The organism is Frigidibacter albus (genome assembly GCF_009908165.1).
GTDB classification, from domain to species: domain Bacteria; phylum Pseudomonadota; class Alphaproteobacteria; order Rhodobacterales; family Rhodobacteraceae; genus Frigidibacter; species Frigidibacter albus.
In genome coordinates this window covers 1-55,891 of sequence record NZ_JAAAUC010000005.1, presented here as the reverse complement: position 1 = coordinate 55,891, position 55,891 = coordinate 1, and the positions used below count along the sequence as shown (strand labels likewise).

The window sequence follows — 55,891 nt, the reverse complement described above, 5'->3', positions numbered from 1 at the left end:
ATTGAAATCGAACGGAAAAAGTGGAACACTTCGGGTGAGCATCAAAACTGCTCGCCCGTCGCCCTATGCCAACCCCGGCTCCACACTATCCTCTTGCAATACTCAATAGGTCGGCTATGTTCTTGCTGAAACCAAGAGGTGAACCATGATCGACCTGCCCACGAAAACCAATCTGCGCGCGACCACGAAACTGGCCTGCGAGATCGCAAACACGAACCCTGATCGCTTCAACGAGGCGATCCATGCCGGCTTCTACCCCTGCGCCCCGAAGACCACGCCAGGCAAGGCGCGCTCGTTCAGCGTCGATGACATCGTGGCGCTGCGCCAATATCAGGGCGAGATGGACCGTGGCATGAGCGCGGCCGCTGCCGGTGCGAAAGCCTGCAAAATTCTGGACTTCATGCAGGTCTATCCCGACGCCCCGCGCGTTTTCATCGTCGCTACCAGCTTCGGGTCGATGGACCGCCTGCTGCCCGAGTTCGACGTGACCCAGGGCTTCATCATGATCAACGACAAGCAGCAGATCGATGTGATCGGCTGCGAGGTGATCAACCTCGACTGGCACCGAGTGCGCATCGTTCACTACATCACCGAAGCCGACAGCAACCGCGTGGTGGGGGACTGACGCAAATGGCTCGCTTCACCCCGATCCTTGCCTGCGAAACTACTGCGGCCCAGCTTCTGGACATGAAGCCGGCCGAGTTTCGGGCGGCGGTCGAGGCGGGCCATTTGCCGCGCGGGCGTGAGCTGGTGCCGGGCCTCGTTCGTTGGCCGGTCGAGGATCTGAAGCGCATTGCCAGCGGAGACGCGATTGAGGGCGGGGGCATCCAGTGGTGAAGCGCAAGAAATACCTCTGGGATCACCCGAGCGGCCGGGTCTATTTTCGGCGCGGCAAGCTGCTTGTGCGGATGCTGGCACCGGAGGGCACCGCGGAGTTTGACGCTCAGTACTGGGAAATCATGACCGGCAAGCGGGCAGAGGCCAAGCGGTCCTGGTCTGCGCTGATCGAGGTCGTGCGCGGTTCTGACGAGTGGGCCAACCATTCGCCGCGCTACCGCAAAGACCTTGAACCGGTCTTCGCCTACCTGGTCGAGAAGATGGGCAAGCAGGACGTCGCAAGGCTAACCCAAGCCGACATTTACGACGCGATGGACGCGAACCGGCACCGGATCAGGTTCGCCAACTACATAGCGACTGCCATTTCCATGCTCTGCAAGGTCGCGGTCAGAAAGCGCTGGCGGCTGGACAACCCGGCTATCGGCATTACCCCGAAGGCCATGCCGAAGGCCAAGAAGAAGCCGCATGTGCCGTGGCCAGATTGGGCGGTGGAGAAGTTCCGGGCCGAGGCAAAGGAACTTGCGCTGCTGGTCTTCGAGATTGGCGTTGGCACCGTACAACGCCCCGGCGACTGGCCGGGGTTCACGTGGGGCGACTGTGAGTTGGAGGGCGATGGCCTCCTGCGGTTGCGCCAGAATAAGACCGATGTGCCGCTGGAGCTGCCTTGCACAGAGGCATTGAAGCAGGCGCTTGAGAGCGCCAAGGCGAAGTTGCCCTTCACACCGCTGCCAAGCCGCCCGATCCTCTGCACCCCGTCTGGGGGCAGGATGGGGTATCGCTACATCGCAGACATGATGCTGAAAGAGCGCAAGCGGCTGGGGCTGGAGGCTTTCGACCTTCACGCCCTTCGCTATCGCGGTGTGAAGGAACTGGCATGGGCCGGGTGCGACGACGACGAGATTGCGAGCTACAGCGGCCACACGACGAAAGCGATGATCGCCAAGTATGCGGGCGAGGCGCGGCAGCAGATGCGAGCGAGGCAAGCTCGACTCAAGCGCCAGTGAACGGAACAGGCCCGGAACAAGAACGTGATACCCGAGGTGATACCCAATGAGCAAGCACGCGGCTAACCCCTTGAAAACCTTGGAGGCGGGTACCGGAATCGAACCGGTCTTCACGGATTTGCAATCCGGTGCGTAACCTCTCCGCCAACCCGCCGCCGGAGGTGTGCCGCACTTATACCATGGCTGCGGGCCGTGCAAGCGCCTCGCGTGCCGTGCTGGTGGCTGCAAGTGCCTCGGGGGGTTGTGCCGGCTGCGCCACGCCTCTGCGCCTGTGCACAGATGGCGCTGCAAGCGCCGTTGCCGCGCCTGCCGTTCTGTGGCAAGACGAGCGCAGGAAATTCAGACCGAAGAGTTCACTCATGGCTGACTACGCACAGCGCCGCACGATGATGGTCGATACGCAGGTCCGGCCGAACGATGTGACCAAGTTCCCGATTATCGAGGCGATGCTGGCCATTCCGCGCGAAAGTTTCGTGCCGGCCGCCCTGCGCGAGGCCGCCTATATGGGCGAGAACATCACCATCGGCCCGCGCCGCGTGGTGCTCGAGGCGCGGACGCTGGCAAAACTGCTCGATGCGCTCGACATCCAGCCGACCGAGCTGGTGCTCGATATCGGCTGCGGGCTTGGCTATTCGGCGGCGGTAATCGCGCGTCTGGCCGAGGCTGTCGTGGCCGTCGAAGAGGATGAGAGCCTGGCCGCCGAGGCGCAGGCCGTGCTGTCCGAGGCGGGCGCCGACAATGCCGCGGTGATTGCCGGGCCGCTGGTGGCGGGCGCTGCCAAGCACGGACCCTATGACGTGATCACCATCGAGGGCGCCGCCGAAACCGTGCCCGAAGCGATTCTGGCGCAGCTGAAAGAGGGCGGCCGCATCGGCTGCATCTTCATGGAGGGCGCCCTGGGCGTCGCCCGCGTCGGCCATAAATCCGACGGTGCGGTGACCTGGCGCTTTGCCTTCAACGCATCGGCCCCGGTTCTTCCCGGGTTTGAAAAAGGCCGCGGCTTTATTCTGTAAGGCCGCTTTTCTGCATCTGGCGCGACGGAAACCCGCGCCCGGTGCGTGACAGACGCGGGGCGCAAGACGCGAAGCGCAAGCCTCGCCCAAGGGCGAACCGGGACTCGGGCAGAACAGGACGGCATCGATGGCTTATCAGACAAGACGGACGGGTTGGCGCGCAGCAGCCCTTGCGGTGGGGCTGGCCCTGGCGATAGCGGCCCCGGCCCGGGCGGAAACGCTCGCCGATGCGCTGGTCTCGGCCTATCGGCAGTCCAACCTTCTGGAACAGAACCGCGCCGTGTTGCGCGCCACCGATGAGGATGTGGCCGGCGCCATCGCCGCGCTGCGGCCGGTCTTCGCCTTCGTCGCCGACTCCGGCTATTCCCGCACCGCGGTGACCAGCGGATACTCGGCCTCGATCGGGCTCAGTGCCTCGCTCACGCTGTTCGACAGCGGCCGCTCACGGCTGGGCGTGCTGATCGCGCAGGAGAGCGTTCTGGCCGCCCGCGAATCTTTGGTCCAGGTCGAACAGGGCGTGCTGCTGGATGCCGTCAGCGCCTATTTCGACGTGCGCTCTGCGACCGAGAGTGTGGCGATCAACGAGAACTCCGTCCGCGTTATCGGCGAGGAGTTGCGGGCCGCCGAAGACCGCTTCGAGGTCGGCGAGGTGACCCGCACCGACGTGGCGCTGGCCGAGGCACAGCTTGCTGCCGCGCGGGCCGGTGCGGCCGCGGCCTCGGGCAATCTCAGTGTCGCGCGAGAGGCCTACAAGGCGGCCACCGGCCATTATCCGGCGGCGCTGGCGCCTGCCCCCCGCCCGCCTGCTCTGCCGGCGACGCTGGACGAGGCCAAGGCCATCGCCCTGCGCACCCATCCCTCGCTGCGCGAGGCACAGCGCCAGGTGGCCGTGTCCGAACTGCAGGTGAGCCTTGCCTCGGCACAGCGCGGACCCAGCGTCGATGCCACGGTCCGGGCTGGCCGCACCGACACCGGCGATGACACGATGTCCGCAGGCGTCAGCCTGTCGCAGCCGATCTATTCGGGCGGCGCGCTGTCGTCGCTGCACCGCCAAGCCATTGCCGGCCGCGACGCCTCGCGCGCCGCGCTGCTGCAGGCTGGCGTGAATATCGGACAATCGGTGGGCGAGGCCTGGTCGGCCATCGCCGTCGCCCGCGCCCAGATCAGCGCCACCGACGAGCAGATCCGCGCCGCGACCGCTGCCTATGAAGGTGTGCGCGAAGAAGCCAATCTCGGGGCCCGCACCACGCTCGACGTGCTCGATGCCGAGCAGGACCTGCTTGATGCCCGCGCAACGCGCATTGATGCCGAGGCCAATCTGCAAGTATCGATTTATTCGCTTTTGGCCTCTATGGGTCTGTTGACCGCAGAGCATCTGAACCTCGGGATCCCGACCTATGACCCCGCCGCGTATTACGAGGCTGTCAAGAATGCGCCGCTTACCAGCACGCAGGGCAGAAGCCTTGACCGCGTGCTGCGCGCCATCGGCCAGGAGTGACCTGCGCGCCGCGCGCCTGTGCGGCACGTTGCTGTCATGTCCGGTCCGCCGCGGTTGTCTTGTGGCCCGGTCGGGGCTAACCTTGGCCAATTCCAGAAGGGGGCATGATGTCTGACCCGATGACCAAGGTCGAAATCGAGGATGTGCTGTCCTCCATCCGCAGGCTGGTGTCCGAGGATCAGACGGTGCCGCAGGGCGCCGCCACTTTGCGGCCGGAGCCCTCGCGCCCCGCCGCCATGCATCCCCGCCCGGTCTTGAGCGCGGCCCCAGTGAAGGCGGCTGAAGGCGAGGCCGAGGAAACGACGGGTGAAGGTGATAGCTCGTACATTGCGCCCGACTCGCTGCAGGGTCTGCACGCGGAGGAGCCCCAAGAGCCTGCCCTCGACGAGCTCGAGCCTGAGCCTTCGCACGAAGCGCAGGCCCAGCCCGATCCCTTGGTGCTGACCCCGGCGCTGCGCGTGGTGGACCACGACTCCGCCAGCCTACGCGCCAGCCTGGAGGAGACCATCGCCGAGCTCGAGGCGGCAATTTCCGGGTCCGGTGGCGACTGGGAGCCGGATGGCAGCGAGCCGGACAGTCCGGTCGAGTTCGACGAATTCGCAACCAGCCTCGCGGCAGTCGTTTCCGCCGGTCCGGCAGCGGTGGACGATGCCGGAGAGACGGAGATCGGGGCTGCGCCGGAAGAGTTTGCCGCGATGGACGCAGGGCTGGACGGCGCAGCGCAGGATGACAGCTCTCAGGATGCCGAGCCCGCGGCCGAGGAGGCAAGTTCGCCCGTGGCCGACAGTCCGGTCCGGCTTGTCTCCGACAGCGGCGATGCACGGCCCGAGGGGCTGTGGAGCCAGTATCCCGAGACGATGGAATGGTCCGCTCCGGGCGATCTGACCGAGCATGGGGCGGAGGGCAAGGCGGAGGGGCTGGAGCTTGCGCCGGAAGAGCCCGAGACTGCCGCACTCGATGAGCCTGAGGCGCTTGCACCTGAGGAGCCTGAGGCGCTTGCGCCGGAACAGCCGGATGTTCTGCCGGGGGACACCGCGGCAGATGCCTATGCCGACCCGGAGCCCGACCTCGCAGACCGCTTCTGGGCGGCCGAGGCCGAGGATATGGACCCGGGCGAGCCGGACTTCCCCGAAGCGGCCCGGTCCGACGCCCCGGACTGGCAGGACGACCCCGTGCCGGACAACCAGCCCCGCCGACTGCATCTTGCAGGTGGTCTTGGTTGGGGCGCGACGCCGCCGATCTCGGCCGCAGGCCGCGGCTGGCTGCGCGGCGAGCCGGAGGACACCGACCTGCTGGAGGCCGAGGAAGACGACGAGGACGGCCTCTTCGACGATGTCGAGGAGACGGTTCTGGACGAGGTTGCGCTACGTGCGCTGGTGTCCGAGATCATCCGGCAGGAGCTGCAGGGCACACTCGGCGAGCGCATCACCCGCAGCGTGCGCAAGCTCGTTCGGCGCGAGATCCAGCGGGCCCTGGCGTCGCGCGACTTCGAGTAGCCACACGGCCAGCCACGGCGCGCTTCCTAATCCGAACATGCAAAAACAAGACGCGCCCCCGGTGGGGCGCGTCTTGCAAGCCTTGTCGGCAGCGAAGTGGCCGGGTCAGGCGGCTTCGGCTTCTTCCAGCGCGTGACGGCGCTCACTTTCCTCGCGCGACAGCGCGACAGAGGTGCGGACACCCTTCGACACGAATTCCATCAGGCCCTTGACCACCCGCTCGTTCGGGTCGATCCCGGCACAGGACAGCACTTCGCGCCCGTCACGGGACCGCGCCCAACGGGCGATCTGTTCCGGCCCGTTGCCGTATTTCTTGTCATCGGCAATCGCATCATCAAGGGCGGCGAGGACGACGGCGGCGAAGAGTTTGCGCGCGCGCTGGCCTTGCTCGTAGTTGAATGCGGTGCCGTCAACGAAATCGCGCATTTTGTGTGGTCCTTTTTTATTGCTCTTGCGTCTGTTGGCGTGCGGCCGAATATGTCTAATCCCGAGTGATTCGGGGGACCCTATTTCGTATGGCAGTCATGCACCTGTTGCATGGCTTAGGGCCTCGCGTCACCATCTTTCGGTTGCTTGCCACAGGGCAGCCACCCAGATATAGGTGCGGGCGATACGCCATCAACCAGTCCACGAGGCTTTAAGTTCCATGCCCAAGATCAACGGCAACGAAATCCGCCCCGGTATCACCGTGGAGCATGACGGCGGCCTGTGGGCTGCGGTCAAGGTCAGCCATGTGAAGCCGGGCAAGGGCGGGGCCTTTGCCCAGGTCGAGCTGAAGAACCTGCGCGACGGGCGCAAGCTGAACGAGCGCTTCCGGTCGGAAGACAAGGTCGAGCAGGTGCGGCTGGAGACGAAAGACCAGCAATTCCTGTATGAAACCGATGGAATGCTGGTGTTCATGGACAGCGAGACCTTTGAGCAGACCGAGCTTCCGGCCGACCTTCTGGGCGATCGCCGGCCGTTCCTGCAGGACGGGATGACCGCCTCGATCGAGTATTACGGCGAGGAAGCCCTGTCGGTGCAGCTGCCGCAGAAGGTGATCTGCAAGGTGGTGGACACCGAGCCTGTGCAGAAGGGCCAGACCGCGGCGAACAGCTACAAGCCGGCGATCCTCGACAATGGCGTGCGCGTCATGGTGCCGCCCTTCGTGGGGCCGGGCGAGGATATCGTCGTGCATACCGAGCTGATGGAATATTCCGAGCGCGCCTGAATTCAGGTGCCGAGCGAGACAAGGCCGCGCCGCAGGGTGCGGCCTTTTGCGATTCCGGGGGCGGGGGTTAACGCGGCGGGGCGGGTCGTGACGGGGGCGCACGTTGCAAAACCGCCTGACGGTTGTGCAAAGCGGTTAACGCAGCGGCGCGGCGTGTTGACGCAGCGTTCGGTGGGGTGGGGCTGGAGAGGCTCTGGGGCGGGATACAGAAGGCATACAGAAGCCATATGTATGTCGTATGTAAAGGGAATTGGTCGGGAATAGCGGGCCGGTCGGATCGGGCGGGAACAGGCGAGGCACTGCCTCGCCCCGCCCGTGCGGGACGTGTACCCCCGGAGCCACCGGCAGCATTAGACCGTGTGAGGACAGCGCCCGACCTGGCGGGCGAGAGGCGCCCGCCAAGGGCGGGGCGGGCGCTGTCCGGGCCCTTTGGGGGCCCGTCCGGTTGGGTTGAGATGGCGGTGCGTGGCGAAGGCGATGGCCTTCGCCAAGGAGAGCGGTGCGAGTGGCGGCAGTTCCTCGCCTTTTTCCGCCAGAACAGAGCGGCATGAGGTTTGGAAGAGAGTCGAAACCCTACTCCGCCAACCGCACCTTTGCATCCCCCGCCAGCATCTCGCCCTGTGCCCGGTCGAAGCGCAGGAAGGCGATGCCCTTGCCGCCAGACTGGGTGTAGAGCGTCCCCGCAGGTTTCCCGTCCGCCAGAAGCTCGGTCCCGACCGGGGCAGCGCCCTCCACCACAACCGTGCGGAAGCCCTTCCGCAGCTCGGTCTTGTGCTTCATCCGGGCGGTGACTTCCTGCCCGACATAGCAGCCCTTGCGGAAGTCGACGCCGTTCAGCCGCTCGAACCCGGCCTCGAGGATATAGGTGTCATCCGGGATCAGCTCCGCCCCGGTTTCGGGGATGCAGGCGGCGACGCGGATCGCGTCCCAGTCGATGGGATCTGCAGCCACGGGCCCTTCGGCGGCGGTGTAGAGCCGCCAGCCGAGGGTCGCGTCGCGCGGGTCGGGGACTGCCGCCACCGGGGCCGGGCCGAGGCCGCGCCAGACATGGATCTCGGTGGGGGTGATCTGCACATCGGCGCGCAGGCGATACATCGACAGGCGGCGTGTAAAGGCCTCGGCGATGGTGTCCTTGATGTCGAGGAGTATGGCCTCCCCGTCGGGGATCAGCAGGAAATCGGCCAGATACTTGCCCTGCGCCGTCAGGAACGCGGCATAGACCGGGCCTGCCGCCAGCTTGCGCAGGTCATTGGTGACGAGCCCTTGCAGGAAAGCCTCGCGGTCGGCGCCGGTGATGCGGAACACCTTGCGGTCCGGGGCGCGTTCCCCAGAGGCCATTGCCGTGGCTGCTTCGGTCATCTCGCCGCTCTCCCGTTCTGTCTGCGGATCATATAAGCACCAAGGCTGGGGGAAACCACCAGCGAGGGGGCGAGATGCGCGCACCGATTTCCATCGTGATCCCGACGTTGAATGCGGCGGCGGAGCTGGGGCCCTGCCTTGCGGCGCTGACCGAAGGCCTGCAGGCCGGGCTGATCCGCGAGCTGATCGTCAGCGATGGCGGGTCGGGCGATGGCACATTGGCGCTGGCCGAGGCGGCGGGGGCCTTGGTGGTCAGCGGTGCGCCGGGACGCGGCACGCAGGTGGCGCGCGGGGTGGCGGCGGCGGGCGGGGCCTGGCTGCTGATCCTGCATGCCGATACGCGGCTGGCGCCGGGGTGGAGCGGGGCGGTGGCAGCGCATATCGCCGGACCGGAGCGGGCAGGCTGGTTCCGGCTGCGGTTTCGCGGGGGCGGGGCGGCGGGGCGGATCGTGGCGGGCTGGGCGAACCTGCGCTCTCGGCTGGGGCTGCCTTATGGCGATCAGGGGCTGCTGGTGCCGGCGGCGCTGCTGGCGCGGGTGGGCGGCTATCCGGCGCTGCCGCTGATGGAGGATGTGGCGGTGGCGCGGCGGCTCAGGGGGCAGATGGCGCCGCTGGCCTCCGTCGCCGAGACCTCGGCGGCGCGCTATCTGGCCGAGGGCTGGTTGCGGCGGGGGGCGCGGAACCTTTGGTTGCTGGCGCGCTATCTGGCCGGGGCCGATCCGGCGCGGCTGGCGCGGGAGTATCGGCGGCGGCGTTAGGCTTCAGGCGAGGAAGGCGCGGATGGCAGCCTCGAACTCGCGCGGCTTTTCGGCGTGGAGCCAATGGCCGGCGCCGGGGATCTTGGCCTGCTTCGCCTGCGGGAACAGCGTCTTGATGATCTCGCGGTGCTCGGGCTGGATATAGTCGGAATTGGCGCCGGCGAGGAACAGGGTCGGGCCGTCGAACTGCCCTTCCGTGCCGGGCCAGCCGGTGATGCGGTCCATCTCATCGCGCAGCAGCGACAGGTTCAGCTTCCAGCGCGGGGGCGTCGCCTTCAGGTCCAGCGATTGCAGCAGGAAGGCGCGGGTGCCGTCATCGGGGATGGCGGCGGCAAGCTGGTCATCGGCCTCGCCGCGGGTGGTGAGGGTTGCGAGGGGCAGGGCCTGCAGCGCCTCGGCCAGATGCGACTGGCTGTGGCCATAGGCGACGGGGGCGATGTCGGCGACGATCAGGCGGCGCAGGAGGCCGGGTTCGGTCAGCGCCAGCTGCATCGCCGCCTTGCCGCCCATCGAATGGCCGAGGATGTCGGCGCGGCCACCATGGGTGCGGATGACGCCGGCGAGGTCATGGGCGAGGTCTTCGTAGCCATGCGCCTCGGTCCAGGGGCTGTCGCCGTGGTTGCGCATGTCGACGGCGATCACCTGCCGGTCATCGGACAGGCGGCGGGCGATCACGCCCCAGTTGCGGGCAGAGCCAAAAAGGCCATGCACGATCAGCAGCGGCGGCTGCGCGGTGGGGGCGCCGTGGAAGATGGTGGTCAACATGGCGCCTTGATAGCGCGGGCGGGCGGGGATTTCCAGCGGATGAAGGTTGCAGTAGTGTCGGAGCCGGCGGGCAGAGGGATGGCGAATGGGCAGCGCGAGCGTGCAGCAGATGGCGGACCGCGTGGCGGGGCTGATGGAAGAGCGGCTGCGGATCCGCGGCACCGGGCTGGCGGAGAAGCTGCGCCGCGGCGGGCGCGCCTTGCCGCGCCGGATCAGGGCCGAGGCGGAGGTGTTGGCGGCGGCGGCCGAGAAGGCGCATGTGCCGAAGCTGCTGATGCAGCTGGATCATGAGCGGGTGGCGGCGGCCTATGACGCCTGCGTGCGCTACCTGGCGCCGCTGGGGCGGACGGCGCGGGTCCGGGGCTATGTGCTGGACCTTGCCGCCGCCTCGGGCTTTGCGCTGGTGGTGACGGCGGCGCTGGTGGTGGGGGTGCTGGTCTGGCGGGGGTTTTTGTAGGGGGCCTGTTTTGAGCCAAGGGATTGCCGGCCCGAAATCTGTGCGAAGAAGTTCACGTAGATCGCTGAGGCCAGCAGCATCGTGACCCAGAACGGCGGGTAGGGGGCGAAGCGCATGTCGAAGATACGGATCACCCGCGCCTCTTCCCACGTCTCCAGCCGGAAGCGCAGGAAGGCGGCCTGTGTCGCCAGCGCGAAGACGAAGAGCGGCGTCATAGCGGTGGACGGGCCAGCCCGGCTGCCAGACCAGCTTGGAGGCAATGATGGCCGCCAGCAGCAGCCCGCCGAAGAGGCAGGCCCAACCTTGCTTGAGCACGAACATCACCAGTTCCGCGAGCGCGAAGGGCAGCCGGGCGCGCGCCCAGTCGCCCATGCGGCGTTCGAGGCTGCGGGTTGGGAGCGGTCGGGTGGGGGTCATGGCCGGGGCTTTACGGCGGGGGTGGGGGGATGCCAGAGCGGGGGGCGCTGGGGGCTGTGTGTGGCGATTGGTAGAGGAGGGGGGTGGGGAGGGCAAGGTGGGGGGTATAGATGGGTGGAGAGACTTTGAGCCCTGAGCCGCCCTGTCATGCCATGCGCCGCGAGGGTCTCTACATCCTCGCAATCGTCTGCGAAACGTATCGCACCTCGACAAACCCAAGCCTCACGTCCACTATTCAGTTGGGTGAAGTCAGCGGGAATCTGTCAAATGGCCGTTACGAAATTGAATGCTTCGGACGCTCTAGACCTTTCAATTGAGCTGCTGGCTGACCTAGAACTTGAGCGGATACCACTTTCAAGCTGTATAATGAAAGCTGCTAGACTTGCTCGCCTAAACGGCGATGAGGAGCATCTATCGATTTTCCAGTTTGAGCTCTCCGGATACCCACATTCCCCTAATGGGGTTTCCTCCGACGTATGGCGCCTATGCAAGGCGGCCGGTCGTGTCAGGAAAGTAAGGCCTAAGGGCAAAGACGGCGAGGACGACCTGAGGGCTGAACTGATAGAGACAGCAAATATAAGGTCCATTGTGGATATTGAAGAAAATGCGGAAACCCTCAAGTTGAGATTGAGCTTTTTCCAGCCACAGCCGGTCAATATAGCATCAGCGAACCCCAATCAGTTTGTGTCCGCGCCGATGCGGAATCTTCGAGCAGAAGCAAGCATCGCAACGAACTACCGTGATGAAAAGGCTACTTTGGCTGCAAGGCGCTCTTTTGTCTATAGCTACGTTTTGTCTAAGCACTTCGAACTGCGCATATCCTCGGCTGCGGAGGATGTCTTTGAAGCATATCGCAGGCGGATCGATGGCTTCCTTGGCGTTCTGATCCCAAGTGAACTACGTCGCCTCGATTCTATTAGGGACAACCTTGATTCAAGCAATCCGGAGGACTGGGCAAATGCGGTGCATAGCTGCCGAAGGCTTTTGCAGGCAGTTGCCGATGCGCTCTACCCCCCGGCAGAGGGAACTGTGAAGGCTGGATCCGGAAGGGCGGTCAAAGTTGGGAAGGATCAGTACATCAATAGGCTCGTTCTGTTTTGCGAGTCCACAGTTAAATCTGTGGTCTCGTCTAAGGTGCTGTGTTCAGACCTTCAGTATATTGGCGAAAGACTCGACGCCGTATTTTCAGCGGTGCAAAAAGGCTCCCATGCTGAGATTGAAGTTTCGGAGGCGCAGCGATTTGTGATTCATACTTACTTGCTGGTTGGAGATATTCTCGATCTAAATGCAGAGCAGTCTGCATCGCCTTCAGGCTTAGAGCCCCCTCCGCTTGGCGAAAGGGAGATAGACGAGGTTCTAGGAATGACAGCCCAGAAGATTTAAGTCCTGAAATTTGCGTGGAGACTTATGCGGTGCTCTCTTGCGTATTGACCGTCACTGCGTGGCGCAGTTCCGAAAAGGCCCGCATTCCTGCCCCCGCCCGCAACCCGCCAACCCGCAGACTGCAGCCGCCCAGTCCGGGCGGATAGAGGCGAGGCACTGCCTCGCCCCGCCCGCTGCGGGACGGATGCCCCCGAGCCGCTGGCCACACGAAACCGACTGAGGCCAGCGCCCGCCGGGGGCGGGGCGGGCGCTGGCCGGGCCCTTTGGGGGCCCGTCCGGTGTGGGTGGAGAGGGCAGTGCGTGGCGAAGGCGATGGCCTTCGCCAAGGGAGCCGGTCGGAGGTTCAGGTCACCCTCGGCCTGCGGCCCCACGCCTTCGGGCAACCGGCGCGGGTGACTTGATATTGGCAAGTGGCCCGCCCCGCGCCGGAAGAAGTCGCGGCGGTCGCCGGGAAGGGGGGGGCGGCAGGTGATGCCGCCTCGCCCCTCCGTAGCCCCGCCCTTACAGCGTCGGATACAGCGGAAACCGCGCGCAGAGCGCCTGCACTTCGGCGGCGACTTTCGCCTCCACCTCGGCATTGCCAGCCTCGCCATGCGCCGCCAGCCCGTCCACGACCTCGACGATCCAGTCGGCGATCTGGCGGAACTCGGCCTCGCCGAAGCCGCGGGTGGTCCCCGCAGGAGTGCCAAGGCGGATGCCGCTGGTCACGAACGGCTTTTCCGGATCGAACGGCACGCCGTTCTTGTTGCAGGTGATGTGGGCGCGGCCCAGGGCTGCCTCGGTCGCCTTGCCGGTCACGCCCTTGGGGCGCAGGTCGGCCAGCATCAGGTGGTTGTCGGTGCCGCCCGACACGATGTTGACCCCGCCCTTCATCAGCTGGTCGGCCATCGCCTGGGCGTTCTTCACCACCTGCGCGGCATAGGCCTTGAACTCGGGCCGCAGCGCCTCGCCGAAGGCTACGGCCTTGGCGGCGATCACATGCATCAGCGGGCCGCCCTGCAGGCCGGGGAACACCGCCGAGTTGATCTTCTTGGCGATGTCGGCATCGTTGGTCAGGATCATGCCGCCGCGCGGGCCGCGCAGCGATTTGTGGGTGGTCGTCGTCACCACATGGGCATGCGGCAGCGGCGAGGCATGGGCGCCGCCGGCCACAAGACCGGCGATATGGGCCATGTCCACCATCAGCCAGGCGCCGACCTCATCGGCGATGGCGCGGAAGGCGGCCCAGTCCCAGCTGCGGCTATAGGCGGTGCCGCCGGCGATGATCAGCTTGGGCTTGCTCGCCAGCGCGCTTTCGCGCACGGCCTCCATGTCCAGCATCTCGTCCTGCTTGCGCACGCCGTAGGAGACGACGTTGAACCACTTGCCCGACATGTTGACCGGCGAGCCGTGGGTGAGGTGGCCGCCCGAGTTCAGGTCCAGCCCCATGAAGGTGTCGCCCGGCTGCAGCAGCGCCAGGAACACGGCCTGGTTCATCTGGCTGCCGGAATTGGGCTGCACATTGGCGTAGTCGCAGCCGAAGAGCTGCTTGGCACGCTCGATCGCCAGCGTCTCGGCGATGTCCACATACTGGCAGCCGCCATAGTAGCGCTTGCCCGGGTAGCCCTCGGCATATTTGTTGGTCATCACCGAGCCCTGGGCCTGCATGACCGCAAGGCTGACGATGTTTTCCGAGGCGATCAGCTCGATCTCGTCGCGCTGGCGGCCAAGCTCCTGGGTGATGGAGCCGAAGATCTCGGGGTCGCGGGAGGCAAGGTCTTCGGTAAAGAAGCCGGCATCCCGTTGCGGGGCATTCATGGGGGCATTCACTGGGGCATTCATGGGGGGCGTCTCCTGATGCAATGCGCAATTGGGCTGTGTCTTAGCCCGAAACCTGCCACCCCGGAAGCCAAGAATGCGACGCAAAGGGCCGCAGGGGCGGCGGGATGGCTCTGGCCCCGGCCTTGCGTTTCCGATGCGCGCGGGTGAAGACTTTCGGAAACGCCGCGCCGGAGGCTGGGGCGGGGGGAAGGAACATCATGAACAGGCCGCAGCGCATCGCCTTTGCCGCGTCGGACAGCGCCGCCGCGCAGCAGGCGCTGGGGCGGATGGTCGCGCTTTATGGCCAGCGCCCGCTGGAGGAGGCCGAGGTGATCGTGGCGCTGGGCGGCGACGGGTTCATGCTGCAGACGTTGCACGCGACGCAGGACATGGCGGCGCCGGTCTACGGGATGAACTGCGGCACCATCGGTTTCCTGATGAACGAATATGACGACGCGGATCTGCCGGAGCGGTTGGCGGCCGCCGAGCAGGAGGTGATCAACCCGCTGTCGATGCGCGCGGGCGATGTCGCGGGCGAGGTGCATGAGGCGCTGGCGATCAACGAGGTGGCCTTGCTGCGCGCCGGGCCGCAGGCGGCCAAGCTGCGGGTCAGCGTGGACGGCAAGATGCGGATGGAAGAGCTGGTCTGCGATGGGGCGCTGCTGTCCACCCCGGCCGGGTCCACCGCCTACAATTATTCGGCGCATGGGCCCATCCTGCCCATCGGGTCCGACGTGCTGGCGCTGACGGCGATGGCGGCGTTCCGGCCACGGCGTTGGCGCGGGGCGATCCTGCCCAAATCGGCGGTGGTGCGCTTCGATGTGCTGGAGACGGCGAAGCGCCCGGTGATGGCCGATGCCGACAGCCGCCATTCGGTGCGCGACGTGCTGTGGGTGGAAATCCGGTCGGAACCCAAGGTGCGCCACAAGATCCTGTTCGACCCGGGGCACGGTCTGGAAGAGCGGCTGACGCGCGAGCAGTTCGTGTAGGGGCGCGGCAAAACGTCGGATGCGCCCTGCCATGGGTTGAACCTTGCGGCGGAACCCTTCAGCCTGTGCGCGCCCCCACCCCGACAAGGATTGCCGCCGATGCCGGACATGGCCCCCCTCAGCACGCTCCCCGCCGATCCCCATGCCGCCCCCGCCGAGGAGGTTCTGGCGCATCTGCAGGCCGACGCGGCGGGCCTGACCGAGGCCGAGGCCGCGGCGCGGCTGGCGCAGTTCGGGCCGAACCGGCTGCCCGAGGTGGCGCAGCGCGGCTGGCTGATGCGGTTTCTGGCGCAGTTCCACAACGTGCTGATCTATGTGCTGATCGGGGCTGCGGCGCTGACCATCGGGCTTGGCCATTATGTCGATGCCGGGGTGATCCTGGCCGTCGTGCTGGCCAATGCGGTGATCGGTGTCGTGCAGGAGGGCAAGGCCGAGCAGGCGATGGGCGCGATCCGGCAGATGCTGGCGCCCCATGCCGCCGTGCTGCGCGGCGGGCGGCGGTTGACCGTCGCCGGCGAGGCGCTGGTGCCGGGCGACGTGGTGCTGCTGGAGCCGGGCGACAAGGTGCCGGCCGATCTGCGGCTGATCGAGGCGAATGGCCTGGCGCTGCAAGAGGCGATGCTGACCGGGGAATCGGTGCCGGTGGACAAGGGCACCGATGCGGTGGCGGTGGACGCGCCCTTGGGCGACCGCCGGGGCATGGCCTATTCCGGCACTCTGGTGACCAAGGGCACCGGGCGCGGGATCGTCACCTCGACCGGCGCGGCCACGGAGATTGGCCGCATCGGCGGACTGCTGGCGGGGGTCGAAACCCTGACCACGCCGCTGGTCCGGCAGATGGACCATTTCGCCCGCTGGCTGAGCCTTCTGATCCTGCTGATCTCGGGCCTGCTGCTGGCCTTTGGCACCTTCGTGCAGCACCGCGACTTTGCCGAGCTGTTCATGATCGTGGTCGGCATGGCGGTCGCGGCGATCCCCGAGGGGCTGCCGGCGGTGATGACGATCACGCTGGCCATCGGCGTGCAGGGAATGGCGCGGCGCAATGCCATCGTGCGGCGGCTGCCGGCGATCGAGGCGATCGGCGCGGTGTCGGTGATCTGCACCGACAAGACCGGCACGCTGACCCGCAACGAGATGACGGTGGCGACGGTGGCGGTGCCCGGCGGGCGCTATGCGGTGGCGGGCGAGGGCTATGCCCCCGACGGCGCGATCACCCCGGCGGGCGGGCGGCTGGGCGATCTCGCCCGCGCCGCGGCGCTGTGCAACGACGCCGAACTGCATTGCAAGGCCGGGATCTGGGGTGTCGAGGGCGACCCGATGGAGGGCGCGCTGCTGGCCTTTGCCGGCAAGGTGCTGCCCGAGGCGGCCTCGGGCTGGGCGCGGCTGGACGAGATTCCGTTCGATTCCCGCCATCGTTTCATGGCGGTGCTGAACCGGGGCGAGGACGGTGTGCTGGTCCATGTGAAGGGCGCGCCGGAGCGGGTGCTGAACATGTGCCGCGACCAGTCGGGGGCCGAGGGGCCGGAGCCGATTGACCGCGCCCATTGGCACGCGCTGGCCGAAGAGATCGCGGGCCAAGGCCAGCGGATGCTGGCGCTGGCGGTCTGCACCCCGGCGGGCGACAGCATCGACGAGCATCACATCGAGGGCGGGCTGACGCTGCTGGGCCTTGTCGGCCTGATCGACCCGCCGCGGCCCGAGGCGATTGCGGCGGTGGCCGAATGCCGCGCCGCCGGGATCCGCGTCAAGATGATCACCGGCGACCATGCCGGCACCGCCGCGGCCATCGCCCGGATGATCGGGCTGGAAAACCCGGCCCGCGTGCTGACCGGCGCCGATCTCGAGGCGCTGGACGATGCCGCGCTGGGTGCCGCGGTGCGCGAGACCGACGTGTTCGCCCGCACCAGCCCCGAGCACAAGCTGCGGCTGGTGATGGCGCTGCAGGCGCAGGGGCAAAGCGTGGCGATGACCGGCGACGGGGTGAACGACGCGCCGGCGCTGAAACGCGCCGATGCCGGGATCGCCATGGGTCTCAAGGGGTCCGAAGCGGCGAAGGAGGCCGCCGATCTGGTGCTGGCCGATGACAACTTCGCCAGCATCGCCGCGGCGGTGCGCGAGGGGCGGACGGTCTATGACAACATCAAGAAGGTGATCAGCTGGACGCTGCCGACCAATGGCGGCGAGTCGATGACGGTGATCGTGGCGCTGCTGCTGGGCCTGTCGATGCCGGTGACGGCGGTGCAGATCCTGTGGATCAACCTGATCACCGGGATCACCCTTGGCCTCGCGCTGGCCTTCGAGCCGACGGAGCCCGGCACCATGCGCCGCCCGCCCCGGCAGCGCAGCGAGCCGATCCTGTCGGGCGCGCTGGTCTGGCATGTGGTGCTGGTGTCTGCCCTGTTCCTGGCGGCGGTGTTCGGGATGTTCGCCTATGCGATGGATCGCGGCTATCCGCTGGCGCTGGCGCAGACCATCGCGATGAACACGCTGGTGGTGCTGGAAATCTTCCACCTGTTCTTCGTGCGCAACCTGCACGGCACCTCGCTGACCTGGGCGGCGGCGCGGGGCACCAGGGTGATCTGGGCGACGGTGCTGGGGGTGACGGCGGGGCAGTTCGCCATCACCTACATCCCGCTGTTGCAGCGGGTCTTCGGCACGCAGGCGGTGCCGCTGGCGGACGGAATTCTGATCGTCGCGGTGGGCGCGGCCTTCTTCGCGCTGATCGAGATCGAAAAGCAGATCCGTCTGGGGCTGCGGGGCTGATCAGCCCTTCCGGGCCCAGGCGTCGATCTTGCGGTAGAGGGTGGAGGGCGACACGTCGAGCACCCGCGCCGCGCGCGGCACCGATCCGCCCTGCAGCGCCAGCGTCGCCTCGATCACCCGGCGTTCCACCTCGGCCAGCGGGCGGCCCATCAGCTCGTCCAGCGGCAGGCTGGCGGCAGGGGCTGCGGCGGCGGCAGGCACCGGCAGGTCGGGGCGCAGATCGGGGGGCAGCATCGCGGCGGTGACGATGGCGCCGTCATTCAGCACGACCACATTGCGCAAGACGTTCAGCATCTGCCGCACATTCCCGGGCCAGGGGTGGTGGCGGAAGCGGGCCTTCACCTCTTCGGACAGCGCCCGAAACTCGCGCCCCTCCTCGCGGGCATAGCGGGCAAGGACATGCTGGGCGATGTCGATCACATCCTCGCCGCGGTCACGCAGGGGCGGCAGGTGGATCGGCACCACATGCAGGCGGTAATACAGATCCTCGCGGAAGCGGCCGCTGCGCACCGCCTCCAGCGGGTCGCGGTTGGTGGCGCAGACGATGCGGACATTGACCTTGCGGGCGCGGGTGGCGCCGACCGGCTGGATGGTCGAGGTCTGCAGGAACCGCAGCAGCTTGGTCTGCAGGTTCAGGTCCATCTCGCAGACCTCATCGAGGAACAGGGTGCCGCCATCGGCAGCGGCGGCGGCACCCTGCTTGTCGGCGATGGCGCCGGTGAACGATCCGCGCAGATGGCCGAACACCTCGGATTCCAGCAGTTCCGACGGGATCGCGCCGCAGTTCAGCGGCACGAAGGGGCCGGTGGCGCGGTTCGACACGTCATGCACTGCCTCGGCGCACAGCTCCTTGCCGGTGCCGGACTCGCCGGTGATGAACACCGTCGCCATCGAGCGGGCGACGGAGCGGATCTTGGCATAGACGGCGCGCATGGGTTCAGAGCTGCCGATGAAGGCGCCCAGCGGGCCGGACTGGCCCTGCCCGGTGGCGGGGGCATTGGGCGGGGCGCCCGGCACCGCATGGGCCAGCGCGTTTTCCACGGCATTCAGCAGGCGCGCCTCGTCGAAGGGCTTGACCAGAAAGTCATGCGCCCCGGCCCGCATCGCCGCCACCGCCTTGTTGATCGAGCCATTGGCGGTGATCACGATCACCGGCACCTCGGGGCGTTCGCCCAGCATTTCGGCCATCAGGTCGAGCCCGTCCCGGTCGGGCAGCATCAGGTCCAGCAGCACCGCCGAGGGCGGCTCGGAGCGGAAGGCGCCGAGCCCGCCGCGCGCATCGCCTTCGGTGCGGACCTTGTGGCCGGCGGCGCCAAGGACCGCCTCGTAGACCATCTGCAGCGAGGGCGTATCCTCGATCAGCAGCAGGCGCCCGGCGGCGTTCATGCCGAGCTTCCGCGGCGGTCGATCTCGCGCCGCACGAACTCGATCAGCCGGTCGATCTGGGCCAGCGTCTCGGCGGCCAGCGTCTTCATGGGCGCATCCTCGCGCCGATGCGCCGCGGCGTTCACGGTTTCGGCCAGCGCCTGCAACCGTTCCGCCCCCACCGCGCCGGCCAGCGCGATCAGCACATGGGTTTCCGACCGGATCGCGGCTCGGTCGGTATCGGACAGCGCCGCGACCAGCCCGCGTTCGGTCTTGCGCAGGTCGGAATGCAGCCGGTCCAGCAACTCGCCGGCATTGTCGGGTCCGGCGATTTCCATCAGATGCTCGAACCGGGCCAGGTTCAGCTCCACCGTTTCCTCGGGCGGCACGGCGTCGATGACGCTATGCGCCTCGGCCCGGGCGAGCGCGGCGGCGATGGCCAGCCCGAAGGTCTCGATCCCCGGCAGCGGCTTTGCCAGGATGCCGTCGGCGCCCGCGGCATAGATCGCATCGCGGTTGGCGCGCAGCACATAGGCGGTGACCGCCAGCACCGGCATCCGCGATTGCGCACCGCCGGCCGCGCGCAGGGCGCGGATCACGTCGATGCCCGACAGTCGCGGCATCTCGATGTCGATCAGCGCCAGGTCGAACTCTTCCCGCTCCAGCCAGTGCAGCGCCTCGACGCCGTCGGCCGCGACCTCGAACTCGGCCCCCATCGCCGCCAGCATGTGGCAGATGATGGTCTGGTTGGTGATGTTGTCCTCGGCCAGCAGTACCTTGACGCGGCTGAGGTCGGGCAGGTCCTCGCGCACGCCGGGCGCGGCCAGCCGCCACGCGTGGGCGGGCAGTTCGAAGGCCACATCGGCGCCGCCGCCCGGGCGGTTGTGGACAGAGACACTCCCCCCCAGCCGGTTCGCCATGTCCTGCGAGATGTGGAGGCCAAGCCCATGGCCGGGCTTGTCGGTGCCCTCTGGCCGGCCGGCGAACTGGAACAGCCGCCCCATCGCTTCGGCCGAGAAACCCGGCCCCTCGTCATGCACCGAAAGGCGCAGGCCGCGATCCTCGGTCAGGCCGACATGCATCCGCACGGTGCCGGCATCGGTATATTTGATGGCGTTCGACAGGATATTGGCCAGCACCCGTTCCAGCGCGATCCGGTCCAGCGCCAGCACCGTCGGCACCCCGGGCTCCACCGCGATCTGGAAGCCGAGGCCCTTTTCGCGGGCGCGGCCCGACCAGCGCACCTCGATGTCATAGAGGAAGCGCGACATCTGCACATTGGCGATCTGCGGGCCGTCGATCTGCTCTTCGCCCAGCATCGCCGCCAGGCTTTCCTCCAGCAACCGGGCCAGCACCTCGCCGGCGGCGCGCACACGCTCCAGCTGCAGCACCGTGGCGGGGTCGATCTCGGAATGGTCGATCAGGCGCAGCCCGCCCAGAACGTCCGACACCGCGGCGCGCAGGTCATGGCCCAGCAGCGCGAGGCGGGCCGGGTCGGCCTTGCCGGTGTCGGGGGGGACAGAGGACCACGCGGGTTGGTTCATGGCGCGGCGGTGCCACGACGCAAGGCGGATTGGCGAAGGGGGAGCACAAGCCGGGGTTGCATGATACCGCTGTTCTACGCCACACCCGTTGTTTCGCCAAGCTGGCAATGGTCGCAGGCCTGTCTCTTGCCGTTGCGTCAACCGGGGCTCGGGCCCCCGCAGGGGCCCGATCTTGCGCCTGTCAGGCCTGGCCGGGATAGCCCAGCGCCTTCAGCGCCACCGCGATTTCGTCCAGCACTGCCGGATCGTCGATGGTGGCGGGCATCTTCCAGGCCTCGCCATCGGCGATCTTGACCATGGTCGCGCGCAGGATCTTGCCCGACCGGGTCTTGGGCAGACGGTCCACGACGCAGGCCAGCTTGAAGGCCGCGACCGGGCCGATCTGGTCGCGCACCCGTTTCACGCAATCCTTCACCACCTGTTCGGGCGACTTTTCGGTGCCCTTGTTCAGGCACAGGAACCCCATCGGCAGCTGGCCCTTCAGCGCGTCGCCGACCCCGATCACCGCGCATTCGGCGACGTCGGGATGCCCCGCCAGCACCTCTTCCATCGCGCCGGTGGACAGGCGGTGGCCGGCGACGTTGATGACGTCATCGGTGCGCGCCATGATGTAGAGGTAGCCGTCGGCATCCTTGTAGCCGGCATCCCCGGTCTCGTAATATCCCGGGAAATGCGACAGGTAGGATTTGCGGAACCGGTCTTCGGCATTCCACAGCGTCGGCAGGGTGCCGGGCGGCAGCGGCAGTTTCACCGCGATGGCGCCCAACTCGCCCGCGGGCAGCGGGTGGCCGCCCTCGTCCAGCACCTGCACGTCATAGCCGGGCATCGCGACCGAGGGCGAGCCGATCTTGACCGGCAGCGCCTCGATCCCCAGCGGGTTCGCGGCGATGGCCCAGCCGGTTTCCGTCTGCCACCAGTGGTCGATCACCGGCAGGCCGAGGATCTGTTGCGCCCAGAGGATGGTGTCGGGGTCGGCCCGCTCGCCCGCCAGATAGAGGGCCCCCAGCGAGCGCATGTTGTAGTCGCGCGCGAGGATGCCGGCCGGGTCCTCGCGCTTGATGGCGCGCAGGGCGGTGGGGGCGGTGAAGAACGACTTCACCTTGTGGTTCTGGATCACCCGCCAGAAGGTGCCGGCATCGGGGGTGCCGACCGGCTTGCCCTCGAACACGATGGTGGTCGCCCCGGCGATCAGCGGGCCGTAGCAGATGTAGCTGTGGCCGACGACCCAGCCGACATCGGAGGCGGCCCAGAACACGTCGCCCGCCTCGATATTGTAGATGTTCTTCATCGACCATTGCAGCGCCACCAGATGCCCGCCGGTGGGCCGCACCACGCCCTTGGGCTGGCCCGTGGTGCCCGAGGTGTAGAGGATATAGACCGGATGATCGCCGCTGACCGGCACACATTCCGCCGGGTCCACCCCGAACTGGAAGCTGTGCCAGGCGAAATCGCGGCCCTCGATCAGCTTGGCGACTTCCTGCTCGCGCTGGAAGATCACGCAGAAGCTGGGCTTGTGGCTGGACAGCTCGATGGCGGCGTCCACCAGCGGCTTGTAATGCACCACCCGCCCCGGCTCGATCCCGCAAGAGGCGGCGATGATCGCCTTGGGCTGGCAATCGTCGATCCGGACCGCCAGCTCATGCGCGGCAAAGCCGCCGAACACGACCGAATGGATCGCGCCAAGCCGGGCACAGGCCAGCATCGCCTCCAGCGCCTCGGGGATCATCGGCATGTAGATGATGACGCGGTCGCCCTTTTCCACGCCCTTGGCGCGCAGCGCGCCGGCAAGGCTGGCAACACGGGCCTGCAGCTCGCGGTAGGTGATGCCCTTGGTGGAATGGGTGACGGGGCTGTCATGGATGATGGCCAGCTGCTCGCCGCGGCCCGCCTCGACATGGCGGTCCACCGCGTTCCAGCAGGTGTTGACCTGCCCGTCGCGGAACCACTCATAAAGCGGCGCCTTGTCGGCGAAGAGGGCCTTAGAGGGCTTCTGGGTCCAGTCGATCGCTTCGGCCGCCTGCATCCAGAACCCCTCGGGATCCGATTGCCAGCCCTGATAGATGTCTTGGTATGCCATAGTGTGCCTCCTCCGCAGCGTGTGCTTAGTTAGGCAGAGCGGCGCATTCACGCAACGATGTTACCGGCAACAGTGACCAATGGGCGCGGTTAATTTGCAGAATTTGCGGCAATGGGGCTGCGAAGTTTTGCAAAGCCTGCGGGGGCGGCAAGGCCGGTGCAAAAGCGCCGCGGGCTTTGCAAAGCTCGCGGCGCTATTTGCGGAATCAGTCCCGTCTTAGCCGTAATGCGCGACCGGCGTCCCCGCCAGCGCCGACATGTTCAGCAGCCCCCGCGTGGTGATCGACGGGGTGACGACATGCGCAAGGTTGCCCATGCCCATCAGGATCGGCCCGACTTCCAGCCCGCCCGCCTTCATCTTGAGGATGTTGCGCACGCCCGAGGCCGCATCGCTGTTGCCGAAGATCAGCACATTGGCCTGCCCGTCGAAGCGCCCGCCCGGGAAGATGCGGTCGCGCAGGCCCTGGTCCAGCGCCGCATCGACATGCATCTCGCCCTCATAGGCGAAATCGACCTCATGCGCGTCCAGCAGTTCCAGCGCCTCGCGCATCCGGCGGCCCGAGGAATTGTCGAGGTTGCCGAACTGCGAATGCGAGCAGAGCGCGATTTTCGGCGCAAGTCCGAAGCGCTTGACGTGCCGCGCCGCGCCCTTGGCGCATTCCATGATCTGCTCGGGCGTCGGTTCCGAATGGACATGGGTATCGGCGATGAACAGCGGCCCGTCTTCGAGGATCATCAGGCTCAGCGCCCCGACGGGGTGCAGCCCGCCCCGCGCCAGCACCTGCCGCACATAGTTGAGGTGCCACAGATATTGCCCGAAGGTACCGCAGATCAGGCTGTCGGCCTCGCCGCGATGCACCATCACCGCGCCGATGGCGGTGGTATTGGTCCGCATCACCGCGCGGGCGATGTCGGGGCTGACGCCGCGGCGGGCCATCAGCCCGTGATAGGTTTCCCAGTAGTCGCGGTAGCGGCTGTCGCTCTCGGGGTTCACGATCTCGAAGTCGCGCTCGGGCCGGATCGGCAGGCCGGCACGCTCGGCGCGCATGGCGATCACGTCGGGCCGGCCGATCAGGATCGGCTTGTCGGTCGTCTCTTCCAGCATCGCATTGGCGGCGCGCAGCACCCGCTCATCCTCGCCCTCGGCAAAGACGATGCGGCGGGTGACGGTCGCTGCCGCCTCGAAGACCGGGCGCATCAGCATGGCCGAGCGGAAGACCGAGCTGTCCAGCTTGCGCTTGTAGGCGGCCAGATCCTCGATGGGCCTTGTGGCGACGCCGGTTTCCATCGCCGCCTTGGCGACGGCCTTGGCGACGACGCCCATCAGCCGCGGATCGAAGGGCTTGGGGATCAGGTAATCCGCGCCGAAGGTCAGCTTCTCGCCGCTATAGGCGGCGGCGGCCTCGGCGCTGGTGGTGGCGCGGGCCAGCGCGGCGATGCCCTCGATACAGGCGATCTGCATCGCGTCGTTGATCTGGGTCGCCCCCACGTCCAGCGCGCCGCGGAAGATGAACGGGAAGCACAGCACGTTGTTGACCTGATTGGGATAGTCCGACCGCCCGGTGGCGATGATCGCATCGGGGGCCACAGAACGCACCAGGTCGGGCTGGATCTCGGGCGTGGGGTTGGCCAGCGCGAACACGATCGGCTGCGGCGCCATGCTGGCCACCATCTCGGGCTTCAGCACTCCGGGGCCCGACAGGCCCAGGAACAGGTCGGCGCCCACGATCACCTCGGCCAGGGTGCGCGGCTGGTCGCCCTGCGCATACTCCGCCTTCTGCGGGGTCATGTCCGCCTCGCGGCCCGCATAGACCAGCCCCGCCAGATCGCAGAGCCAGACATTCTCGCGCCGCACGCCCAGCTTCAGCAGCATGTTCAGGCAGGCGATGCCCGCCGCGCCACCCCCGGTGGAGACGACCTTGATATCCTCGAACCGCTTGCCCGACACATGCAGCGCATTGGTCGCCGCCGCGCCGACGACGATGGCGGTGCCGTGCTGGTCGTCATGGAAGACGGGGATGTTCATCCGCTCGCGGCACAGCTTTTCGACGATGAAGCAATCGGGCGCCTTGATATCCTCAAGGTTGATGGCGCCGAAGGACGGCTCCATCGCGCAGACGATATCGGCAAGCTTGACCGGGTCCATCTCGTTCAGCTCGATGTCGAAGCAGTCGATATTGGCGAATTTCTTGAACAGGACCGCCTTGCCCTCCATCACCGGCTTGGAGGCCAGCGGCCCGATATTGCCGAGGCCCAGCACCGCGGTGCCGTTGGTCACCACGGCCACCAGGTTCCCGCGCGAGGTATAGCGGGCGGCGGTGGCGGGGTCGGCCTTGATCTCGAGGCAGGCCTCGGCGACGCCGGGCGAATAGGCAAGGCTCAGGTCGCGGCCATTCGCCAGCGGCTTGGTGGCGCGGATCTCAAGCTTCCCGGGCCTCGGCTCCTCATGATAGCGCAGGGCGTCGAGACGGGCCTTGTCCTGCCGGGCCTCATCGAGCCGGGCCGCATCCTGCGGGGCGGCACCCTCGTTCATGTCGTCCATCAGATGGCCTCCCCCAAGATCGTTTAGCCTTGAACTATCCCGCGCGCCGGGCCTGCCCCGGCATACGCCGGTTGACGCAACGGCGCAAGCGGCAGGGCGGGCGCGGGCGGATACCCGTTGCTTTGCGCTCATCTTTCCCTTTGCCCGGAACAAGGCGCTTCAGCGCCGCCGGGCAGCGCCCGTCCGCCCCCTCGGGCGGGCGCTTTCCAACGTCAGCCCCTAGAATTTCGGGGGGAGATGCTGAACCATAAACCGCCTGGAACCGCCGTTGCTCGCCCACCCGGCGGACGGGCGCCGCCTTGGGGCGGTCCCAGCCACCCCTCCCGCTTGCATCGCCCGCCCCGGCGGCGCAGTCTTGCAGCAAACCCCAAGCGGAGGATCCGATGTCGCTTCTCAAGGCCGCCACCGATGTGCGCGAGAATGCCTATGTGCCCTATTCGCATTTCAAGGTCGGCGCCGCGATCCGCGCCGCATCCGGCACCGTCTATGTCGGCTGCAATGTCGAGAACGTCGCCTACCCGGAGGGCACCTGCGCCGAGGCCGGCGCCATCGCTGCGATGGTGGCGGCCGGTGAGACCGAGCTGACCGAGGTCTGCGTGATCGCCGACAGCCCTGAACCCGTCCCCCCCTGCGGCGGCTGCCGCCAGAAACTGGCCGAGTTCGGCCGGCATGAGGTGCCGGTGACGCTGGCCACGGTGGCGGGCAAACACTTCGCCACCACCATCGGCGCGCTGCTGCCCGGATCGTTCACCGTGCATCACATGACGCTTGCAGGGCGCGACTGATGGATGCGCGCGAGGTTCTGGCCCGGGTGCGGGATGCCAGGGGCCTGACCGCAGAGCAGGCCGACTGGTTCGCCCGCGGCCTCGCCTCGGGCGAGGTGACCGACGCACAGGCCGGGGCCTTTGCCATGGCGATCCGCCTCAACGGCCTCGATGCGCCCGGCCGCGTCGCGCTGACCCGGGCGATGCGCGACTCTGGCCAGGTGCTGCACTGGGACCTGCCCGGCCCGGTGGTCGACAAGCATTCCACCGGCGGTCTTGGCGACAGCGTTTCCCTGTTGCTCGCCCCGGCGCTGGCCGCCTGTGGCTGCTACGTACCGATGATCTCGGGCCGCGGCCTTGGGCATACCGGCGGCACCCTCGACAAGCTTGAATCCATCCCCGGCTATCGCACCGACCTGACGGTGGACGAGCTGCAAAAGCTGGTGCGTGAGACGCGCTGCATCATCACCGGCGCCAGCGCCGACATCGCCCCGGCCGACCGGCGGCTCTACGCGATCCGCGACGTGACCGCCTCGGTCGAAAGCATCGACCTGATCACCGCCTCGATCCTGTCGAAAAAGCTCGCGGCGGGGCTGGAGGCGCTGGTGCTGGACGTCAAGGTCGGCTCGGGCGCCTTCATGAAGACGATGGATCAGGCCCGGGCGCTGGCGCAATCGCTGGTCAGCACCGCGCAGGGCGCCGGCTGCATGACGACCGCGCTGATCACCGACATGAACCAGCCGCTGGGCTGCAGCGCCGGCAATGCGCTGGAGGTGCTGGAGGCGATGGAGACGCTGACCGGAACCGCCGTCAACCAGGCGCTGTGGGATCTGACGGCGGCGCTGGGCGGCGAGGCGCTGGCACTGGCCGGCCTTGCCGCCGATGCCGATGAGGGCGCGCAGAAGATCGACGACGCGCTGGAAACCGGCCGCGCCGCCGAGATCTTCGGCGAGATGGTGGCGGCGCTGGGAGGGCCATTGGATTTCGTTGAACGCTTCCCCGACCGCCTGCCTGCCGCCCCGGTGATGCGCGAGGTCCGCGCCGCCGGCACCGGCTTTGTCGCGGCGGTGGATGCCGAGGCGCTGGGGATGGCCGTGGTGCGGCTGGGGGGAGGGCGGCTGAAGAACGGCGACCGCATCAACCCCTCGGTCGGCCTGTCGGAACTGGTGATGATCGGCGAGCGCGTCTCGCCCGACCTGCCGCTGGCCATGGTCCATGCCGCGACCGAGGCCGAGGCCGACCGCGCATCGGCAGCCGTGCGCGCCGCCTATACGCTGGCCGATACCGAACCGGACGAGCCCGACCTGATCTATGAGAGGATCGGGTAGGTGGAGGCTGAGGCTGAAGTTCCGGGGCGGGCCTTCCTGATCGTCATGGACAGCGTCGGCTGCGGCGGCGCGCCGGATGCGCGCGCGTTCTTCAATGGCACCCGCCCCGATACCGGCGCCAACACGCTGGCCCATATCGCGGCCGCCTGCGCCGAAGGCCGGGCCGAGGAGGGGCGCAGCGGCTCCTTGCGGATGCCGGTGCTGGACAGCCTCGGCCTTGGCGCGGCTGTGCGGCTCGCCTCCGGCGCGGGCGCGCCCGGCTTCGGCGCCGACCCGCAAGGCCTCTGGGGCGCGGCGACAGAGGTCTCGCGCGGCAAGGACACCCCCTCGGGCCATTGGGAGCTGGCGGGCGTGCCGGTGCCGTGGGAGTGGAGCTATTTCCCCGAGACCGACCCCGCCTTCCCGCCGGAGCTGACCGCCGAAGTGGCGCGGCTTGCGGGGACCGAAGGCATCCTCGGCAACCGCCACGCCTCGGGCACCGAGATCATCGCGCGGCTGGGGGAGGAGCATATCCGCACCGGCTGGCCGATCTGCTACACCTCCGCCGACAGCGTGTTCCAGATTGCGGCGCATGAACAGGCGTTCGGGCTGGAACGGCTGCTGGCGCTTTGCGCCGCGCTGGCCCCCCGGCTGCACGCGATGAAGATCGGCCGCGTGATCGCCCGGCCCTTTACCGGCGCGCCCGGCAGCTTCCGCCGCACCGCGAACCGCCACGATTATGCCATTGCCCCGCCGGCGCCGACGCTGCTGGACTGGGCGGCGGGCGCCGGGCGGCAGACCCATGCCATCGGCAAGATCGGCGACATCTTCTCGATGCGCGGTGTGTCGGACCTGCACAAGGGCGCGGACGATGCTGCGCTTTTCGAACACCTTCTGACCTTGGCAAGCGATGCCGCGCCCGGCTCCTTGACCTTTGCCAACTTCGTGGAGTTTGACAGCCTCTACGGCCATCGCCGCGACGTGTCGGGCTACGCCCGCGCGCTGGAAGCCTTCGACGCGACGGCGGGCCGGTTTCTGGCGCGGCTGCGCCCTGGCGACCTTGCCATCTTCACCGCCGATCATGGCAACGATCCCACATGGACCGGCACCGACCACACGCGTGAGAGGGTTCCGGTGATCGGTTGGGGCCGGGGCTTGCGGCCGGTGGGGCAGGTGGCGTTTACCGATGTGGCCGCCAGCGTCGCGGCGCATCTGGGGATACCGGCGCAAGGGCCGGGGAGGAGTTTTCTATGAGTCCCAAGGACTTGCCCAAGGTCGAACTGCATTTGCACCTGGAAGGCGCGGCGCCGCCCTCGTTCATCCGCGGACTGGCGGCCGAGAAGAAGATGGATATCTCGGGCATCTTCGATGAGAAAGGTGGCTATGCTTTCAAGGACTTCTGGCACTTCCTTAAAGTCTATGAGGCCGCGACCAGCGTGCTGCAAACGCCTGACGACTACCGCCGCCTGACCCTCGCCGTACTGGAAGAAAGCGCCGCAAGTGGCGTGATCTACACGGAAATCTTCATCTCGCCCGACTTCTGCGGCGGCCGCGACCTGCCCGCCTGGCGCGACCACCTCGCCGCCATCCAAGATGCGGCCGCGGAGGCCGAGCGCGGGCTTGGCATCGTCATGCGCGGCATCGTCACTCCGATCCGGCATTTCGGCCCCGACAAGGCCCGCGAGGCGGCGATCTGCGCGGCGGAGACGGCGGGGGAGTTCATCGTGGGCCTGGGGCTTGGCGGCGACGAAAAGATCTGCAAACCCAAGGACTTCGCCTGGAGCTTCGACTGTGCCCGCGAGGCAGGGCTGCGGCTGACCTGCCATGCCGGCGAATGGGACGGCCCGCAAAGCGTGCGCGAGGCGGTCCGCGATCTGGGGGTGGAGCGCATCGGCCATGGCGTGCGCGCCATCGAGGACCTGGCGCTGGTCGATGAGCTGGCAGAGCGCGGCATCGTGCTGGAGGTCTGCCCGGGCTCGAACCTCGCGCTGGGGCTCTATCCCGGCTGGCGCAAGCATCCGATTTCAGAACTGCATCGGCGTGGGGTGAAGGTCACCGTGTCCACCGACGACCCGCCGTTCTTCCACACCACCATGGTCCGCGAGTATGACCGGCTGGCAGAGGCCTTCGACTGGGATGAGGGCGTGTTCGAAGAGCTTGCCCGCACCGCTGCCGAAGCCGCCTTCTGCGATGCTGCCACCAAAGCCAATATCTTGAAAAGACTGGAGAAGAAGGATGCTTGAGCACCTGACCGTCGTCCGCCACCCGCTGGTGCAGCACAAGCTGACGTTGATGCGCGACAAGACTACCTCGACCGCGGGGTTCCGGCGGCTGTTGCGCGAGATCAGCCTGCTGCTGGCCTATGAGGTCACGCGCGAGCTGGACATGACCACCTGCACCATCGAAACGCCGCTGGAGCCGATGGAGGCACCGATCCTCGATGGCAAGAAGCTGGCGCTGATCTCTATCCTGCGGGCGGGGAACGGGCTCTTGGATGGCATTCTGGAGCTGGTGCCGGCGGCGCGGGTGGGGTTCATCGGGCTTTACCGCGACCCGGAGACGCTGAAGCCGGTGCAGTATTATTCCAAGGTTCCGGCAGAGCTGGAGGACCGGATGGTGATCGTGGTCGATCCGATGCTGGCCACGGGGAACTCGTCAGTCGCGGCGATCGACCTGCTGAAGCAGGCGGGGGCGAAGAACCTGCGCTTCCTGTGCCTGCTGGCGGCGCCGGAAGGGGTGGCGCGGATGAAGGAGGCCCATCCGGATGTGCCCATCGTCACAGCAGCTGTGGATAGCCACCTGAATGACCATGGATATATTGTCCCGGGGCTAGGGGATGCGGGCGACCGTATGTTTGGCACAAAATAGGGCCATTAGCGCTTTACATGATTCGCGGCATGCGGCATCCTTGGCCTTGCTTTACCCGGGGGGGTCAAGAGATGCATGTTGCCAGATTGCTAACGGCTGCGTTGTTTGCGGCCGCCTTCGGGGCCGTTTCTGCCGGTGCGGTCACCTTCGACGAGATTGATGGCCCGGCGGAATTTCCGCCCGCCAGCTTTGCCGGCGCCCAATACGTCGATAGCAGTGGCTGCGTGTTCATGCGCGCCGGTTATGCCGGGCAGGTGACATGGGTGCCGCGGGTGGCGCGCGACCGCACGGTGATCTGCGGGCAGCGGCCGACCTTCGGCGCTGCGCCCTCGGCCCCCGTCATCGCCGCCGCACCCGCCCCGCGCGTGGCCCCGGCCCCGGCCCGAACCACGACGGGCCGGGTTGGTCGGCCGATGGAGACGATTGCCACCACAACAGCGCCGCCGCGGATCACCGCGCCTGCCGCCGTGCGGACAGGCGGGCCCGATCCGCGCAGCTATGCCGGCGCGCGGGTGGTGATGGCCCCAGCCCCCGTTCGCGCCCCGGCCCCCGTGGCGCAGCCGCGCAGCGTGGCGATTGCCGCGGCGCCGGTGGGGCAGACCGCTTGCCCGAACCGCTCGCTGGTGGCGCAGCGCTTCATGCTGGCCGACGGGCGCTATGCGATCCGCTGTGTGCCGCAGAGCGAGTATCCCAAGACCTATGCCAGTGCCGCCGAGATCGCGGCGATGCCGCAGGGCTTTGTGCAGGCGGTGCCTGTGTCCGTGCCGCCGGGCTACAAGCCCGCGTGGAAGGATGACCGGCTGAACCCGATGCGCGGGGTCGGAACGCCAACCGGCGAGGCGCAGATGGCGCAGGTCTGGACCGACCGCGTGCCGATGAAGGCTGTGCGGCAGCCGGTGCGGGTGGTGCAGGCCACCCCGCAGGTGACGGTGTCGAGCCGGTCAGTGCCGGCGGCGCAGGTCAGGGCCGCTCCGGTGCAGGCGGCTGCGGGCGGGCGTTATGTGCAGGTCGGCACCTTCGGCGAGCCGGCCAATGCGGCGGCCACGGCAGCGAAGCTCCGGGCGACCGGGCTGCCGGTGGCGACCAGCAAGATCCAGAAAAGCGGGCGCGCGCTGCAGATCGTGATGCTGGGGCCGCTTGCCCCGGCAGACGTGGCAGGCGCGCTGAGTGCGGCGCGGCAGGCAGGGTTTGCCGACGCTTACGTGCGCTGAGAAATTGCGCTGCGGTTCAGGCCGCGGCGCCAAGAGGTAACCGGGGGAACATCGGGCAGTACCGGGGCGCCGCCTTCCGCAAGGAGGGCGGCGTTTCTTTTGGGCGCGGCCGGGGATCAGTCGCCGCAGATGCCCTGCAGCGACACCCAGGCCTCATCGGGCAGCACCGCGCCGCGCCCGGTGGCGCCGCCCGGATGCGGATCGGCCTCGATCAGCGCCAGCACGGACTCGCCGCTGGGATCGACTGCATAGGCATAGGCGGTCGATCCGACGCCTGCCGCTGCGAAGCGCGAGAGCAGGGCGGCATCGTCCACCGGCGCATCGGGCGTGGTCAGCAGCACCTCGGCATAGCCGGTCAGCGCGTCCTCGGGCAGGTTGCCGGTGGTCAGCAGCCGGAATGTCGCGCGCAGGCCCGCCCATTGCAGCAGCTGCACCATCGGGTCGGAGTCCTCGGCGCGCAGCCGCTCGGCCAGAAGGTAGCCGGCGGCGACCTCGGGCGTGTCCTGATCTTCGACCAGCGCGCGGTTCAGCACGAGGATCTGGCCGGGCAGGTGGACGGCATCGGTGACACCGTCGCGCATCACGAAGATCTGGGTGGCGCCGGTGCCGAAGAGCTTGGTGGCCAGCTGCGACAGGGCGCTATCGCCAAGGCGGCTGGCGCAGGGGGCGCCGCCGACGCGGGCAAGGTCGGTCAGCAGGCCGACGCCGATCTCCTGCCGCTTGGCGAAGGGCAGGGCGGCGGCGGTATGGCCGACCAGCGCGCCCGGCAGCCAGAAGACGCCAAGCGCGGTGACACCGGCAAGGACGCTGCCCAGAACCGTCATCCGCAGCCGGCCCGGATGCGGGCGGCGGGCTTCGATGATGGAGTGCACCTTCTCCAGCGCGGCGACCATGGCGGGTTCGTCGATCTCCAGCGTCTCGCCAGCCTCGTCGCCAGGGGCGTAGAGCGCGGGCAGCTCACCGGCGTTGAGGCGCAGGACGGCGGGGAGGGACCAATGCGCCAGCGCGCGTTCGCTGCGGCTGTCGGAGATGACGACGGTGGCATCGCCAAGCGCCACGATCACCTCGCGGCGCTGCGCGCCCGCGGCCTCGCGCCAGATCCCGGGGCATTCAAGCCGTTGATATTCGGTGAGTGCCGTCATCGGCCGCCCGCATCCTTTGCGCTGCGGGCGCCGGGCCGGGCGTCCGTGGGCCGAGCATAGCGGGCGGGGGCGGGGGGGGCAATCGGTGCATCTGTAGTGGGATGTTCGCCACGCCGGTCAGCCTTGGCGAAGGCCATCGCCTTCGCCACGCGCTGCATTGTCCCTTTGCCCCGGACGGGCCCCCAATGGGCCCGGCCAGCGCCCGCCCCGCCCCTGGCGGGCGCTTCTCGCCCGCCAGGTCGGGCGCTGGCCTCATTCGGTCTCTTGTTGCCGGTGGCTCTGGATGATGGGTCCCGCAGCGGGCGGGGGCGAGGCAGTGCCTCGCCTGTTCCCGCCCGACCGCGCCGGCCCGAAGGTTGCTGCCGCAGCCTCATAGCAGCTTGGCCACCGCGCGAAGCTCGAATTTCTGGATCTTGCCGGTGGAGGTTTTCGGCAGCTCGCAGAACACCACATGCTTGGGGGTCTTGAAGCCGGCGAGGCGCTCGCGGGCGAAGGCGATCAGCTCGGCTTCGGTGACCTGCTGGCCGTGCTTCAGTTCGACAAAGGCGCAGGGCACCTCGCCCCATTTCTCGTCCGGCTTGGCGACGACGGAGGCGAGGGACACCGCGGGGTGATGGGCCAGCACATCCTCGACCTCGACCGAGGAGACGTTCTCGCCGCCCGAGATGATGATGTCCTTGGCGCGGTCGGTGATCTTGATATAGCCGTCCGGGTGCCGCAGGGCGATGTCTCCGGTGCGGAAGTAGCCCCCCGCAAAGGCCTCGGCGGTGGCTTCGGGGTTCTTGTAATAGCCCTTCATCACCACATTGCCGCGCATGGCGATCTCGCCCAGATGGGCGGCGTCGCGGGGGATGTCGGTGCCGGTGTCGTCGTGGACGGTGATCGCGTCCATCATCGGCATCAGCACACCGGTGCGGGCCTTCAGCGCGGCGCGGGCCTCGCCTTCGGTGCCGTCCCATTCGGGCTTCCATATGCATTCGGTGGCGGGGCCGTAAACCTCGGTCAGGCCATAGACTTGGGTGACGTTGAAGCCGAGCGGTTCGACGGCGGCGAGGGTTGCTGCGGGCGGCGGGGCGCCGGCGGTGAAAACCTCGACGATATGGCCGAACTCGCGGCGATCCTCGGCCCGCGCGTTGACGAGGGTGTTGAGCACGATCGGCGCGCCGCCGAAATGGGTGACGCCCTCATCGGCGATGGCGTCATAGATGGCGCGGGCGGTGATGTCGCGGCAGCAGACCAGGGTGCCGCCAAGCGCCGGGATCATCCAGGGATGCGTCCAGGCGTTGCAGTGGAACATCGGCACGATGGTCAGGTAGACCGGATACAGCACCATGCGCCACGAGATCAGGTTCTGGACCGTGGAAAGGTAGGCGCCGCGGTGGTGATAGACCACGCCCTTGGGCCGGCCGGTGGTGCCGGAGGTGTAGTTGAGCGCGAGGCTTTCCCATTCATCGGCGGGCAACACCCAAGGCGCGGCGGGGTCGCCTTCGGCCAGCAGCTCCTCATATTCCAGATAATGCCCCGAGGCGGGGAAGCCGGCGGCGGTGTCGGCCACCTCGACGATGCGGGGCGGGGCGCCCTTCATGGCCTTGATCGCCGCCTCGGCCAAGGGCAGGAAGGCGCTGTCCACCAGCAGCAGCCGGGCGCCGCCATGGCCGAGGATATAGGCCACCGTGTCCACATCCAGCCGCGTGTTGATCGCGTTGAGGATTGCGCCGCAGGCGGGCACGCCGAAATGCGCCTCGGCCTGCGCGGCGATATTGGGCAGGATCGTCGCCACCACGTCCCCGGGCACGATGCCGCGGCCGGCAAGGGCGGAGGCAAGGCGCGAGACGCGGGCGTGATAGTCGGCATAGGTCCGGCGCTGCGATCCGTAAACCAGCGCCGTGCGGTCCGCGAAGACATCGGCGGCGCGGGCCAGATGCGACAGTGGCGTCAGCGGCACGTAGTTCGCGGCGCATTTTTCCAGCCCGGTTTCATCTGGCAGCCAGCCCATATCGTCCTCCTGCCCGGCGTTGCGGGCGCTTTGCGCATGTCGCTTTCAGGCGCGCATATTGGCGCGGCGCAGGGTTGAAGGAAAGCAAGGAGTTGCAGCAGTTTGGGCAGGAGGCAGGGCATGAGCGAGGCAATGGCGCCAGTGCCGGGAGTGGCCCCGGTTGCGGCGGCGGCGGGCAACCGCACAATGGCGGCGGCGGGCGCGATCCTGATCTATGCGGTCATCATCGGCTTTACCGACAACTTCGTGAAGGTGATCGCGGCGGAAGGCGGGCTGTGGCAGTTCCATGCCATCCGGTCGGTGATGGCGCTGGCGCTGTTTGCGGTCGCGGCGCCTTTGCTGGGGCTGCGGCTGTGGCCGCGCAATCCGCGGGCGGTGGCGGCGCGCAGCCTGGTGCATGGCACGGCGATGCTGTTCTACTTCGGCAGCCTTGCATTCCTGCCGGTGGCGGTGGTGGCGGCGGGCCTGTTCACCGCGCCGATCTTCGTGCTGCTGCTGTCACGCTTTGCCTTTGGCGAGGCGATCGGGCCGTTCCGCATCCTGGCCGTGGCCCTGGGTTTCCTGGGCACGCTGATGGTGCTGGACCCGGGCGAGGGCAGCTTGTCGCCGGTGCTGATCGCGCCGGTGATCGGCGGCTTCCTCTATGCGCTGGGCAATATCGCCACCCGCCGCTGGTGCGCGGGCGAGAGTGCCGAGACGCTGGTGGCGGGATTCTTCGGGATGCTGGGCATCTATGGCGTGATCGGCATGGCGGTGCTGGCACTGGCCGCGCCCGAGGTGCCGGGCGGGGCGGCGGGGTTCGTGCTGCGCGGCTGGGTCTGGCCTTCGGCCGGTTTCATGGGCTGGACCTTCGTGCAGGCGGCAGGCTCGCTGCTGGGGATCTTGATGATGGTGAAGGGTTACCAGATGGCCGAGGCGAGCCGGGCGGCGGTCTTCGAATACACGATCCTGCCTTGCGCCGCGTTCTGGAGCTGGTTCCTGTGGGGCGAGATGCTGGGGGGCCGGGCGCTGCTGGGGATCGTGCTGATCGTCGCGGCGGGGGCGCTGATCGCTGCGCGCAGCAGGGCCTGACTTGCGCCCGCCTTCGGGCGCGGTGAGGATGCGCAGCATCTGGAGGCGGTCATGATCATCTCGCGTGGGCGGCGCTACATCTTCGTGCATATCCCCAAGACCGGCGGCACGGCGCTGTCGCTGGCGCTGGAGGCGCGGGCGATGAAGGACGATCTCCTGATCGGCGACACGCCCAAGGCGCGGGCCCGGCGCGGGCGGCTGAAGGGGCTGGCGGCGGCGGGGCGGCTGTGGAAGCATTCGAGCCTGGCCGATATCGACGGGCTGGTGCCTGCGGAGGAGCTGCCGGGGCTGCGGGTGTTCACGCTGGTGCGCAACCCCTGGGACCGGGTGGTGAGCTATTACCACTGGCTGCGCGGGCAGGGCTTTGCGCATCCGGCGGTGGCGCTTGCGAAGGTGAGCGACTTCAGCGGGTTCCTGAACCATCCCAGCACGCGCATTGCGCTGACGGCGGCGCCCTATGGCAGCTATGTGAGGGACGCCACGGGCGTGGAGCGCTGCGACCTGTTCCTGCGGCTGGAGCGGCTGGAGGAGGATCTGCCGCGGCTGGAGGCGCTGCTGGACCTGCGGCTGAGTCCCGTCGGGCGGGTGAATGCGTCGGAGAGGGGGCGCGACTGGCGGCCCTATTACTCTGCGGCGGATGCGGAGGTGCTGGGGCAGGTCGCGGCGGAGGATATTGCGCGGTTCGGGTATCGATTCGATCCGTAAAAGGCACAGTCAGAGGGCGGGGCCCGTCCGCCGGGTGGGCGCGCAACAGAAGTTCTAGGCACTTTATGGTGCGGCTTGCGTCCACCGGCGTTCCAGGCGGTGAGGGTGAGAAGCGCCCGCCCGAGGGGGGTGATGAGCGACAAGAAATCCTCCAGTGGAGGATTTCCGCGAAGAACGCCCGGCCCGTGGCCGGGCCGGGAGGCGGGCGCTGCCCGGCGGCGCCAAGGCGCCTTGAGTCCGGGCAAGAGGGGGCGGCGAGCCGCCCCCGAAGTTGCTCACGCGGCCTTGGCAGGTGCCGTCGTGAACCGGCCGTAGAAGGTTTCACCCTTGCTGGCCATCTCGCGCAGCAGCGCCGGGGTGGTGAAGCGCGCGCCATAGGTCGCCGTCAGCCGGTCGCAGATCTCGACCGCGCGCTCGGCCCCCAGGATGTCGAGCCAGGAGAACGGGCCGCCGGACCACGGCGCGAAGCCCCAGCCGAGGATCGCGCCGACATCGCCTTCGCGGATGTCGGTCAGCACGCCGTCTTCCAGCGCCCGCACCGCCTCCAGCACCTGTGCGAACAGCAGGCGGTGCTGGACTTCGGTCAGCTCTGGCTGGGTGTCCGAAACCGGGTAGGCCTCGGCGAGGCCGGACCAGAGGCCGAGGCGGCCGCCCTTGTCATCATAGGCGTAGAAGCCGGCATTGGACTTGCGGCCCAGGCGGCCCTGATCGGCGAGGGCGAACAGCACCTCGTCCACCGCGCCGTCGGGATAGGCGTCGCCCATCGCGGCGCGGGTGGCCTTGGCGATCTTGACGCCCAGGTCGATCGAGGTTTCATCGACCAGTTGCAGCGGGCCAAGCGGCATCCCCACCAGACGCGCGGCATTCTCCACCAGCGCCGGGGCGACGCCTTCGGCCACCATGCGGATGCCTTCGTTGATGTAGGGGATGATGCAGCGGTTGGCGTAGAAGAACCGCGCGTCGTTGACCACGATGGGGGTCTTGCGGATCTGGCGGACGAAATCCAGCGCCTTGGCGACGGCCACGTCGCCGGTCTCCTTGCCGCGGATGATCTCGACCAGCATCATCTTGTCCACCGGGCTGAAGAAGTGGATGCCGATGAAGTTGGCGGGCCGGGCCGAGGCCTTGGCCAGATCGCTGATTGGCAGGGTCGAGGTGTTGGTGGCGAAGACGGCGGTGGCAGGGATCACCGCCTCGGCCTGCGCGGTGACGCCGGCCTTGACCTTCGGGTCCTCGAATACCGCCTCGACGATCAGGTCGGCACCGTCCAGCGCGGCGTAATCGGTGGTGGCGGTGATCCGGCCCAGAACCTCGGCCATCTTGTCCGCGCTGACCTTGCCGCGCTTCATGCCCTTGGCAAGGATGCCCTCGGCATGGGCCTTGCCGCGGTCGGCGGCGTCCTGTGCGGCGTCGATCAGCACCACCTCGATCCCGGCATTGGCCGCGACATAGGCGATGCCCGCGCCCATCATCCCGGCGCCGAGGACGCCGAGTTTCTTCACGGTCTGGTCGGGCACGCCGGGGCGGTTCGCGCCCTTCTCCAGCGCTTCCTTGTTGATGAACAGGCTGCGGATCATTGCCGTGGACGAGGGGTTCAGCATCACGTTGGTGAACCAGCGCGCCTCGATCTTGAGCGCGGTGTCGAAGGGCACCAGCGCGCCTTCATAGACCGCGGCCAGCAGCGCCTTGGCGGCCGGGAAGACGCCCTGGGTCTTGCCGTTGACCATGGCGCTGGCGCCGACAAAGGTCATGAAGCCGGCGGGGTGATAGGGGGCGCCGCCGGGCATCTTGTAGCCCTTGGCATCCCAGGGCTTGACGATGTCGGCATCCTTGGCCGACAGCACCCATTCGCGGGCGCGGGTCAGCAGGTCTTCGGCAGGGACCACTTCGTCAATGAGTCCGGCGTTCTTCGCGGACTTCGGATCGGACAGCTTGCCCTCCAGCAGGAAGGGCGCCGCCGCCATCGCGCCCAGCTTGCGCGAGACGCGGGTGGTGCCGCCAGCACCGGGGAAGATGCCGATCATGATCTCGGGCAGGCCGATCTTGGCCTTGGGATTGTCGGCGGCGAAGATGCGGTGGCAGGCCAGCGGCAGTTCCAGCCCGATGCCAAGCGCGGTGCCGGGCAGGGCGGCGGCAATCGGCTTGCCGCCCTTGAGCGTCTTGGGGTCCATCCCCGCCCGCTCGATCTTGCGCAGCACGCCGTGCATCATCATCACGCCGTCGAAAAGGCCCTTGGCCGGCTCGGCGCCGGCATCCTCGCGCATCCGGGCGATGACGTTGAGGTCCATGCCGCCAGCGAAGTCCTTCTTGGCCGAGGTGATGACCACGCCCTTGACGGCAGAATCGGCCAGCGCGGTGTCGATATGCCCGTCAAGCTCGGCAAAGCCGGCCAGCGACATCACGTTCATCGATTTTCCGGTGACGTCCCAGGTGATGATGGCGACACCGTCGTCGCCGAGGCTGTAGGTGAAATCGGTCATGTGCTCTCTCCCTTGCGGTGGGGCGTGCCGTCGCGGTGCAGGTAGCTGCGGGCGGGGCCGTCCTTTTGGGTAATCAGGTCGTGATCTGGATAGTGGATGACATCGCGGCGCTTGCGCGTGCCGAGGATCAGGTAGCGGGCGTCCTGCCCGCTGCGGTTTTCAAGGCAATGGCCGACAGGGTGGCCCGCGGGCCAGCAGGCGGCATCGCCGGGAAGAAGGGGCGTTTCCGCGTCCTCGATCAGCACCAGCTCGCCCTCCAGCAGGTAGATCATCTCGTCTTCCGCCTCGTGCCAGTGCCGGAAGGACGAATGCGAGCCGGGGGGCAGCTGTTCGAGATGCACCCCGAACTGGGTCAGCCCGCCGGGATCGCCAAGGATGGCGTGGCTGTAGGGGCCGCGGCCGCCGCCGAGGATGGGGTGCTCCCAGGCGGCTTCCGTCTCCCACACCCGGTCCGCGGCGCGCTGGATGCGCTGCGGCGCGAGGCCCGCATCGAAGGGCGCGCCCCAGTCGGCGGCAAGGTTCCGCAGACGCGGGGGAAGGTCTCCGCCGCGCAGGCGGGTGCCTGCCGCGTCTTCGACCCGCCAGTCGGCCTCCCCGTTCACCGGACGGTGGCCGAGGTCCGGGTAGGTGCAGACATCGCCCGCCACCCGCGCGCCGATGACGATGTAGCGGCAGGGCGCGGTGCCATCGTTGCGCAGGTGATGCGCGTTCGGATCGCCCCGCCGCCAGACGGCGGCATCGCCCTCGGCCAGCAGATGCTCGCCATCATCGTCGATCACCGTGGCGCTGCCCGACAGGATGAACAGCGCCTCGTCTTCCGACGAATGCCAGTGGCGTTCCGAGGAACGCGCGCCCGGCGGCAGGATCTGCAGGTTGCAGCCGAACTGCGTCAGCCCGCCCGCATCCGACAGATGCAGCGTCCACGAGCCCTCGAACGAGCGTTCGGGCAGCAGGCTGGCGCGGTCAACCTTCACCGCTTGGCCCCTTGGCTGATCGGGGTGCCTTGCATCACACCCGCTCGATGATGGTGGCGGCGCCCATGCCGCTGGCGATGCAGAGCGTGGCGAGGGCCGTGCCGAGGCCGCGGCGTTCCAGCTCATCGAGCATGGTGCCGATGATGATGGCGCCGGTCGCGCCAAGCGGGTGGCCCATGGCGATGGAGCCGCCATTGACGTTGACCTTGGAGGCATCGACGTCGAAGGCCTGCATGAAGCGCAGGACCACGGCGGCAAAGGCCTCGTTCACCTCGAAGAGGTCGATGTCGGAAATCGACATGCCGGCCTCGCGCAGGATCTTCTCGGTCACCGGCACCGGGCCGGTCAGCATGATGGTGGGATCGGTGCCGATCTTGGCGGTGGCGCGGATGCGGGCGCGGGGTTTGAGGCCCCATTTCTCGCCGAACTCCTTGTTGCCGATCAGCACGGCGGCGGCGCCATCGACGATGCCGGACGAGTTGCCGGCATGGTGGATATGCTCGATCCGCTCCAGATGCGGGTACTTCATCAGGGCGATCTTGTCGAAGCCGGGCATGGACTCGCCCATGTCCTTGAAGCTGGCCTTCAGCGCGCCAAGGCTTTGCATGTCGGTGCCGGGGCGCATGTATTCATCGGAGCCGAGGATCACGACGCCATTCTGGTCGCGCACCGGGACGATGGATTTGGCGAAGCGATTGTCGGCCCAGGCCTCGGCGGCGCGGCGCTGCGATTCCACGGCCAGCGCATCGGCCTCGGTGCGGCTGAAGCCGTACTCGGTGGCGATGATGTCGGCGGAGATGCCCTGCGGCACGAAATAGGTCTTCATTGCCAGGGTCGGATCGACGGCGATGGCGGCGCCGTCAGAGCCCATCGCCACGCGGCCCATCATCTCGACCCCGCCGGCGATATAGCCCATGCCGGCGCCGGCCTTGACCTGATTGGCGGCAAGGTTCACCGCCTCCATGCCCGAGGCGCAGAAGCGGTTGATGGCGAGGCCGGGGATGCCTTCGTCCAGATCCGACATCAGCACGGCCGAGCGGGCAAGGCAGCCGCCCTGCTCGCCGACCTGGGTGACGTTGCCCCAGATCACATCCTCGACCGCGGCGCCGTTGAGGCCGTTGCGGTCTTTCACCGCGTTCAGCAGCCGGGCGGACAGCGCCACCGAGGTCACTTCATGCAGCGCGCCATCGGGGCGGCCCTTGCCGCGCGGGGTGCGGGCGGCGTCGTAGATATAGGCTTCGGTCATGGTATCCTCCTCGGTCGTCTTGTGCGGCACGGGCGTCGGGCTCAGGCCCTGTCGGACGGGTGGCCCGGCATCATGTCATAGGGGTGCTTCCAGCCGGGCAGGGCGGCGATGCCGTCCAGCCAGCGGTCGATATTCGGCCAGTCCGCACGGGCAAAGCCGAAGGGTTCGGGGTAATAGAGATAGCCGCAGCAAGCGAAATCCGCGATGGTCGGGGCGGTGCCGACGATCCAACCCTGGCCCTCAAGATGCTGGTCGAGCGTCTTCCACGCGGCCTTCGCGCGGCCGCCCAGCCAGGCGATGGCCTCGGCGGGACGCTTCTCCTCGGGCAGGAAGTTCATCATGAAGCGCAGGGGGCCGTTCTGCGAGGACATCTTGTGATTGTCCCACAGGATCCAGCGCAGCACCTCGGCGCGGTCAGCAGCGGTTTCGCCCTGAAAGCGGCCGGTCTTTTCAGCGGCGTGGTACTGGATCACGCCCGACTGGGTCAGGGTCTGGTCGCCATCGACCAGCACCGGCACCTCGCCCATCGGGTTGATGGCCAGAAATTCGGGTGTGCGGGCACCGCCGTTGAAGAAATCGACATAGACCGGCTCCCAGTCGAAGCCCGCCAGCGTCATCGTCAGGGCGGCCTTGTAGGCATTGCCACTTTCGCCCATGCAGTAGAGTTTCGCGGTCATCTTGGGTCCTTTCGGCAGCGGGGGCTGTCAGTCGGTTTCCAGCTCGGCCTTGAACAGGCGCAGGCGGTGGGTCAGGTTCGACTCGTCGGTGACAGAGCCGAAATTCTCGAACAGGAAGATCAGCGCCTGGTCGTGGGTGAGGCCGGCATCGTCGCTGAAGCGTTTCAGCTTGCGGTAGGCATCTTCGGTCAGGGCCACGGGAAAGCGGCGGGTGAGGCGCAGGCGCTTGGGCATCAGGCACCGTCCTGCGATTGGTGGCTGACGGGCCGTTCCGTGGTTTCCTCGCCGGGCAGGGCGGCGAGATGGTCGATCCAAGGGTGCCGGCTTTCGATACCGAACTGCATTGTCGGGGCGAAGGGGAAGCCCGCAGGCAGGCTGCCTGCGGTGATCTCGATCCACTCCGACCCGTGGTCGCGGAAGGCCAGCGGCGTGCCGCAGGCCGGGCAGAAGCCGCGCTCGGCGATGTCGGAGGAGGCGAACCAGGCGGGTTCGGACAGCCATGTGACCTGGCCGGCGGCCAGTTTCAGGAAGGCGGCATAGGGGCCGCCAACCTGCCGCTGGCACATCCGGCAATGGCAGACCGAAGCGCGGGTGGGACCGGCTTTGAGCCGGTAGCGCACCGCGCCGCACTGGCAGCCGCCCGTGGCTGCCGGTGTATCGCTCCAGCTGTCCTCTGCTTCGGCCATCGTCCTCTCCTCCGCTGCCGTGGTCGCTGCCGAGACTAGAACGCCTCGGCCGGCAGCGCCATCACCGGGTCGGCGCCCGACTGGATGCGGGCAAGGTGGGTGGCGGTCATCGGCAGTTGCCGGGCCATGTAGTAGCGGCCCGTCGCGATCTTGGTCTCATAGAACGCCGTGTCGCTTGCGCCGGCCTCCAGCGCCGCCATCGCGGCCTTGCCCATGCGGGCCCACATGAAGCCCAGGCAGACATGGCCGAAGAGATGCATGAAGTCATAGGACCCGGCCAGCGCGGCATTGGGGGTCTTCATGCCGTTCTGCATGAAGAACATCGCGGCCGATTGCAGGTCCTTGGAGGCGGCTTTCAGCGGGTCAAGGAAGCCCTCTTTCAGCGCGGCATCGCCTTCGTTCTCCTTGAGGAAGCTCTTCACCATCTCGAAGAAGGCCATCACATGCTTGCCGCCATCCTGCGCCAGCTTGCGGCCGACGAGGTCCAGCGCCTGGATGCCGTTGGCGCCTTCGTAGATCATGGCGATGCGGGCATCGCGGGCGAATTGCGACATGCCCCATTCCTCGATGTAGCCATGGCCGCCATAGACCTGCTGGGCGGTGATCGCGGTTTCAAAGCCCTTGTCGGTGAGGAAGCCCTTCAGCACCGGGGTCATCAGCGACACCAGCCCCTCTGCCGCGGCATCGTCCGCGCGGCGCGAGCGGTCGATCAGATGCGCGCCCCAGAAGGTGAAGGCGCGGGCGCCTTCGAGGAAGGATTTCTGGTCCATCAGCATCCGGCGGATGTCGGGATGCACGATCAGCGGATCGGCGGGGCCCGAGGGATTTTCGGCGCCGGTGACGGCGCGGCCCTGCAGGCGGTCCTTGGCGTAGATCACCGCGTTCTGATAGGCGGCCTCGCCCACGGCATAGCCTTGCAGGCCAACCCCGAGCCGCGCCTCGTTCATCATGGTGAACATGGCGCGCATGCCCTTGTGCAGATCGCCCAGCAGCCAGCCGGTCGCGCCGTCATAGTTCATGACGCAGGTGGAGTTGCCGTGGATGCCCATCTTCTCTTCGATCTTGCCGCAGCTAACTGCGTTGCGCGCGCCAAGGCTGCCATCGTCGTTCACCAGCACCTTCGGCACGATGAACAGCGAGATGCCCTTGGTGCCCTCGCCGCCGCCCGGAGCCTTGGCCAGCACCAGATGGATGATGTTCTCGGCCAGATCATGCTCGCCGGCCGAGATGAAGATCTTCTGGCCGGTGATCTTGTAGCTGCCGTCGTCCTGCGGTTCGGCCTTGGTGCGCATCATGCCCAGATCGGTGCCGCAATGCGGTTCGGTCAGGTTCATGGTGCCGGTCCAGTCGCAGCTGACCATCTTGGGCAGGTAGGTCTGCTTCTGCTCGGCGGTGCCATGGGCGTGGATCGCCGAATAGGCGCCGTGGGTCAGGCCCTGATACATGTTGAAGGCCATGTTGGCCGACACGAACATCTCGCCCACCGCTGTTGCCAGCACATAGGGCATCCCCTGCCCGCCATACTCGGGATCGCAGTCAAGCGCGGTCCAGCCGCCGTCCTTCATGGCGGCGAAGGCGGCCTTGAACCCTTCGGGGGTGCGGACCACGCCGTTCTCCATCACGCAGCCGACCTGGTCGCCGACCACGTTCAGCGGGGCCAGAACCTCGGTCGAGACCTTGCCGGCGGCATCGAGCACCGCTTCGGTGAAGTCGCGTTCCAGATCGTCATAGCCCGGAACGCCGGTTTCGGTGACTTTCAGCACGTCATGAAGAACGAATTGCATGTCCTTCGTGGGGGCGATGTAGCTTGGCATGGTCTTCCTCCCTGTTCGTATCCCGGCCTGCGGCGGCTGTGCCGTCAGCCCGGTTTGGTCTCGGCCTTGGCGAGCTTCTCCTCGCCCCAGCTAATCTGATCTTTCAGCTCGGCAATCGCGTCGCCGAGGTCGCTGTGCTGACGCTCCATCTCGGCCAGCCGGCCGCGCGCCACGTCGAGCGTGCGGGCCAGTTGCGTCTGTTGGCCATCGCCCATCTCGTAGAGGTCGAGCAGCTGGCGGATATCCTCGAGCGTGAAGCCGAAGCGTTTGCCGCGCAGAATGAGCGTCAGCCTGGCGCGGTCGCGCCGCGTGAACAGCCGGCGCTGGCCTTCACGGATCGGGAACAGCAGCTCCTTGCTCTCGTAAAAGCGCAGCGCGCGCGGGGTCACGTCATAGGTGTCGCACATCTCGCGGATGGTCATAACCTGTTCACTCATGGCACTGTCTTTCCATGCAACTGTCGTAGCGTCATGGAGCGGCAGATGGTCCGATTTGAGCAAGCTTACAAGCGAAGGTGACGTGAACGTAAACGTAACGTGGCGTCACCAAATTCGTGACGTCATGTCAGGAAAGAAACGGGGCGCGCCGGGAAATTTCGTGAGCCCGGGGACTTGGCCCGCGCAAGGATATCCCGCTGTGCAAGGCGCTGGGGATAGGCGGTTTTTGGCCACCGCAAGAAATTTTGCGGGAGGGGCGCGGATCGGTCAGGCTGGGGGCGAATCCTCGGTCAGTGTCGCGGCGCTGGCATCACGCAGCTGGCGCAGGTCGGCGATGGTTGCGTCGAGGTCGCGCCGCTGGCGGTCGAGTTCGGCAAGCTGGCGATCTGCAAGTTCGACCCAGACCCGGTATTGCGCCTGCGTCCCCTTCTGATCGTAGAGCAGCAGCCATTGCCGCACCTCCTCGAGGCTGAAGCCGAAGCGGCGGCCGCGCAGGATCAGCGTCATCCGCGCCACCTCGCGCGGGCCGTAGAAGCGGGCGCGGCCCTCTTTGCCGGGGTTCAGAAGCTCGATGTACTCGTAATAGCGCAGGGTGCGCGGGGTCACGTCGAACCGCGCGCACATTTCCTTGAAGCTCAACGTCTGTTCGGTCATTGCGGCACTCCCCCGGTGGGGGCAGGCTAGCGAGTTGGGCGGGCGATCTCAACAGGGCTGCGTGCATCTGAAGACTGTCTTTCCTTGCCCGGAACAAGGCGCCTTGGCGCCGCCGGGCAGCGCCCTCCTCCCGGCCCGGCCACGGGCCGGGCGTTCTTCGCGGAAATCTTCCACTGGAAGATTCCTGATCGCTCATCACCCCCCTCGGGCAGGCGCTTTGCGATCTCACCGCCTAGAACCGCGGTGGAAGTAGGCCGCACCATAAAGCGCCTGGAACCTCCGTTGCTCGCCCACCCGGCGGACGAGCGCTGCCCTCTGTTCGTGCAAGATGTGCAGCCACACGCCCCGGCAAGTTCAGGCTTGCGGCGGCGCTTCTTGCCGCGCAGCATGGCGGCGAACGGGCAGGGAGCGACGGGCATGGACGAACAGGGCAAGATGGCCATCGCGCGGCAGTTCATCGAGGCGATCCCGCATTCGCGGGCGCTGGGCATGGTGCTGGACGAGATCGGCGAGGGGGTTGCCGCGATCTCGATGCCCTATGACCTGCGGCTGGTGGGCGATCCGCAGACGGGGGTGATCCATGGCGGCGCGGTGTCGGCGCTCATGGACACCTGTTGCGGGGCGGCGGTGATGAGCCATCCGGGCAGCCCGGCGGGCACCGCGACCATCGACCTGCGCATCGACTACATGCGGGCGGCCACCCCCGGCCAGCGCATCCGCGCGCGGGCCGAATGCCACCACATCACAAGGTCGGTCGCCTTCGTGCGGGCCAGCGCGCATGATGACAATGATGCGCTGCCGGTGGCGACGGCCACGGGCACCTTTACCGTGCAGGCGACAGGCGAGAGGATGGCATGAGCATGGCCCCGCGCGCCCGCCCCGAACCCGTTCAGGTGATCAAGCAGCGCCGCGATGCCGCGCTGCGGGCGCTGGTGGCGGGGGTGCCCTATATCCAGTTCCTCGGCATCGCCTTTGACCGCCGCGGCGATGAACTGACGGCGACGCTGCCCTTTGACGAGAAGCTGATCGGCAACCCGATGCTGCCGGCGCTGCATGGCGGGGTGACGGCGGCATTTCTGGAGACGACGGCGATCATCGAGCTGTCATGGTCCTTGCTGTGGGAAGAGATGGAGGCGGGGCGGATCGATGCGACCCTCCTGGACCCGTTGCATCTGCCGCGGCTGCCCAAGACCATCGACTTCACGGTGGATTACCTGCGATCCGGCCTGCCGCGCGATGCCTATGCGCGGGCGCGGGTCAACCGCTCTGGCCGCCGGTATGCATCCGTCCATGTCGAGGCCTGGCAGGACAACCGCAGCCGCCTCTTCGCGCAGGCGACGGGGCATTTCCTGATGCCGGCCCGCGACGACTGACCGCTGGCGGATGCGCGACATCACCCACGCCCGCGTGCTGAAGATCGCCGTGCCGATCGTGCTGGCGAATATGACGGTGCCGATCCTGGGCGCGGTGGATACCGGCGTGGTCGGCCAACTGGGGCAGGCGGCGCCGATCGGCGGGGTGGGGATCGGCGCGATCGTGCTGGTGTCGATCTACTGGATCTTCAGCTTCCTGCGGATGGGCACGTCCGGGTTGGTGGCGCAGGCCAAGGGCGCGGGTGACAGCGCCGAGGTGGCGGCGAACCTTGTGCGGGCTCTGCTGGTGGCCGCCGTCGCCGGGCTGGTCATCGTGGTGATGCAGGTGCCGCTGTTTGCGGGGGCGTTTGCTTTGGCCCCCGCCTCGGACGAGGTGGAGGGGCTGGCGCGCGATTACATGCAGATTCGCATCTGGGGCGCGCCGGCGACGATTGCGCTTTATGCCGTGACCGGCTGGCTGATCGCGCTGGAGCGGACGCGGGGCGTGCTGTTGCTGCAGCTGTGGATGAACGGCGTTAATATCGGGCTGGACCTGTGGTTCGTGCTAGGGCTGGGCTGGGGCGTCGAAGGCGTGGCGGTTGCGACATTGATCGCGGAATGGACCGGGCTGGCGCTTGGCCTGTGGCTGTGCCGCGATGCGCTGGCGGGCGGTTATTGGCGCGACCGGGCGCGGGTATTCGATGCGGCGCGGCTGCGTCGGATGCTGGCGGTGAACAGCGATATCATGCTGCGGTCGGTGATGCTGCAGGCCTCCTTCACCAGCTTCGTGTTCCTGGGGGCGCGGATGGGCGATGTGACGCTGGCCGCCAATCAGGTGCTGTTGCAGTTTCTGGAGCTGACGGCCTTCGCGCTGGACGGGTTTGCCTTTGCCGCCGAGGCGCTGGTGGGGCAGGCGGTCGGCGCACGCAGCCGGGGCCGGGTGCGGCGGGCGGCGATCATCACCTCGCAATGGGGTGTTGGCGGCGCGGCGCTGCTGGCGCTGTGCTACTGGCTGGCGGGGCCGGTGGTCGTGGATCTGATGGCGACCTCGCCCGAGGTGCGGGCCGAGGCGCGCGCCTTCCTGCCCTGGATCGCGGCGGCGCCGCTGATCGGGGTGGCCAGCTGGATGCTGGACGGCATCTTCATCGGCGCAACCCGCACCCGCGAGATGCGCAATGCGATGCTGGTGTCGGCGGCGGTCTATGTGGCGGCGGTGGCGGTGCTGCTGCCTGCCTTTGGCAACCACGGCCTCTGGGCGGCGCTGATGGTGCTGAACGCGGTGCGGGGGCTGACGATGGCGGCGCTCTATCCGCGGGTGGAGCGGGCGGCGGGTTAGAGCCAGTCGTTGCGGCCGGTGCCGACGGCGTCCGCGACCGAGGCGAAGCCGTCACGTTGCACCAGCGCATCAAGGCCGCGGGCGATGTCGGCGGCCAGCGACAGTCCGCCATAGACGAGGCCGGAGTAGAGCTGCACTGCCGAGGCACCGACGCGGATCTTGGCATAGGCCTGTTCGGCGTTGGAAATGCCGCCGACGCCGACCAGCGGCAGGCGGCCTTCGGTCAGCATGGAGACGCGGGCCAGAACGCGGGTCGACAGCTCGAACAGCGGCGCGCCGGAGAGGCCGCCGGCCTGCGTGGAGTGGGGACTGCGCAGGCCTTCGCGCGACAGGGTGGTGTTGGTGGCGATGATGCCGTCGATGCCAGAGGCCAGCGCAGCCTCGGCGATATCCTCCAGCCCCGCGGCATCGAGGTCGGGGGCGATTTTCACAAAGACGGGGATGCGCAACGCGAGCGTATCGCGCACCGCCAGCACGCCGGTCAGCAGCGCGGTCAGCGCGGCCTTGCCCTGAAGGTCGCGCAGGCGCTCGGTGTTGGGCGAGGAGACATTGACGGTGGCGAAATCCACATGCGGGCCGGCCAGCGCCAGCACCCGGCCGAAATCGGCGGCGCGGTCGGCGCTGTCCTTGTTGGCGCCGAGGTTGAGGCCCACGGGCACCGGGCCGCGCTGCCGGGCGGCGAGCCGCGCAGTGATCGCCTCGGCGCCCTCGTTGTTGAAGCCGAAGCGGTTGATGACGGCGCAATCCTCGGTCAGGCGGTAGAGGCGCGGGCGGGCGTTGCCCTCCTGCGGGCGGGGGGTGGCGGCGCCGACCTCGATGAAGCCGAACCCGGCGCGGGTCAGGCGGTTCACCGCGACGGCGTTCTTGTCGAACCCCGCGGCGAGGCCGACGGGATTGGGGAGCGACAGGCCGGCGAGATTGGTGGCAAGGCGCGTGCTGGTGACGGGGCCGGGGGTGGGGGCGAGGCCGGCGTTCAGCACGCGGATCGACAGGGCGTGCGCGGTTTCGGGGTCCAGCCGGTGCAGCGCCAGAAGGCCGAGGCGTTCGAGCGGGGTCATAGCACGCCCTCGGGGAAGATATGGCCGGTGGCGCCGAGGGGAAGCGACTTGTCCCAGACCACTTCGGACAGGCGCAGCGGGCGGTAGAGGTGCGGGAAGAGTTGCCCCCCGCGGGACGGCTCCCATTTCAACGCCTCGCCCAGGGTCTCAGGCGCGAAGGCGACCAGCACCAGATCGCTCTCGGTGGCGAAGTGCTTGGCGGCGGTTTCGGGCAGCTGCGCGGCGGTCGAGAAGTGGATGTAGCCATCGGCCAGATCGACGGGCGCCCCGGCGGTTTCGCCGGCGGCCTTGAACGCATCCCATTCGGGGCGACGGAATATCTTGAAGATCAGCATCGCCGACACATGCCTTGCCCCCGCGCGCCGGTCAATGGCCGGGTTGATGGCAGGCTTTCGCCCAAGCCTGCGCCGCTGTCATGGCGCCGTCACGCGGGCGAGGTTCTATGCGACGATAGGGCTTTGACAGGGGCGGATTGTGACAGCAATGTAACAAGCGTCGGCCATCCGTTTCTGACGCCCCCGTACGACATAGGAGTTACGCCCATGAATTCCCGGCTTCTTGCCTCGGTCGCCGCGCTTGCGCTCTCTGCCGGTGCCGCTTCGGCGGAGTATACGCTGCACATCCTGCACATCAACGATCTGCACAGCCGGATCGAGCCGATCACCTCCAGCGATTCGAGCTGTTCGGCCGAGGATGACGCGGCGGGCGAGTGCTTCGGCGGCATCGCCCGCGTGGCGACCAAGATCAACGAGCTGCGCGATGAGCTGACGGCGGCGGGCGAGAATGTCATCGTGCTGGACGCGGGCGACCAGTATCAGGGCTCGCTCTACTACTCGACCTACAAGGGCGAGCTGGTGGCCGAGCTGATGAACACCATCGGCTTTGATGCGATGGCGCTGGGCAACCATGAGTTCGACGATGGGCCGACCGGCACGCTGGAGCTGGTGGACAATGTCGATTTCCCGGTGACATCGGGCAACCTCGACCTGTCCAGCTCCACCGAACTCAAGGGCAAGGTGCAGGACACTGTGGTGCTGGAGGTCGGCGGCGAGAAGATCGGGATCGTCTCCGCGCTGGCGGTCGACACGCCCGAGACGGCGTCGCCGGGGCCGAACATCACCTTCCAGGACGAGATCGAGAGCCTCTCGGCCGATGCGGCAAGGCTGACCGAGGAGGGCGTGACCAAGATCATCGCGCTGACCCATGTCGGCTATCGCAAGGATCAGGAGATCGCCGCGGCCGCGGCGGGGATCGACGCGGTCATCGGCGGGCATTCGCACACGCTGCTGGGCAGCATGGAGGGCGCGCAGGGGCCCTATCCGACGATGGTCGCCGGCCCCGATGGCACCGAGGTGCCGGTGGTGACGGCCTATGCCTATTCCAAATATGTCGGGCACCTGATCCTGACCTTCGACGATGAGGGCAACCTGACGGAGGCGACGGGAGAGCCGATCCTGCTCGATGCCAGTGTCACCCCCGATCCGGCGCTGGTGGCGCGGGTCGCCGAGCTTGGCGGGCCGATCGAGGAGCTGAAGACGCGGGTGGTGGCCGAGACGGCCGAGGCCATCGACGGCGACCGCAATTCGTGCCGCGCGCAGGAATGCACGATGGGCAACCTCGTCGCCGATGCGATGCTGGACCGGGTCGCCGATCAGGGCGTGACCATCGCCATCGCCAATGGCGGCGGGCTGCGCGCGTCCATCGACGCGGGCGAAGTGACGATGGGCGAGGTGCTGACGGTGCTGCCGTTCCAGAACACCCTGTCCACCTTCCAGGCACCGGGCTCGACCATCGTTGCGGCGCTGGAGAACGGCGTCAGCCAGTATGAGGAGGCCGCGGGCCGCTTCGTGCAGGTGGCGGGGCTGCAATACAGCTTCGACGTCAGCCAGCCGGCCGGGTCGCGCGTGTCGGACGTGATGGTGAAGGCTGGTGAGGACTGGGCGCCGATCGAGCCCGAGACCGTCTATGGCATCGTCACCAACAATTATGTCCGCAATGGCGGCGACGGGTTCAAGATGTTCGCGACGGATGCGCAGAACGCCTATGACTTCGGCCCCGATCTGGCCGATGTGACGGCGGAGTATCTGGCGGCGAACACGCCCTACACGCCCTATGTGGATGGGCGCATCACCAAGAAGTAAGCGGCATTGCCGATGCCGGGGGCGCGTCTTCGGGCGCGCCCTTTGCTTGCCCGGGTGCTTGCACTTGGCCGGAGGGGACTATATTGTCAGCCAGACGCGGGCATTGTGTAATGGTAAGACCTTAGCCTTCCAAGCTAAAGACGCGGGTTCGATTCCCGCTGCCCGCTCCAACCTCCTCCCATGACCCCAAGCGCGGCGCATTGCCCCGTTTCGTGACGCGCGGCTTGCCCGATGGGCCGGCACCGCCTAAACCGCAAGGCAGCGCGAAGGGAGAGACAATGGCCAGACGACCGCAGATGTCCGCAGAAGAGCGGGCGGCATCGAAACGCATCGGTGCGCTTCGGGCGTTGATGCCCTTCTTGCGGCCCTATGCAGCGATGGTGCTGGGCGCGCTGCTGGCGCTGATGGTGACGGCCTCGGTCAGTCTGGTGCTGCCGCTTGCGGTGCGCCGCGTGGTGGACGGGTTCAACGAAGGCGCGGAACTGCTGGACCAGTATTTCCTGGCGGCGCTGGTGATCGCCGGGCTGCTCGCGCTGGGCACCGGGGCGCGCTACTACCTTGTGACCCGGCTGGGCGAGCGGGTGGTGGCCGATATCCGCAAGGCGGTGTTCGACCGGGTGGTGGGGATGAGCCCCGCCTTCTTTGAACGGGTACTGACCGGCGAGATCATCAGCCGGATCACCACCGACACCACGCTGATCCTGTCGGTTATCGGCTCCTCGGTCTCTGTCGCGCTACGCAACCTGTTGATCCTGATCGGCGGGCTGGCGCTTTTGATGCTGACCTCGGCCAAGCTGACGGGCCTTGTGCTGCTCATCGTTCCGGCGGTGATCATCCCCATCGTCGTGCTGGGGCGCCGGCTGCGGGTGCTGAGCCGCGAGAACCAGGACTGGATCGCGGCCTCGTCGGGGTCGGCGTCCGAGGTGCTGCTGTCGGTGCAGACGGTGCAGGCCTTCACGCATGAGACCGTCAGCCGCAGCGATTTTTCGCGCGTGACCGAGAAGGCCTTCGAGTCCGCCAAGGCGCGGGTCGGCACCCGCGCGGTGATGACGATGATCGTGATCTTCCTGGTGTTCGCGGGCGTGATCGGCGTGCTGTGGGTCGGCGCGCGCGACGTGCGCGAGGGGCAGATGACCCCGGGCGAGCTGGTGCAGTTCGTGATCTATGCGGTGATGGTGGCCGGATCGGTCGGCGCGCTGTCCGAAATCTGGGGCGAGTTGCAGCGGGCGGCGGGGGCGACGGAGCGGCTGTCGGAGCTGCTGGCGGCCGAGGATAGCGTGAAGGGGCCGGCCAATCCGGTGCCGATGCCGCGCCCGGCGCGGGGCGAGATCGCCTTTGAGGGGGTGCGCTTCCAGTACCCCTCGCGGCCCGACACCTCGGCGCTGGAGGGCGTCGACCTGCTGGTGCATCCGGGCGAGACAGTGGCGCTGGTCGGGCCCTCGGGCGCCGGCAAGACCACGGTGATCCAGCTGATCCAGCGCTTCTACGATCCGCAGGCGGGCCGGGTGACGCTGGACGGCGTCGACCTGCGCGATATGGCCCGCGACGATTTCCGCCAGGATATCGCGCTGGTGCCGCAAGACCCGGTGATCTTTGCCACCAGTGCCCGCGAGAACATCCGCTTTGGCCGCCCCGGCGCCAGCGATGCCGAGGTCGAGGCCGCGGCGCGGGCGGCCGTGGCGCATGAGTTCCTGTCGGCACTGCCCGAGGGCTATGACACCTATGTTGGCGAGCGTGGGGTGATGCTGTCGGGCGGGCAGAAGCAGCGCATCGCCATTGCCCGCGCGATCCTTCGCGATGCGCGGGTGCTGCTGCTGGACGAGGCGACGAGCGCATTGGATGCCGAAAGCGAGCGGGCGGTGCAGTCGGCGGTGGAGAGGTTGGCCGAGGGGCGCACCACGCTGATCGTGGCACACCGGCTGGCGACGGTGAAGAAGGCCGACCGGATCGTAGTGTTCGAGGGTGGGCGCATCGTGGCGCAGGGCACGCATGACGCGCTGGTGGCCGAGGGCGGGCTCTATGCACGGCTCGCGCGGCTGCAATTCACCGATGGCGGGGCAGAGCCCGAAGCCCTGCCGCAGGCCGGCGTGGCCTGAGCCGACATCCCCGCGCCCCTTCCGCCGCTGCGTCACTCTTGCAGCAGCGGGGCATTTGCGACCATGCTTGTGCGCAAGGAGACACCCCGCCAAGGGGTGAAGGGGAGGACTGACCAATGGCGAAATTCGCAAGCGTCGCGGACCGTGATGCCGTCGAAGCAGAGATGACCTGGGCCGAGCGCCAGGTTCCGAAGACGATCTACCAGTTCCTGAGCGAGACCCGGGCGGCGCATGGCGCTCGGCCGGCGATCTCGTTCCAGATCACCTCGGGCCCCAAGGACCGGGCCGAGACGGTCACGTGGGCCGAGTTGCACAAGCGGGTGACCCAAGCGGCGAACCTGCTGCGCCGGCTGGGGGTGCGGGAAGGCGACACCGTCGCCTACCTGCTGCCCAACTGCACCGAGGCGGCGGTGGCGCTGCTGGCCGGGGCAACGGCGGGGATCGTCAATCCGATCAACCCGCTGCTGGAGCCCGAGCAGATCGCAGCAATCCTGCGCGAGACCAAGGCGAAGGTGCTGATCACGCTGAGGGCCTTCCCCAAATCCGAGGTCGCGCAGAAGGCGGCCGAGGCGGTGCGGCACGCGCCGAACGTGAAGACCGTGCTGGAAGTGGACCTGAACCGCTACCTGACGCCGCCCAAAAGCTGGATCGTGCCGCTGATCCGGCCGAAGAACCCGGTGGCGCACAAGGCGGACGTTCTGGACTTCAACCGCGCGGCGGCACAAGAGCCGGGGGATCGGCTCGCCTTTGCCGACAGTACGGGGGACCGGGTCGCGGCCTATTTCCACACCGGCGGCACGACGGGTATGCCGAAGGTGGCGCAGCACAAGTATTCGGGGATGATCTACAACGGCTGGCTGGGCGGGCGGCTGCTGTTCAGCAAGGAAGACGTGCTGATCTGCCCGCTGCCGATGTTCCACGTCTTCGCGGCCTATCCGATCCTGATGTCCTGCATCGCCAGTGGCGCGCATATGGTGATGCCCACCCCGGCCGGTTATCGCGGCGACGGCGTGTTCGACAATTTCTGGAAGCTGGTCGAGCGCTGGCAGGTCACCTTCCTGATCACCGTGCCGACGGCGATCGCCGCGCTGATGCAGCGGCCGGTGGATGCGGATGTGTCCTCGCTGCGGATCGCCATCTCTGGCTCTGCGCCACTGCCGGTGGAGCTCTACAACCGCTTCAAGGCGGCAACGGGGGTGGAGATCGCCGAAGGCTACGGGCTGACCGAGGCGACCTGCCTTGTGTCGTGCAACCCGGTGGACGGGATGAAGAAGGTGGGGTCCGTCGGGGTCGTGCTGCCGCATACCCATGTGCGGATCTTGCTGAACACCGCAAGCGGCGAGGTGATCCGCGAATGCGGGGTCGATGAGGTCGGCGAGATCTGCGTCGCCAACCCGGGCGTGTTCGAGGGGTCGACCTATACCGAGGTGGACAAGAACCACGGGCTGTTCGCCGAAGGGCGCTATCTGCGCACGGGGGATCTGGGTCGGCTCGATGCCGATGGCTATCTGTGGATCACCGGGCGGGCCAAGGACCTGATCATCCGCGGTGGCCACAATATCGACCCGGCCGAGATCGAGGAGGCGATGGCGAGCCATCCGGCGGTGGCCTTTGCCGGCGCCATCGGCCAGCCCGATGCCTTCGCGGGCGAGCTGCCTTGCGTCTATGTCGAACTGGTGGCCGGGGCCGAGGTGACGGTCGAGGAATTGGCTGAGCATGCGCGCAGCCATGTGCATGAGCGTGCGGCGATGCCCAAGCATGTCGAGATCCTGGACGAGCTGCCGAAGACGGCGGTGGGCAAGATCTTCAAGCCCGACCTGCGCAAGCGGGCGATCCGCCGGGTCTATGATGCGGCGCTGGCCGAGGCGGGGCTGCCGGTGCGGGTGGCCGAGGTGGTCGAGGACAAGAAGCGCGGCCTGGTGGCCAAGCTGGTGCGCGAGGGCGAGGTCGACGATGCCGCCGTCGCCCACCGGCTGGGTGAGTTCGCCGGGGCCTGGGCCTGGGCGGAGTGACCCTCGGCCCCATGCAGGACACAAGGAGACAGCGGGCGGCCCCAGGGCCGCCCGTTGGCGTTTTGGGGGCAGCTTGTGGTTCGAGGGGGCGCCGAGGGGGCGAGGAACGGGCGACTCGTTGCTTCGAGTCGGCTCTGGGCGGCCCCGAGTCGGCCTTGGGCCGCCCAGAGGCGTGGCCCAGTCGTTTTTGCAGCGCCGCGAAAAGCATCGCCAACCCCATGAAAACAAGGCTCTGCGAAGAAAATGTGACGGACCCGGAAAAAAGTGCTTGCGCTCCTCAGCCACTGACCCTAGAAACCGCTCTACCGAAGCGACGGTGACAAACGAGACACCGGGGCGGCGGCGCGGCAGACAGTCTGGAAGCAGACAGAAGCCGGAACAATTTGAGGCAGATCGGGCGGACGCGCTGGCAAGTTAGAGCGCATCCGGTTTGATTTTGTCTCGTGCTCTTTGACATTTTGGATTTACTGAAGAGATATGTGGGCGGTTTGGTCTGTTTCGATGGACGAACGCTGCATATCGGCTCTTTAGGGTTTCGGCCCGATGATGAGAGTGTCAGCTTCACTGTTTGGCGGCTTCGTTGGAAAC

Annotated in this window: 48 protein-coding genes, 2 tRNA genes and 1 pseudogene; 27 read left to right on the top strand and 24 right to left on the bottom strand. The window is 67.7% G+C overall.

Annotated features, from left to right (window positions below; all coding sequences use genetic code 11):
* The first annotated feature begins 145 nt into the window (after positions 1–145).
* The 3 genes from GVY41_RS09075 to GVY41_RS09065 are packed head-to-tail and all read left to right on the top strand — an operon-like array spanning position 146 to position 1,841.
* On the top strand, positions 146–625 hold the full coding sequence (locus GVY41_RS09075) for a hypothetical protein (RefSeq protein ID WP_161345659.1): 480 nt from the start codon (positions 146–148) through the stop codon (positions 623–625).
* Positions 626–630: 5 nt separating this feature from the next.
* Positions 631–837 carry a hypothetical protein gene (locus GVY41_RS09070; RefSeq protein WP_161345658.1) on the top strand — a complete coding sequence of 69 codons (207 nt, stop codon included), beginning with the start codon at positions 631–633 and terminating at the stop codon, positions 835–837.
* Positions 834–1,841 carry a tyrosine-type recombinase/integrase gene (locus tag GVY41_RS09065; protein WP_229726004.1) on the top strand — a complete coding sequence of 336 codons (1,008 nt, stop codon included), beginning with the start codon at positions 834–836 and terminating at the stop codon, positions 1,839–1,841. Before GVY41_RS09070 ends, GVY41_RS09065 begins: the two co-directional genes overlap by 4 nt.
* 80 nt (positions 1,842–1,921) lie before the next feature.
* On the opposite strand, the gene GVY41_RS09060 is transcribed toward GVY41_RS09065, so the two are convergent.
* Positions 1,922–1,995: transfer RNA gene (locus GVY41_RS09060), tRNA-Cys, on the bottom strand.
* Positions 1,996–2,200: 205 nt separating this feature from the next.
* On the opposite strand from GVY41_RS09060, the gene GVY41_RS09055 reads away from it, so the two are divergent.
* The 3 genes from GVY41_RS09055 (at position 2,201) to GVY41_RS20195 (ending at position 5,848) form a co-directional block, all read left to right on the top strand.
* Complete coding sequence (locus GVY41_RS09055) at positions 2,201–2,854, top strand: protein-L-isoaspartate O-methyltransferase family protein (RefSeq protein ID WP_161345657.1); 654 nt, start codon at positions 2,201–2,203, stop codon at positions 2,852–2,854.
* A 127-nt stretch (positions 2,855–2,981) separates the two neighbouring features.
* On the top strand, positions 2,982–4,352 hold the full coding sequence (locus GVY41_RS09050) for a TolC family outer membrane protein (protein WP_161345655.1): 1,371 nt from the start codon (positions 2,982–2,984) through the stop codon (positions 4,350–4,352).
* 107 nt (positions 4,353–4,459) lie between these two features.
* Positions 4,460–5,848: a hypothetical protein gene (locus GVY41_RS20195; protein WP_205600087.1), complete on the top strand. Its 1,389-nt coding sequence runs from the start codon at positions 4,460–4,462 to the stop codon at positions 5,846–5,848.
* Positions 5,849–5,953: 105 nt separating this feature from the next.
* Here GVY41_RS20195 and GVY41_RS09040 read toward each other — a convergent pair whose 3' ends face one another.
* A complete protein-coding gene (locus GVY41_RS09040; protein WP_066815303.1) occupies positions 5,954–6,274 on the bottom strand; it encodes a DUF6280 family protein in 321 nt (106 codons plus the stop codon).
* Positions 6,275–6,494: 220 nt separating this feature from the next.
* On the opposite strand from GVY41_RS09040, the gene efp reads away from it, so the two are divergent.
* Positions 6,495–7,058, top strand: coding sequence for an elongation factor P (gene efp, locus GVY41_RS09035; protein ID WP_161345653.1), 564 nt, complete (start codon positions 6,495–6,497; stop codon positions 7,056–7,058).
* Between the two features lie 573 nt (positions 7,059–7,631).
* Here efp and ygfZ read toward each other — a convergent pair.
* A complete protein-coding gene (gene ygfZ / locus GVY41_RS09030; RefSeq protein WP_229726003.1) occupies positions 7,632–8,417 on the bottom strand; it encodes a CAF17-like 4Fe-4S cluster assembly/insertion protein YgfZ in 786 nt (261 codons plus the stop codon).
* Between the two features lie 74 nt (positions 8,418–8,491).
* Between ygfZ and GVY41_RS09025 the strand changes: the two genes are divergently transcribed.
* Entirely contained in the window at positions 8,492–9,175 is a 684-nt protein-coding gene (locus GVY41_RS09025; protein ID WP_161345651.1) for a TIGR04283 family arsenosugar biosynthesis glycosyltransferase, read from the top strand.
* Between the two features lie 3 nt (positions 9,176–9,178).
* Here GVY41_RS09025 and GVY41_RS09020 read toward each other — a convergent pair whose 3' ends face one another.
* A complete protein-coding gene (locus GVY41_RS09020; RefSeq protein ID WP_161345649.1) occupies positions 9,179–9,940 on the bottom strand; it encodes an alpha/beta fold hydrolase in 762 nt (253 codons plus the stop codon).
* An 85-nt stretch (positions 9,941–10,025) separates the two neighbouring features.
* Here GVY41_RS09020 and GVY41_RS09015 point away from each other — a divergent pair, with 85 nt between their 5' ends.
* Positions 10,026–10,397 carry a hypothetical protein gene (locus tag GVY41_RS09015; RefSeq protein ID WP_161345647.1) on the top strand — a complete coding sequence of 124 codons (372 nt, stop codon included), beginning with the start codon at positions 10,026–10,028 and terminating at the stop codon, positions 10,395–10,397.
* On the opposite strand, the gene GVY41_RS20595 is transcribed toward GVY41_RS09015, so the two are convergent.
* Complete coding sequence (locus GVY41_RS20595) at positions 10,304–10,513, bottom strand: hypothetical protein (protein ID WP_308421083.1); 210 nt, start codon at positions 10,511–10,513, stop codon at positions 10,304–10,306. The two genes, GVY41_RS09015 and GVY41_RS20595, sit on opposite strands and share 94 nt — an antisense overlap.
* Before the next feature lie 145 nt (positions 10,514–10,658).
* A pseudogene (locus tag GVY41_RS20590) lies at positions 10,659–10,718 on the bottom strand (hypothetical protein); the annotation flags it as partial.
* Positions 10,719–11,081: 363 nt separating this feature from the next.
* On the opposite strand from GVY41_RS20590, the gene GVY41_RS09005 reads away from it, so the two are divergent.
* A complete protein-coding gene (locus GVY41_RS09005) occupies positions 11,082–12,197 on the top strand; it encodes an AbiTii domain-containing protein (protein ID WP_161345645.1) in 1,116 nt (371 codons plus the stop codon).
* A 501-nt stretch (positions 12,198–12,698) separates the two neighbouring features.
* On the opposite strand, the gene glyA is transcribed toward GVY41_RS09005, so the two are convergent.
* Entirely contained in the window at positions 12,699–13,994 is a 1,296-nt protein-coding gene (gene glyA, locus GVY41_RS09000) for a serine hydroxymethyltransferase (RefSeq protein WP_161346076.1), read from the bottom strand.
* A 221-nt stretch (positions 13,995–14,215) separates the two neighbouring features.
* Between glyA and GVY41_RS08995 the strand changes: the two genes are divergently transcribed.
* On the top strand, positions 14,216–14,986 hold the full coding sequence (locus GVY41_RS08995; protein ID WP_161345643.1) for an NAD kinase: 771 nt from the start codon (positions 14,216–14,218) through the stop codon (positions 14,984–14,986).
* A 99-nt stretch (positions 14,987–15,085) separates the two neighbouring features.
* Positions 15,086–17,749 carry a cation-transporting P-type ATPase gene (locus GVY41_RS08990; RefSeq protein ID WP_229726002.1) on the top strand — a complete coding sequence of 888 codons (2,664 nt, stop codon included), beginning with the start codon at positions 15,086–15,088 and terminating at the stop codon, positions 17,747–17,749.
* On the opposite strand, the gene GVY41_RS08985 is transcribed toward GVY41_RS08990, so the two are convergent.
* From GVY41_RS08985 to GVY41_RS08970, 4 genes are all read right to left on the bottom strand, one after another.
* Positions 17,750–19,135, bottom strand: a complete 1,386-nt coding sequence (locus GVY41_RS08985) for a sigma-54-dependent transcriptional regulator (RefSeq protein WP_161345641.1) — start codon at positions 19,133–19,135, stop codon at positions 17,750–17,752.
* Positions 19,132–20,658 (bottom strand): ATP-binding protein, encoded by a 1,527-nt coding sequence (locus GVY41_RS08980; RefSeq protein WP_161345639.1) that lies wholly within the window; start codon positions 20,656–20,658, stop codon positions 19,132–19,134. The genes GVY41_RS08985 and GVY41_RS08980 overlap by 4 nt, the downstream gene beginning before the upstream one ends.
* A 181-nt stretch (positions 20,659–20,839) precedes the next feature.
* Complete coding sequence (locus tag GVY41_RS08975; protein WP_161345637.1) at positions 20,840–22,735, bottom strand: propionyl-CoA synthetase; 1,896 nt, start codon at positions 22,733–22,735, stop codon at positions 20,840–20,842.
* A gap of 216 nt (positions 22,736–22,951) precedes the next feature.
* Complete coding sequence (locus GVY41_RS08970) at positions 22,952–25,267, bottom strand: NADP-dependent malic enzyme (protein ID WP_161346072.1); 2,316 nt, start codon at positions 25,265–25,267, stop codon at positions 22,952–22,954.
* Between the two features lie 392 nt (positions 25,268–25,659).
* Here GVY41_RS08970 and GVY41_RS08965 point away from each other — a divergent pair, with 392 nt between their 5' ends.
* From GVY41_RS08965 to GVY41_RS08940, 6 genes are all read left to right on the top strand, one after another.
* Positions 25,660–26,061: a cytidine deaminase gene (locus GVY41_RS08965; protein WP_161345635.1), complete on the top strand. Its 402-nt coding sequence runs from the start codon at positions 25,660–25,662 to the stop codon at positions 26,059–26,061.
* Complete coding sequence (locus GVY41_RS08960; RefSeq protein ID WP_161345633.1) at positions 26,061–27,368, top strand: thymidine phosphorylase; 1,308 nt, start codon at positions 26,061–26,063, stop codon at positions 27,366–27,368. Before GVY41_RS08965 ends, GVY41_RS08960 begins: the two co-directional genes overlap by 1 nt.
* Positions 27,369–28,601, top strand: a complete 1,233-nt coding sequence (locus GVY41_RS08955; protein ID WP_268234500.1) for a phosphopentomutase — start codon at positions 27,369–27,371, stop codon at positions 28,599–28,601.
* Positions 28,598–29,590, top strand: a complete 993-nt coding sequence (locus GVY41_RS08950; RefSeq protein WP_161345631.1) for an adenosine deaminase — start codon at positions 28,598–28,600, stop codon at positions 29,588–29,590. The genes GVY41_RS08955 and GVY41_RS08950 overlap by 4 nt, the downstream gene beginning before the upstream one ends.
* Positions 29,583–30,215, top strand: a complete 633-nt coding sequence (gene upp, locus GVY41_RS08945) for a uracil phosphoribosyltransferase (protein ID WP_161345629.1) — start codon at positions 29,583–29,585, stop codon at positions 30,213–30,215. Before GVY41_RS08950 ends, upp begins: the two co-directional genes overlap by 8 nt.
* A gap of 71 nt (positions 30,216–30,286) precedes the next feature.
* Positions 30,287–31,426 (top strand): SPOR domain-containing protein, encoded by a 1,140-nt coding sequence (locus GVY41_RS08940; RefSeq protein ID WP_161345627.1) that lies wholly within the window; start codon positions 30,287–30,289, stop codon positions 31,424–31,426.
* Between the two features lie 116 nt (positions 31,427–31,542).
* Here the strand turns inward: GVY41_RS08940 and GVY41_RS08935 are convergent, their stop codons facing one another.
* Both GVY41_RS08935 and GVY41_RS08930 read right to left on the bottom strand, forming a co-directional pair.
* A complete protein-coding gene (locus GVY41_RS08935) occupies positions 31,543–32,568 on the bottom strand; it encodes a hypothetical protein (RefSeq protein WP_161345625.1) in 1,026 nt (341 codons plus the stop codon).
* Positions 32,569–32,938: 370 nt separating this feature from the next.
* A complete protein-coding gene (locus tag GVY41_RS08930) occupies positions 32,939–34,564 on the bottom strand; it encodes an AMP-binding protein (protein WP_161345623.1) in 1,626 nt (541 codons plus the stop codon).
* Positions 34,565–34,684: 120 nt separating this feature from the next.
* Between GVY41_RS08930 and GVY41_RS08925 the strand changes: the two genes are divergently transcribed.
* Together GVY41_RS08925 and GVY41_RS08920 are read left to right on the top strand one after the other, a co-directional pair.
* Positions 34,685–35,635, top strand: a complete 951-nt coding sequence (locus GVY41_RS08925) for a DMT family transporter (RefSeq protein WP_229726001.1) — start codon at positions 34,685–34,687, stop codon at positions 35,633–35,635.
* Positions 35,636–35,686: 51 nt separating this feature from the next.
* Positions 35,687–36,340, top strand: a complete 654-nt coding sequence (locus tag GVY41_RS08920; RefSeq protein ID WP_161345621.1) for a sulfotransferase family protein — start codon at positions 35,687–35,689, stop codon at positions 36,338–36,340.
* A gap of 275 nt (positions 36,341–36,615) precedes the next feature.
* Here GVY41_RS08920 and GVY41_RS08915 read toward each other — a convergent pair whose 3' ends face one another.
* The 9 genes from GVY41_RS08915 to GVY41_RS08875 form a co-directional block, all read right to left on the bottom strand.
* On the bottom strand, positions 36,616–38,820 hold the full coding sequence (locus GVY41_RS08915; protein ID WP_161345620.1) for a 3-hydroxyacyl-CoA dehydrogenase NAD-binding domain-containing protein: 2,205 nt from the start codon (positions 38,818–38,820) through the stop codon (positions 36,616–36,618).
* Positions 38,817–39,794 (bottom strand): cupin domain-containing protein, encoded by a 978-nt coding sequence (locus tag GVY41_RS08910; protein ID WP_161345618.1) that lies wholly within the window; start codon positions 39,792–39,794, stop codon positions 38,817–38,819. The genes GVY41_RS08915 and GVY41_RS08910 overlap by 4 nt, the downstream gene beginning before the upstream one ends.
* Before the next feature lie 34 nt (positions 39,795–39,828).
* The gene (locus tag GVY41_RS08905; protein WP_161345616.1) at positions 39,829–41,040 is read right to left on the bottom strand and encodes an acetyl-CoA C-acetyltransferase; all 1,212 of its coding nucleotides are present in this window, start codon (positions 41,038–41,040) and stop codon (positions 39,829–39,831) included.
* Between the two features lie 41 nt (positions 41,041–41,081).
* Entirely contained in the window at positions 41,082–41,717 is a 636-nt protein-coding gene (locus GVY41_RS08900) for a glutathione S-transferase family protein (RefSeq protein ID WP_161345614.1), read from the bottom strand.
* Positions 41,718–41,744: 27 nt separating this feature from the next.
* Positions 41,745–41,951: a hypothetical protein gene (locus GVY41_RS08895; protein WP_161345612.1), complete on the bottom strand. Its 207-nt coding sequence runs from the start codon at positions 41,949–41,951 to the stop codon at positions 41,745–41,747.
* On the bottom strand, positions 41,951–42,403 hold the full coding sequence (locus GVY41_RS08890; protein WP_161345610.1) for a GFA family protein: 453 nt from the start codon (positions 42,401–42,403) through the stop codon (positions 41,951–41,953). Before GVY41_RS08890 ends, GVY41_RS08895 begins: the two co-directional genes overlap by 1 nt.
* Positions 42,404–42,438: 35 nt before the next feature.
* A complete protein-coding gene (locus GVY41_RS08885) occupies positions 42,439–44,217 on the bottom strand; it encodes an acyl-CoA dehydrogenase C-terminal domain-containing protein (RefSeq protein ID WP_161345608.1) in 1,779 nt (592 codons plus the stop codon).
* 44 nt (positions 44,218–44,261) lie between these two features.
* A complete protein-coding gene (locus GVY41_RS08880; RefSeq protein ID WP_161345606.1) occupies positions 44,262–44,654 on the bottom strand; it encodes a MerR family transcriptional regulator in 393 nt (130 codons plus the stop codon).
* A 267-nt stretch (positions 44,655–44,921) separates the two neighbouring features.
* Positions 44,922–45,308 (bottom strand): MerR family transcriptional regulator, encoded by a 387-nt coding sequence (locus GVY41_RS08875; RefSeq protein WP_161345604.1) that lies wholly within the window; start codon positions 45,306–45,308, stop codon positions 44,922–44,924.
* Positions 45,309–45,725: 417 nt separating this feature from the next.
* Between GVY41_RS08875 and GVY41_RS08870 the strand changes: the two genes are divergently transcribed.
* Genes GVY41_RS08870 through GVY41_RS08860 form a run of 3 tightly spaced genes read left to right on the top strand, consistent with a single transcriptional unit; the run spans position 45,726 to position 47,996 of the window.
* Complete coding sequence (locus tag GVY41_RS08870) at positions 45,726–46,166, top strand: PaaI family thioesterase (protein ID WP_161345602.1); 441 nt, start codon at positions 45,726–45,728, stop codon at positions 46,164–46,166.
* Between the two features lie 2 nt (positions 46,167–46,168).
* Entirely contained in the window at positions 46,169–46,681 is a 513-nt protein-coding gene (locus GVY41_RS08865; RefSeq protein ID WP_161346066.1) for a PaaI family thioesterase, read from the top strand.
* Positions 46,682–46,691: 10 nt separating this feature from the next.
* Positions 46,692–47,996: an MATE family efflux transporter gene (locus GVY41_RS08860; RefSeq protein WP_161345600.1), complete on the top strand. Its 1,305-nt coding sequence runs from the start codon at positions 46,692–46,694 to the stop codon at positions 47,994–47,996.
* On the opposite strand, the gene GVY41_RS08855 is transcribed toward GVY41_RS08860, so the two are convergent.
* Both GVY41_RS08855 and GVY41_RS08850 read right to left on the bottom strand, forming a co-directional pair.
* Positions 47,993–49,054 carry a quinone-dependent dihydroorotate dehydrogenase gene (locus tag GVY41_RS08855; RefSeq protein WP_161345598.1) on the bottom strand — a complete coding sequence of 354 codons (1,062 nt, stop codon included), beginning with the start codon at positions 49,052–49,054 and terminating at the stop codon, positions 47,993–47,995. The two genes, GVY41_RS08860 and GVY41_RS08855, sit on opposite strands and share 4 nt — an antisense overlap.
* Positions 49,051–49,389, bottom strand: a complete 339-nt coding sequence (locus GVY41_RS08850) for a DUF952 domain-containing protein (protein ID WP_161345596.1) — start codon at positions 49,387–49,389, stop codon at positions 49,051–49,053. The genes GVY41_RS08855 and GVY41_RS08850 overlap by 4 nt, the downstream gene beginning before the upstream one ends.
* A gap of 207 nt (positions 49,390–49,596) precedes the next feature.
* On the opposite strand from GVY41_RS08850, the gene GVY41_RS08845 reads away from it, so the two are divergent.
* The 4 genes from GVY41_RS08845 to GVY41_RS08830 all read left to right on the top strand — a co-directional run bounded on the left by GVY41_RS08845 (position 49,597) and on the right by GVY41_RS08830 (position 55,303).
* On the top strand, positions 49,597–51,195 hold the full coding sequence (locus GVY41_RS08845; protein WP_161345594.1) for a bifunctional metallophosphatase/5'-nucleotidase: 1,599 nt from the start codon (positions 49,597–49,599) through the stop codon (positions 51,193–51,195).
* Positions 51,196–51,291: 96 nt separating this feature from the next.
* A tRNA-Gly gene (locus GVY41_RS08840) sits at positions 51,292–51,365 on the top strand.
* A 108-nt stretch (positions 51,366–51,473) separates the two neighbouring features.
* On the top strand, positions 51,474–53,291 hold the full coding sequence (locus GVY41_RS08835) for an ABC transporter transmembrane domain-containing protein (RefSeq protein WP_161345592.1): 1,818 nt from the start codon (positions 51,474–51,476) through the stop codon (positions 53,289–53,291).
* A gap of 116 nt (positions 53,292–53,407) precedes the next feature.
* The gene (locus tag GVY41_RS08830) at positions 53,408–55,303 is read left to right on the top strand and encodes an acyl-CoA synthetase (protein WP_161345590.1); all 1,896 of its coding nucleotides are present in this window, start codon (positions 53,408–53,410) and stop codon (positions 55,301–55,303) included.
* Positions 55,304–55,891: the final 588 nt, after the last annotated feature.

Excerpts from the sequence above, each read along its gene's own strand:
- GVY41_RS09070 (WP_161345658.1), top strand. The coding sequence starts at position 631 with ATGGCTCGCTTCACCCCGATCCTTGCCTGCGAAACTACTGCGGCCCAG.
- efp (WP_161345653.1), top strand. The coding sequence starts at position 6,495 with ATGCCCAAGATCAACGGCAACGAAATCCGCCCCGGTATCACCGTGGAG.
- GVY41_RS08890 (WP_161345610.1), bottom strand. The coding sequence starts at position 42,403 with ATGGCCGAAGCAGAGGACAGCTGGAGCGATACACCGGCAGCCACGGGC.
- GVY41_RS09025 (WP_161345651.1), top strand. The coding sequence starts at position 8,492 with ATGCGCGCACCGATTTCCATCGTGATCCCGACGTTGAATGCGGCGGCG.
- GVY41_RS08930 (WP_161345623.1), bottom strand. The coding sequence starts at position 34,564 with ATGGGCTGGCTGCCAGATGAAACCGGGCTGGAAAAATGCGCCGCGAAC.
- GVY41_RS08875 (WP_161345604.1), bottom strand. The coding sequence starts at position 45,308 with ATGACCGAACAGACGTTGAGCTTCAAGGAAATGTGCGCGCGGTTCGAC.
- GVY41_RS20595 (WP_308421083.1), bottom strand. The coding sequence starts at position 10,513 with ATGCGCTTCGCCCCCTACCCGCCGTTCTGGGTCACGATGCTGCTGGCC.
- GVY41_RS08905 (WP_161345616.1), bottom strand. The coding sequence starts at position 41,040 with ATGACCGAAGCCTATATCTACGACGCCGCCCGCACCCCGCGCGGCAAG.
- GVY41_RS20195 (WP_205600087.1), top strand. The coding sequence starts at position 4,460 with ATGTCTGACCCGATGACCAAGGTCGAAATCGAGGATGTGCTGTCCTCC.
- GVY41_RS08965 (WP_161345635.1), top strand. The coding sequence starts at position 25,660 with ATGTCGCTTCTCAAGGCCGCCACCGATGTGCGCGAGAATGCCTATGTG.
- GVY41_RS08895 (WP_161345612.1), bottom strand. The coding sequence starts at position 41,951 with ATGCCCAAGCGCCTGCGCCTCACCCGCCGCTTTCCCGTGGCCCTGACC.
- GVY41_RS08845 (WP_161345594.1), top strand. The coding sequence starts at position 49,597 with ATGAATTCCCGGCTTCTTGCCTCGGTCGCCGCGCTTGCGCTCTCTGCC.
- GVY41_RS08865 (WP_161346066.1), top strand. The coding sequence starts at position 46,169 with ATGGCCCCGCGCGCCCGCCCCGAACCCGTTCAGGTGATCAAGCAGCGC.
- GVY41_RS09005 (WP_161345645.1), top strand. The coding sequence starts at position 11,082 with ATGGCCGTTACGAAATTGAATGCTTCGGACGCTCTAGACCTTTCAATT.
- GVY41_RS08980 (WP_161345639.1), bottom strand. The coding sequence starts at position 20,658 with ATGAACCAACCCGCGTGGTCCTCTGTCCCCCCCGACACCGGCAAGGCC.
- GVY41_RS08970 (WP_161346072.1), bottom strand. The coding sequence starts at position 25,267 with ATGAACGAGGGTGCCGCCCCGCAGGATGCGGCCCGGCTCGATGAGGCC.
- GVY41_RS08900 (WP_161345614.1), bottom strand. The coding sequence starts at position 41,717 with ATGACCGCGAAACTCTACTGCATGGGCGAAAGTGGCAATGCCTACAAG.
- GVY41_RS08870 (WP_161345602.1), top strand. The coding sequence starts at position 45,726 with ATGGACGAACAGGGCAAGATGGCCATCGCGCGGCAGTTCATCGAGGCG.
- GVY41_RS08920 (WP_161345621.1), top strand. The coding sequence starts at position 35,687 with ATGATCATCTCGCGTGGGCGGCGCTACATCTTCGTGCATATCCCCAAG.
- GVY41_RS09020 (WP_161345649.1), bottom strand. The coding sequence starts at position 9,940 with ATGTTGACCACCATCTTCCACGGCGCCCCCACCGCGCAGCCGCCGCTG.
- GVY41_RS08835 (WP_161345592.1), top strand. The coding sequence starts at position 51,474 with ATGGCCAGACGACCGCAGATGTCCGCAGAAGAGCGGGCGGCATCGAAA.
- GVY41_RS08950 (WP_161345631.1), top strand. The coding sequence starts at position 28,598 with ATGAGTCCCAAGGACTTGCCCAAGGTCGAACTGCATTTGCACCTGGAA.
- GVY41_RS08915 (WP_161345620.1), bottom strand. The coding sequence starts at position 38,820 with ATGACCGATTTCACCTACAGCCTCGGCGACGACGGTGTCGCCATCATC.
- GVY41_RS09050 (WP_161345655.1), top strand. The coding sequence starts at position 2,982 with ATGGCTTATCAGACAAGACGGACGGGTTGGCGCGCAGCAGCCCTTGCG.
- GVY41_RS08935 (WP_161345625.1), bottom strand. The coding sequence starts at position 32,568 with ATGACGGCACTCACCGAATATCAACGGCTTGAATGCCCCGGGATCTGG.
- upp (WP_161345629.1), top strand. The coding sequence starts at position 29,583 with ATGCTTGAGCACCTGACCGTCGTCCGCCACCCGCTGGTGCAGCACAAG.
- GVY41_RS08940 (WP_161345627.1), top strand. The coding sequence starts at position 30,287 with ATGCATGTTGCCAGATTGCTAACGGCTGCGTTGTTTGCGGCCGCCTTC.
- GVY41_RS09075 (WP_161345659.1), top strand. The coding sequence starts at position 146 with ATGATCGACCTGCCCACGAAAACCAATCTGCGCGCGACCACGAAACTG.
- GVY41_RS08985 (WP_161345641.1), bottom strand. The coding sequence starts at position 19,135 with ATGAACGCCGCCGGGCGCCTGCTGCTGATCGAGGATACGCCCTCGCTG.
- GVY41_RS08925 (WP_229726001.1), top strand. The coding sequence starts at position 34,685 with ATGAGCGAGGCAATGGCGCCAGTGCCGGGAGTGGCCCCGGTTGCGGCG.
- GVY41_RS08855 (WP_161345598.1), bottom strand. The coding sequence starts at position 49,054 with ATGACCCCGCTCGAACGCCTCGGCCTTCTGGCGCTGCACCGGCTGGAC.
- GVY41_RS09055 (WP_161345657.1), top strand. The coding sequence starts at position 2,201 with ATGGCTGACTACGCACAGCGCCGCACGATGATGGTCGATACGCAGGTC.
- GVY41_RS08885 (WP_161345608.1), bottom strand. The coding sequence starts at position 44,217 with ATGCCAAGCTACATCGCCCCCACGAAGGACATGCAATTCGTTCTTCAT.
- GVY41_RS08960 (WP_161345633.1), top strand. The coding sequence starts at position 26,061 with ATGGATGCGCGCGAGGTTCTGGCCCGGGTGCGGGATGCCAGGGGCCTG.
- GVY41_RS09040 (WP_066815303.1), bottom strand. The coding sequence starts at position 6,274 with ATGCGCGATTTCGTTGACGGCACCGCATTCAACTACGAGCAAGGCCAG.
- GVY41_RS08975 (WP_161345637.1), bottom strand. The coding sequence starts at position 22,735 with ATGGCATACCAAGACATCTATCAGGGCTGGCAATCGGATCCCGAGGGG.
- GVY41_RS08995 (WP_161345643.1), top strand. The coding sequence starts at position 14,216 with ATGAACAGGCCGCAGCGCATCGCCTTTGCCGCGTCGGACAGCGCCGCC.
- GVY41_RS08990 (WP_229726002.1), top strand. The coding sequence starts at position 15,086 with ATGCCGGACATGGCCCCCCTCAGCACGCTCCCCGCCGATCCCCATGCC.
- GVY41_RS08850 (WP_161345596.1), bottom strand. The coding sequence starts at position 49,389 with ATGCTGATCTTCAAGATATTCCGTCGCCCCGAATGGGATGCGTTCAAG.
- GVY41_RS08860 (WP_161345600.1), top strand. The coding sequence starts at position 46,692 with ATGCGCGACATCACCCACGCCCGCGTGCTGAAGATCGCCGTGCCGATC.
- GVY41_RS08880 (WP_161345606.1), bottom strand. The coding sequence starts at position 44,654 with ATGAGTGAACAGGTTATGACCATCCGCGAGATGTGCGACACCTATGAC.
- glyA (WP_161346076.1), bottom strand. The coding sequence starts at position 13,994 with ATGAATGCCCCGCAACGGGATGCCGGCTTCTTTACCGAAGACCTTGCC.
- GVY41_RS08830 (WP_161345590.1), top strand. The coding sequence starts at position 53,408 with ATGGCGAAATTCGCAAGCGTCGCGGACCGTGATGCCGTCGAAGCAGAG.
- GVY41_RS09015 (WP_161345647.1), top strand. The coding sequence starts at position 10,026 with ATGGGCAGCGCGAGCGTGCAGCAGATGGCGGACCGCGTGGCGGGGCTG.
- ygfZ (WP_229726003.1), bottom strand. The coding sequence starts at position 8,417 with ATGACCGAAGCAGCCACGGCAATGGCCTCTGGGGAACGCGCCCCGGAC.